The organism is Trichocoleus sp. AS-A1 (assembly GCF_039962015.1).
In the GTDB taxonomy this organism is placed as follows: Bacteria; Cyanobacteriota; Cyanobacteriia; order Cyanobacteriales; family FACHB-T130; genus FACHB-T130.
Genome location: NZ_JAMPKG010000037.1, coordinates 1 through 51,994, shown reverse-complemented (window position 1 = coordinate 51,994; position 51,994 = coordinate 1). Strand labels below are relative to the sequence as shown.

Sequence of the window (51,994 nt, the reverse complement as noted above, 5' to 3'; positions counted from 1 at the left end):
AAGGGAACTCGGCTAAAGAAAGAGGCATTGGATGTTCTTAGCCAGGTTCCTAACGTGACGCTGCTCAAAACAGTGATTCACCAAAAACAGGCAATTTCTGATTGCTTCTCTCAGGAGGCATCTATTTGGGAGGTCAGAGGGGCAGAAGAATCAGCTAAGGAATTTGAATCTTTGTTCAAGGAAATTCTGAAGTTACTCAAATGACCCCGAAGAAACCTCGGAAAACTTTGAATGCTGCTGCTGATAAATTTATCTTTGGCGAACCAAAGCCTGAAGCAGCAGATGAAAAACTGTCTTCTTCCCCACTCGTCTCAGAACCTGGAGGGCTGCTGGAAAAATTACAAAAAGAGGAATCACCCAAAGAGCGACCCATTAGAGTTAGCCTAGACCTCTCGCCAGAAATGCACCGCCGTCTTACCAATCTTGCCAATCGCACTGGCAGAAAGAAATCTGAAGTGTTGCGAATTCTGCTGGCTGAGGCTTTGGCAGAAGTTGAAGGGGGCGATTGAGTTGTGCCTCTTGGGATAGCGATCGCGCCGCAGGCGATGGCATCGCGTAATCGCACTTTACTTGATTGGGGATTTACAAATTCTGCGATCGGGCCGCAGGGTAACAGAGCGCGATGGTAAGCGATGTCGCTACCGCTAGTGCTGCTGCCGCTCGAATGTAGTTCCATACGGTCCAGTTGGCAAGGTAGCTAGCCCAAAGGTTCGCCTTGGTGAACCAGCAAGGCGTGTACTTCCTCTGCGATTTTGGACTTTGGACAAAGGAAGACATAAAACAGTTTAAAGTAACTGAAAAAATCACGGAATGTACTCAGTCTTTGCCTATCCTTGTCTCTGTTGTGGCTACAAAACCCTCGCTAAAGAGCCACCCGGTAGTTATGAGATTTGCCCTATCTGTTTTTGGGAAGACTCAGTGCCAGATGGGTCTTGGCAACACGCAACTTCTAATCGAGTCGAATTAATCCAAGCACAGCGTAACTTTCTGGCGTTTGGGGCGTGTGAAAGCCAGTGGCTAGATTCTGTTAGACGCCCAACGGACGAGGAAGAGCGTAATCCAGACTGGCAAACGATTGAAGTCACATTGCACACACAGTGGCACTCCCTGCTCGATCACTTTAATCCATCGGATTGTACGTTGTGGGTGTGGCTGCGATCGCATATTGATGATGCCATGCTAGAAGAGATAGCAGCGGCTGACTATGGCATACATGTTGAACACTATTTGCGGGTGCTCAAACGCATTCGTGACGAACCCTGGCAGTCAAATGAAGTGCTAGTTCGTCCATCTAAGGGAAAAGCTCAAGTACCTGTTTGGTATCAGGCATTAGAGGTCTTAGAGCTGATGCGCTGGTCAGAGCCAGAAAATTCTCAACAAGAAGAAGAGCAAACTGTCGGACATCTAATGCGAGCGTTTTGCTGTGTTGTTTTGCTTAGAATCGCATCTGAACAGTTCAACTGTGATACGGCGAATATTGCTAGTGAGTCAGAAACGATTATTCAATTGATTGCGAGTGTACTGAGTCTGGAGCAAGAGGCTATTGAGTTGACGTTACAACTCTTGTGTTGGCGGATGTTATCGCTACCCGTAGATAACGAAGAATGTCCTTTTTTTGCAATGGGTATTCTTTTGCTAGCGACTGCACTCTATCCCTCAGGAAAAAACGCAACTCGGCTGCGCCAGTTGAGTGAGTTGGTGGTTAAAGAAGAAGAACGCATCCGCCTAATCTTTGCCGAGGAATTCCGTCAAACCTCCCCACAATGGCTCTTTGGACTAAAATTTTTTGAAAGCAACAAAGGGCCTGGTTATATTGCAGAGCAGCGAATTGACCAATGGAAAAACATAGCGCAAAAAGTATTACTTAATCCACCTGAACCGCACCCAATAGAGGTGGCAGGATTATTACGAGAAATTGGCACACGAATTGTTGATGGTTAGCGAGAGCTTTTAGCAATGGAACCAAAAACTGAGCGTCCGTTGGATTGAAAGAAGCGATCAAGGGGTAAAGGTAGCGAAGTTGCAACGAAGTGCTACGTAATGCCTGAAGTTATTGCTAGATAAGGATTTCTGAATATTTTTCGGACATTAGCTGAAACATCCCGGAAAACGGTCATTTTCGGGCAAGTTTTGAAGTTGAAAAGGCTTCAAATGCTCCTTCTGTCGTAGATTTTTTAGGTAATCCAAGCATCATTTTCGGGCAAGTTGCTATTTTTTGAGTTTTTTTGCTGGATTCCTTATTTCACGATTGTTCTAGCGATCGTGTGGCACCTCGTTGCAGCTTCGCTACCTTTACCCCATAAAAAGACGGGTTATAAGACACGGTAACACTGGGTTTGAGGTCTGTTGTATCAACTCCAGAAATCTGTCTTATAAACGGTCGTTTATGAGATTCTACTTTAGAACTAATCACTTTGATATTACAGGAACTATCTGATGAGTTTCTTGAAGAAATTAACAAAATTTCTGCCAAGCTGCTGACTCACTAAAATCTACTAAAGGGACTTAGACATTTCTAATTCCTTTAGAGGGAATGCCCAAGATGTAATGACAGAAAATTAGAGTTTTTTTGTATTGCTGGCTGACCCCGTGGCAGCTAGAGCAATGCGATTACACTCTCATCAGAGTGACAGAAAAGCGATAAGACACTAGCTCATTTGAGATTGGTAACGACCTGAGTCTTGATGCCAATCTAGAAGACCACGTACACAGACACGTAAACTAGAAAGGTAGCGTTGAAGGTTGGCATCTATTTCAGCTCCAAAAGACGGTAGCTGCGTTGACAACTCAATAAAGATTCGCACCTCAGCATCATGCAGTTCAGCAACACGAGCGATCGCCTCTTCACGAGAGAGTTGGTGAGAGTGTTGTAAAACCAAGACTAAATTGTGAGTGTGTCCTTTATGTATATCCTTTTCAAGAGACAAAATATCGTTAGCTCTACCAATCGCATTGTTGGCTGCCAATTCTAACCGTTTCACAATAGGATGTTCGATTACTTCGGGTAAAAGAGCAATCTGATCCATTATCTGTAGAAGGTCAAAACAAAGATAAGCCCCATTTGTAAAGGGACGCATCTTTATATAAGCTCCAACGTCTGGAGTAATCCCACGCGAGTGGTTCAAAGCTTCCCAGCGCAATCCCTCAAAATACTCTTTCACACTCTTTGCGAAACGAAGCCTCAACGGTAATGGCGTATGATGAAGCTGAAACAACCTCTACCAAATATCCTGCATTGCAAGTTCTGTTGGCGTATCAGGTTTAGAGAGTTCCACGTGTGTCAAAATATCGACTAAACGCTCGTGTTGAGGTTTTAATATTTCGGGTTTTCCGCTGGTTCCAGCATCCTCCGATTGCTCGTCCAATATAAAGAACAATAGCATAGAGTCCGAAAAAATTTTTAGAGCTTCCAGCGAAACATTAGGACAGATGCGTGCAGCCAATTTATGATATTTTGCCGCTCCCAAAGTTTTATAGACTGATTCATCTGTAACAAGATTAAATAAGCGCAGCCATTTTAGAGTGTGCTGACAAGCCACTTCGCAATGCTGATTAATCGCTGAAGGAAAAGGACAATAAAAATCCTGTAGTTTAAATGTCATTTTTAGTATATTTATTCCTGCTTATTTAATTATAAAATTATAAAACACAGACACAGAATGTTAGACAACTAGCACAGCGAACGCGGTTGAGAAACAACCGCTAAATTAAGTTAAATGATAAGCTATTTTAGCTGACTAACTACTTGCAAACATTTTGACGACTAACTGGGCAAGGTGGCTATGCAAGCGCAGGCTTTGCAGAAACTATACCAACAGAGATCGCGATGAGTGTGAAGATTGTTGAAAGCTCTATCAATGCTAGATGAATACCAATAAGCCCTAACAGCACCCTAGCAATTCTTGCCGATTTTAGCGAAACCGTGTGTAAATTCATAAAGGCATATTTAGAAAACTGCGGATAAGATTCGCTCTTTCTTTTGCCTTGTTGAAGCCCGAACTGGACAATCGTATTTTTTGGCGATTGAAAGCTATGTTTAAATAAATAGTATAGACCTGTGCAGAATTATTGGAACTATAATTTTTCTCTACTATCACACTAGCAATATCTGTAATTGGATATTCAATAGTTTTTGTCATTAGTAATCTTTCAGTTTTAATTACTAATTTTTCATTTTCTTTGTCAAACCAAACCGTCCTCTTAGGAAAAAAGAAAACGAATGTAATGCCGAAACTAAGAAAAAAAATCATAAAGCCTATCCCTGGTAATGATTTTTCAATAATATTAGCTAGATTATCTAGCCTTACCCCCTTCATAGATTCAATGAATAGAAAGAGTGCCCCACAACCGATAAACAAAAAAAGACTACCAACCAATCTCGCAAACCAAACATATATCGTCGAATCTTGAAGAGTCAGGCGAGTTGAAGTATGCTCTAAAATCTTCATAGGTTTCTCCATTTAGATAATCTTTGTAGATATAGTACTTATTACCTCTAGGTTTAACATTTATGCAAAAAACTATTTTTTGTTGCATTCGGCATAATACCTTTGTCTGGCTAACCTTAAACTGGGCACTCAAAGTGAATCAACTTAGGCAAATGGGTTCACAAGCTGAATAAACCCTGGTGTCATATCAAAGCTATAAACAGTGCGAGCGGGGTGAGGAGGTGGGGTTGAGTTCGCATGAGGAGTTCATGAAATTGATGGCTGATTTAAGATAAAAGATGTTGAGTTCAGTAATTCGCAACCGCAATTATTAGTAGCCACAAGAAAAATACGACAAATTACGTAACCTTTAAGGTCGATTTGACCAAGTGATTGCATCGTTAAGAGGGAAAAAGCCAATGGGACGGAAAGCTAAACTCAATCAAATCAGGCAATTGACACAACCATCGCCTCAATCAGAAACTAACTCTGACCCGAATGAATTTGTGGAACGATTAGAGAAACAAGGCTACCAACTAGGGCGGGTTGAGCGTTGTCCCGAAGTACCCAATCACCGAGTAGAGCCACAGATGTAGCCTGATATCAATTTAGGGTTGGTGAAATTGAGTCTTACCTAAGCATTCATTGCAGGTGATGGTTTCAATCCCTGGGCCTAATAGCGATTTTGCTTGAAGGTCAGGCTAACAAGAGAAACTCAATGAGTTCTCTCATGAACAACTACTTGCAACAACTTCCAGATGCAGAGGTGCAATAGTTGAGCGACGAAAACGTCAAAATTCCCCAGAAGGTTATTTTCTTTTTCTGAATGGCGATCGCATTCTTGGCTGCGGTTCAAGAGTCCGACTTACTCAAACTAGAATTCTTGATTGAAGTTGAACGAGGAGCTTCTTCCAGTCCAGAATTCATACATTTCTCGCAGTGCAATTGCACTGGTGTCCGCTCCGGTTCTACATCATCATCACTGTGACGTGTCTACTACCCCCAGCCTGATGAAGACAATTAATTTAGCGAGTCACTATCTTAAGCTACTCATCTAAAGAGGCACCGTACAACAGGAGGAGTCAGGAGAAATCAGATATTGAGACATTTCACCATATCGTCTGCTCCATCCTCCAAAAAATCACTCTCCTGAATTGAAAGCGCCATTATCGCCAATCTCCTTGAATCGTAAACGCTGCCCAATAATAAGGTGCTTGCCATTGCCCAGAGTTCCACATTTCCAGTTGTGCCGCTCTCAGCGCAGCTACCGGGTTTTGCCCCAACTGAAGCATCTTCTGATAAAAATTCGTCATCACCTTGGAAGTCGCTGCATCATTCACACTCCACAAACTCACCACCACTCGTCTTGAACCCGCATACATAAAGCCTCGTGTTAATCCCACCAATCCTTCACCTTTAACTTCTTGACCCAATCCGGTTTCGCAAGCACTCAAGACCACCAGTTCCACAGGCAAGTTAAGGTTGAAAATATCGTGCAGGCGCAAGAATCCATCCAGAGATTTGCCATTTTGGTCATACAGAGACAGCACAATTCCCGATAATTCAGGATTGATGGGGTCGAGTAAGCCGTGAGTGGCAAGATGGATAATCTGATACTGGGCTAAATTTGGGTCAGTGGCAGTGGCACGGGAGGCGTTAAAGTCTAAAGCTTGCAGACGTTGCTGTTCTGGGACGAGGGCAAGAATTTTCTCGGCTTCAGTGCGAGTATATTGCAGACGGTCAAAGACCCTTCCACTGTCTCCTAAGCCCAAGTTACGAGCAGCGCGAGTGAGGGTACGACTAGATAGTGTATCAGGGGTTTGTTGGGGTGGAGTCCCAGCAATACGAGAGTCGTTGAGATTGAAGATGGGGTCGGCAACAACGGCAATGGATTTGGCAGCAATGGGGCGGTTTTCTAGTTGTCGGCGTTGAATGGCAACCGTAGAAGCCGAGGGGAGCGTAATGATTTCGTTTTGGACTAAAAGTGGGGTAGTGGGAGCGGAGGGGATTGGAAGTGCGGCAAAGGGAACATATTGCAATGCTCCATCTCCAATCACCAGTAAGCGTTTATTACCTAATTGATTCGCAACTGGGGCGAGAAGCATTTGACTCAGTGGCAGCCCAGTCTCGAGATGAGCAACGCTATTGGGGGTAAGAGATTTTCGGAAGGCTTGGACCGCGGTTTCTATTTCACTGCGTTTAGGAAGTACATAACTGGTGATGCTGTTTTGGGTGACTGCCCAAAGATAACTGCGTTCTTCACCGAGAGAATATTCTAAAAGGATTGTCTTGTCGTCGAGTATCTGTTGTTGAATTTGTTGTAGATTCAGGGGTTCGGGATATTTGAGGTTGGCGTAGCGAGGACTATTAGTGCGAATTTGGGCTTTAAGTTGGTCGAGTTGAGCCAGAACCAAGTCCGTTTTTTGTCGAATTTCGTCGAGTTGCTTTTGAGTGTATTGAGTCGTCAACAGTTCATACTTGCGATGCTCAAAGTCATTGAGTTGTTGTTGAAGAGTGCGTTCTTGTTCGAGAAGTTTTGGGTCAACCCCAGAGCGGATGTTGGCGTTCGCTTCGGTGAGAAGTTCGAGGAGACTGCGGGCACGGGCGCGTTCGCTGGCATGGAGAGCGAGGGCATCATATCCTTGACTTGGGTTTTGTTGATGCAGTTGCATCAACAGGTTGATGTAGAACTGGTAATAGTCTTGGTTACGGGCAAAGTAAGACTGCCGCAGTTCTTGGCTAGCGATTTGGGTGCGGAGTGATTCAATAATATTAATCGCCGTTTCGATTTCGGTTTTAGCAGCGGTAAGGTTATTCTGCTGGCGGTTTAAGGTGGCTTGGTTGTAAAGAATGTTCGCTTCTTCTGTTTTGTAACCAAGTTGCCGGGATAAAGATAAGGCTTGGTTGTAGTGTTCTATTGCAGTAGAGTTTTGGCCTAAAGCGGCGTGGATTTTCCCCAGTTGGTTGAGGATTTTGGTTTGCTTTATTTGGTCGTTGAGGAAGCGGGAGATGATAATAGATTGATTGTAGGCATTAAAGGCGGTTGTCCATTCTTTTGAAGCGATGTAAATGCCGCCAACGCCCATCAATGCTGATGCTTCTGCGGTTTTGTTACCAATCGGCCTAGAAATAGCGAGGGCTTGATTGTAAAATTTTAAGGCATCTAGCCCTTTTCCTGTAGCTGCGTGAATATCACCAATATTGTTAAGGGTGGTGGCTACTGCCCCTTGGTCATTTAGTTGATACAACAAGGGCAAGGCTTGGTTGTAAGAGTCTAGGGCTGCTTTCGGGTCGGCTAAATCGGTGTAGAGTTGACCGAGACTGTTGAGGATACTGGCTTCTTCCGTTTTAGCACCCGCTTGTCGCGATAAAGGCAATGCTTGATTGTAGGAGTCTAAGGCGGCTTGGAATTGACCTAAATTGGCGTAAACTTTACCGATTGATAAGAGAGTGAGTGCAGCTTGGGTATAATTTTGCTCTGCACGATACAGTGCCAAGGCTTCTTCTAACTTTAGAAGTGCAAGTTGTTTAGATTTGACACTACCTTGGCTAGAAAGTTGACTTCCCTTGATAAAGGCTACTTTAGAGGCAGAAACTTTGATGACGATGGAGATATTCCATAACCGAGCGGTTCCATCGCTACTGGTAGTTAAAATTTGCTGACCATCAGAGCTAAATACGGCACTATTGACCCCTTCCTCATGCCCCCGCCAGATAGCCAGGAGATTACCTTGGTTATCCCATAACCGGGCAGTTTTTTCGTTATTTTTACTAAAGTGATTGTCGTTACTAACAGTCAAGATTTGCTGACCATCAGAGCTAAATACGGCACTGCTGACATTATTCTCATGCCCCTGCAACACAGCTTGGAGATTACCCTTGCTATCCCATAACCGGGCGGTATTATCCGCACTGGCAGTCAGGATTTGCTGACCATCAGAGCTAAATACTGCACTGGTAACCCCTTCCTCATGCCCCTGCAACACAGCTTGGAGATTACCTTTGCTATCCCATAACCGGACGGTTTTGTCGTGACTGGCAGTCAGGATTTGCCGACCATCAGGGCTAAATACTGCACTGGTAACCCCTTCTTCATGCCCCTGTAACACAGCTTGGAGATTCCCTTGGCTATCCCACAATCGGGCGGTGTTATCCCAACTGGCAGTCAAAATTTGCCGACCATCGGGGCTAAATACTGCACTTGTGATCTCACTCTCATGCCCCCGCAACACAGTCAAGGGATTACCCTTGCTATTCCACAATTGAGCGGTTTTCGTGTTACCGATAGTCAAGATTTGCTGACCATCGGGGCTAAATACTGCACTTGTGACCCAAATCTCATGCCCCGGCAGGATAGCTAGGACATTACCCTTGCTATCCCATAACCGGGCGGTGTTATCCATGCTGGCAGTCAAAATTTGCTGACCATTCGGGCTAAATATTGCACTTGAGATCGAATCCTCATGCCCCTGCAACTCTGCCAAGAGATTACCTTGGCTATCCCATAACCGGGCGGTTTTATTTCCGGTAGTCAGGATTTGCCGACCATCTGGGCTAAATACTGCACTATTGATCCCATTCTCATCCCCCCCTAATACAGCCAATTGAGCATTATTCTTAGAAAAACCTTCCTTAAAAGATTGCAGAGCAGTCATTTGCTCGGATTGGGTAGCAATTGCATCTGATACGCCCCATACCCGGGCAGTTTTATCTAAACTGGCAGTCAGAATTTGCCGACCATCAGAGCTAAATACGGCACTGCTGACAATATTCTCATGCCCCCGCAACACAGCTAAGAGATTACCCTTGCTATCCCACAACCGGGCGGTTTTATCCCCACTGGCAGTCAGGATTTGCTGAGCATTCGGGCTAAATACTGCACTTGAGATTGAATCCTCATGCCCCCGCAACACAGCCAAGAGATTACCCTTGCTATCCCACAACCGGACGGTTTTATTCCAGGTAGTCAGGATTTGCCGACCATCGTGGCTAAATACTGCACCGTTATCCGACGAACCCTCATGCCCCGGCAAGATAGCTAGGACATTACCCTTGTTATCCCACAACCGGAGGGTTTTATCTAAACTGACAGTTAAGATTTGCCGACTATCGGGGTTAAATATTGCACCTGTGACCCAATTCTCATGCCCCCGCAACACAGTCAAGAGATTACCTTGGCTATCCCATAACCGGGCGGTTTCATCCGTACTGACCGTCAAGATTTGCCGACTATCGGGGCTAAATACTGCACTTGAGATTGAATCCTCATGCCCCCGCAACACAGCTAAGAGATTACCTTGGCTATCCCATAACCGGGCGGTTTCATCCGTACTGACCGTCAAGATTTGCCGACTATCGGGGCTAAATATTGCACCTGTGATCTCACTCTCATGCCCGCGTAACACAGCCAAGAGATTACCCTTGGTATCCCATAACCGGGCGGTTTTGTCGTGACTGGCAGTTAGGATATGCCGACCATCCGGGCTAAATACTGCACTGTCGATATAATCCTCATGCCCGCGTAACACAGCCAAGAGATTACCCTTGGTATTCCATAACCGGGCAGTTTTATCTTCGCTGGCAGTTAGGATTTGCCGACTATCGGGGCTAAATACTGCACTTGTGACTGAATGCTCATGCCCCCGCAACACAGCCAGTTGAGCGTTATTCTTAGAAACGCTTTCCTGCAAGGTTTGCAGAGCCGTCATTTGCTCGGATTGGGTAGCGATTGCATCTGATATGTCCCATAATCGGGCGGTTTTATCTTCGCTAGCAGTTAGGATATACCGACCATCGGGGCTAAATATTGCACTGTTGACCCAATTCTCATGCCCCCGCAACACGGCTTGGAGATTACCCTTGCTATCCCAGAATCGGATGGTTCCATCGTCACTGATAGTTAAGATTTGCCGACCATCCGGGCTAAAAGCTGCCTGGGACGCATAAATTCTATGCCCCTGCGACTTTGCCAAGAGATTACCTTTGTTATCCCATACCTGGGTGAGATTATTCTTGGTGGTTGTATCCCCACTAGAAATGAAGATTTGCTGACTATTGGGGCTAAATACGGCAGTGTTGATCCTTCCCTGATGACTCTGTAAAACAGCCACAGAATTACCCTTGCTATCCCATAATCGGGCGGTGTTATCCGTGCTGACCGTCAAGATTTGCCGACTATCGTGGCTAAATATTGCACTGATTACCCACTCCTTATGCCCTCGTAATACAGCTTGGAGATTCCCTTGGCTATCCCACAATCGGGCGGTGTTATCTCTACTGGCAGTCAAGATTTGCCGACCATCGGGGCTAAATACGGCGCTGTTGATATCCCAGCCCTGATGCGCCTGCCACACAGTTTGGAGATTCCCTTGGCTATCCCACAATCTGACGGTTTTATCCCAACTAGCAGTCAAGATTTGCCGACCATCGGGGCTAAATATTGCACTGGTAACCCCTTCCTCATGCCCTCGCAACACAGTTTGGAGATTCCCTTGGCTATCCCACAATCGGACAGTTTTATCGTGACTGGCAGTCAAAATTTGCCGACCATCGGGGCTAAATACTGCACTATTGAGCCAATTCTCGTGCCCTCGCAACACAGCCAAGAGATTACCTTGGGTATCCCATAATCGGGCGGTTTTATCGGGACTGGCAGTCAAAATTTGCCGACCATCGGGGCTAAATATTGCACTGGTAACCCTTTCCTCATGACCCAGAAATACTGCGAGTTGCCCGCCAAATGCTTTCACAGGTTGCCGTATTTCTGAAGAGTTGGAGTTTTCTGTTGTCGGTGACTGGGATACTCTGGTAGTCGGTTGGGCGCTGATGGGAGTGCTAGTAGCAGTAGCAAATAACACACCTATCAGAAGGGCAAAACAGCGATCGACTTTTCGGGAGCTAGCTGGAAACATAACTGTTTTTTGAGAGCAGTCTGTAGAGGTAATTGCCTGAATTCTTCTCTATATGAATTCCTGAAAACCAAAATCCATACTCGTCTACCCCATCAAACGCAACGGCATTCCTTCCGTCACCGCCTTCTCAATCCTTGCCTGTGCCACCATCTCATCACGAGAAACCACTTTCACCTGCCCTGTTCCCTTCATCGCAGTGAATACCGTTCCCGCCTCCACCTTCCTTAAATCAACTCCCCCTAACCACAACTGAGCAGTATCACCACTCACTCGCGTTACTACCGCCTGTGCAGCCGAATTAGGAGAATTTATCAAAAATGGTGATTGCTGCTGATACCCACTCCCTACCTTCACGTCATAACGCGGCAATTGCTTAAAGTCTTTAGGGATTTCTGGGAGAATCTTCTGAAATACCTGTTCAATATTGCTATTTTCCTGCCATAAATAATGAGTCAGTAAATAACTAAATATTCCCGCCTGAAACCCATTGACATTCACTTCCCGTGCTAGCTGGTTCGGCGCAGTCGCCGCTAACACCATACCTTTGGCAACCCCAGTTCGGTAGCCTCTCACAAAGTCTTCTGGCGACATTTTTAACCGAGATAACCATTGTTGCTGGTAAGTTTTTTCATCAGAAGACACTAAAACATTCTTGCCACCATCACGAGAACGTACCCGCGCTTCTCTAGTCGCCCCACCGGAAAAACAACTATCTAAAACAACCGTGACATTTTCAGTTTTCAGGGCAGACATCAGCAAAAATAAGGTATGCCCCATAATGTCTTGCACAGACCCTCCAACATCCGGATATCCAGTTGGTAACTTACTATCCACTGGCACAAATGTCCCATTCAGTCCTTCTTTTCCCGGCTCAACCACAATCGGATTCGGGTCAAAGATTCGCGAACCATGCCCAGAATAGTGATAAACCACTACATCTCCCGGTTTGGCTTGTTTAATTAAATGTTCTTCAAACGCTGTTAAAATTCCCTGCCGTGTCGCTTTGGCATCGGGCAAAACCAAAATATCTTTCGGATTAAATCCAAAGCGATGAATCAGCAAATTCCGTTGTAACTCTACATCGTTGAGACATCCTTGCAGGGGTTGCGAGGCGTAGTTATTGATGCCAACAAGTAACGCCAGTTTGCGGGGTGTACTTTGGGCAAGGGCTTGACCGTAGCGTTGGGCTGATTGAAGAAAAGATAGCTGGTTCAGCCCAATCGCTGCCAATGCTGAACCTGTAAATTGCAAAAAATGACGACGAGTAGAATGGGTCATAGTAAGTTAATTTGAAGATTCAGAGTTAGTCTTAGAGCTATAACAGGGAAGTTGGTTATAACGAACATATCAGGTTGGATTTGTGCTTAATTTATCAGATTTAACAAATACATAGAGCTAAGTAATGTAACTTGCACGAGATAATTCTGAAAAAGGTACTCAGATAATACCCATTTGCAGAAATGGTTAGTTTCTTTCATTCTGTTTCGTAATTCGCTATTACTTGGAAGCTTTGGCAATACAACCCGCTGCCTTAAATTGTTCAAGGACGCGAGAGCTTCCGCGCCAATCGCTCCAAGATGCACGGGTTGGAACGGAAGCAGGTGCAATCAAATGATAAACATAAACGCCTGTTTCTTTTTCTTTGTTCCATACAACTCCTATATAGTTTTCCTGCTGGATTATGGTTTCACCCCCATCCGTATAAATTTGCTGATTCAAAACCTTGCCTAAACTAAAGTCAACTTCAGAGAGTGTATAATCTGTGCCAATAATACAGACCTGACCCTCTATGGTTGAAGGATAAATGTCCATTGTTTCTTCAATTGCTGCCCATTTTCCCAGAAAAAGAGCTACGGTTGGAGCGCCTGACCAATTTTCTGCAAACGCCTTAGCTTCACTTCGACGTTCAGGTTCTTCATATTGATTCCAATATTCAACTTGACGCTGAAAGTCAGGCATCAAATTTCGGAGTTCTTCCTCGGTTAAATATGACGGAGTTTGTGCATAAGCCAACTGAGTACTCATGCCCAAGGCGAGTGCGAGTATAGTGCAACTTAGTTGTTTCTTCATTTATCTTTTACGCGCTCAATACATCCGTAATTCTCAGGGAATTTTCCAACGAAAAGAGTTGGTAATTTGTTGCACTAAACTTTGGTTGTTCCGCGAAAATTGAACCTTATTTTCTGCGTAATCTTGATGGCTTGATGTCGGATCATGAAGAATTGCCCAATATTGACCATCTGGGCGATTGATAGCGACGATATTGTTTCCTACTAAAGCCTTGCTTCCGTTAATCAACGTTTCACGGTAAGGCCCTTGACCTAAGTTATTCAAAAAAGCTTTTATATCGCCACTAAAGAGTTCGATGAAAATATAGTTAGCTCCCAGCAGTGCTTCTGATGACTCAACAGGCTCTGGACTCTGTAAGTAACAGTAGGCAGCCGGTTCCATAATATAAATTTCTTTCCAGACTCCACCTTCTGTTCTACTTTTCGCCACGGCTCGATAATTACTAGCTACCTCAAACGCTAAACCCGATTGGTCATCATGAATTGCTTTTAAGCTTTGAGCCGGAGTACTGTCTTGAGCCTCACAAGAATAGGCTATTGATGATTCAGCTAGGAGAATGGAAAGAGCTGTTAAAGTAACTATTGTTACAATAGTTTTTCCTGTCATTATCGGTAGCTTTCCTTACTAACTGGATATAATATTTATCACCTCTAGTTTTAGTATTTATGCAAAAAAGAGCTTGGACGCTCTTAATTTGTCTAATTGCGATTGTGCGTGCTACTCTGACCTGAATTAAAAGCGCCATCATCGCCAATCTCCTTGAATCGTAAACGCTGCCCAATAATAAGGCGCTTGCCATTGCCCAGAGTTCCACATTTCCAGTTGTGCCGCTCTCAGCGCAGCTACCGGGTTTTGCCCCAACTGAAGCATCTTCTGATAAAAATTCGTCATCACCTTGGAAGTCGCTGCATCATTCACACTCCACAAACTCACCACCACTCGTCTTGAACCCGCATACATAAAGCCTCGTGTTAATCCCACCAATCCTTCACCTTTAACTTCTTGACCCAATCCGGTTTCGCAAGCACTCAAGACCACCAGTTCCACAGGCAAGTTAAGGTTGAAAATATCGTGCAGGCGCAAGAATCCATCCAGAGATTTGCCATTTTGGTCATACAGAGACAGCACAATTCCCGATAATTCAGGATTGATGGGGTCGAGTAAGCCGTGAGTGGCAAGATGGATAATCTGATACTGGGCTAAATTTGGGTCAGTGGCAGTGGCACGGGAGGCGTTAAAGTCTAAAGCTTGCAGACGTTGCTGTTCTGGGACGAGGGCAAGAATTTTCTCGGCTTCAGTGCGAGTATATTGCAGACGGTCAAAGACCCTTCCACTGTCTCCTAAGCCCAAGTTACGAGCAGCGCGAGTGAGGGTACGACTAGATAGTGTATCAGGGGTTTGTTGGGGTGGAGTCCCAGCAATACGAGAGTCGTTGAGATTGAAGATGGGGTCGGCAACAACGGCAATGGATTTGGCAGCAATGGGGCGGTTTTCTAGTTGTCGGCGTTGAATGGCAACCGTAGAAGCCGAGGGGAGCGTAATGATTTCGTTTTGGACTAAAAGTGGGGTAGTGGGAGCGGAGGGGATTGGAAGTGCGGCAAAGGGAACATATTGCAATGCTCCATCTCCAATCACCAGTAAGCGTTTATTACCTAATTGATTCGCAACTGGGGCGAGAAGCATTTGACTCAGTGGCAGCCCAGTCTCGAGATGAGCAACGCTATTGGGGGTAAGAGATTTTCGGAAGGCTTGGACCGCGGTTTCTATTTCACTGCGTTTAGGAAGTACATAACTGGTGATGCTGTTTTGGGTGACTGCCCAAAGATAACTGCGTTCTTCACCGAGAGAATATTCTAAAAGGATTGTCTTGTCGTCGAGTACCTGTTGTTGAATTTGTTGTAGATTCAGGGGTTCAGGATATTTCAGGTCAGCATAGCGAGGGCTGGCAACACGAATTTGGGCTTCGAGTTGCTTGAGTTGAGCCAGAACCGTGTCGATTTTTTGTTGAAATTCGTCGAGTTCGTTTTGAGTATGCTGACCACTCTGGAGTTGATACTTGCGATGCTCAAAGTTGTTGAGTTGTTGTTGGAGGGTACGTTCTTGTTCTAGAAGCTTGGGGTCAACCCCAGAGCGGATGTTGGCGCTGGCTTCGCTGAGGAGTTCTATAAGACTGCGGGCACGGGCGCGTTCGCTAATGTGCAAGGCTTCAGCAGCATAGCCTTGATTGGGGTTTTGCTGATGCAGTTGCATCAGCAGGTCGATATAGAACTGGTAATAGTCTTGGTTGCGCGCGAAGTAAGATTGCCGCAGTTCTTGGCTAGCGATTTGGGTGCGGAGTGATTCAATAATATTAATCGCCGTTTCGATTTCGGTTTTAGCAGCGGTAAGGTTATTCTGCTGGCGGTTTAAGATGGCTTGGTTGTAGAGAATGTTCGCTTCTTCTGTTTTATAACCAAGTTGTTGGGATAAGGTTAAGGCTTGGTTGTAATAGTCTATTGCGGTAGATTTCTGACCTAAAGCCGCGTGTATTTTCCCTAGTTGGTTAAGGATTGTGGTTTCTTTAACTTTGTCGTTTAAGTGCCGGGAGATGAGCAGGGCTTGATTGTAAGCATTCAGCGCGGTTGACCATTCTTGCGAAGCGATGTAGGTGCTACCAATGCCAGCTAAGGCAGTAGCTTCTGCGCCTAGGCTCCCTCCAGATCGGGAAACGATCAAGGCCTTGTTGTAGGAGTGTAAGACATCTTGCCATTCTCCTAAAGCAGTATGAATATCACCAATGTTGTTGAAGGTGGTAGCTACCGCTCCTTTATCGATTAATTGATAGAACAGAGGTAACGCTTGATTATAGTAATTGAGGGCAGTTTTCGGGTCAGCTAAATCGTTGTAGAGTTGACCGAGACTGTTGAGGATGTAGGCTTCTGCTTCTTTGGCACCGGCTTGACGCGATAATGGCAAGGCTTGGTTGTAGGAGTCGATGGCGGTTTGAAATTGCCCAAAATCGGCGTAGATGTTGCCGATTAACAATAGGGTTTGTGCCGCTTTGGCATGGTTTTTATCTGCACGATAAAGTTTGAGAGCCTCTTCCAACTTTTGAATCGCGAGTTGTCTCGATTCAAGGGTTCCTTGCTGATTGAGTTGGATTCCTTCTTCTAATGCTGTTGCTGCTTGTTGAGCGTTCTTCTCAGACACGCCTGCCTGAAAGGCTTGGAGAGCAGTCATTTGCTCGGCTTGGGCAGCGATCGCGGCTGATACGTCCCACAGCCGGGCGGTGCTATCCCCACTGCCAGTCAGGATTTGGCGACCATCCGGACTAAATGAAGCACTAGTGACAAAATCCTCATGCCCCCGCAACACAGCTAGGAGATTACCTTGGCTATCCCATAACCGGGGGGTTTTATTTGCACTGGCAGTCAGGATTTGCCGACCATCCGGGCTAAATACTGCACTGTTTATCTTACCTAGGCTATCCCATAATTGGGGAGATTCGTCACTGGCAGTCAATATCTGCTGACCATCAGGGCTGAATGAAGCACTGTTTACCCCTCGCTCTCTATCATGCCCCCGCAGCACAGATAGGAGATTACCTTGGCTATCCCATAACCGGGCCGTTTTATCTGAACCGGCCGTCAGGATTTGGCGACCATCCGGGCTAAATGAAGCACTAATGACCGAATACTCATGCCCCTGCAACACAGATAGGAGATTACCTTGGCTATCCCATAATCGGGCGGTTTTATCCCCACTGACAGTCAGGATTTGCCGACCATCTGGGCTAAATACTGCATTGTTGATAGACTTCTCATGCCCCTGCAACACAGCTAGGAGAGTTCCTTTGGTATTCCACAACCGAGCGGTTTTATCTGAACTGGCAGTCAGGATGTACTGACCATTGGGGCTAAATACTGCACTGTGGACAAAACCTTCATGCCCCCGCAAGACAGCCAAGAGATTACCTTGGCTATCCCATAACTGGGAAAATTCGATACTGGTAGTCAAGATTTGCCGACCATCCGGGCTAAATAAAGCATTAGTAACCGAATACTCATGTCCCCGCAACACAGAGAGGAGATTACCCTTGCTATCCCATAACCGGGCGGTGTTATCCTTACTGGCAGTCAGGATTTGCCGACCATCCGGGCTAAATACTGCATTGTAGACATCATCTTCATGCCCACGGAACACAGAGAGGAGATTACTTTGGTTATCCCATAACTGAGCGGTGCCATCCCCACTGGCAGTCAGGATTTGCCGACCATCCGGGCTAAATACTGCACTGTTGATCCCATACTCATGCCCCTGCAACACCGCTAGTTGAGCATTCTTCTTAGACACGCCTGACTGAAAGGCTTGCAGAGTAGTCATTTGCTCAGATTGGGCAGCGATCGCATCTGATACGTCCCATAACCGGGCCGTTTTATCTGAACCGGCAGTTAGGATTTGGTGACCATCGGGGCTAAATACTGCACCGTAGACCTCATTCCCTTGCCCCCCCAAAACAGCTAGAAGATTACCTTGGCTATCCCATAACTGGGCAGTGCTATCAATAATACTAGCAGTCAGGATTTGGCGACCGTCCGGGCTAAATGAAGCACTAGTAACTAAATACTCATGCCCCCGCAAGACAGCCAAGAGATTACCTTGGCTATCCCATAACCGGGCGGTTTTATCGTCACTGGCAGTCAGGATGTACCGACCATTAGGGCTAAATACTACACTCTTGAGCGAATCCTCATGCCCCCGCAAGACAGCCAAGAGATTACCTTGGCTATCCCATAACCGAGCGTTTTTATCCTCGTCACTGGCAGTCAGGATTTGCCGACCATTAGAGCTAAATACTGCACTGTAGACCCAACCTTCATGCCCCCGCAACACAGAGAGGAGATTACCTTGGCTATCCCATAACCGGGCGGTGTTATCCTTACTGGCAGTCAGGATTTGCCGACCATTGGGGCTAAATGAAGCACTAGTGACCGAATCCTCATGCCCCCGCAACACAGAGAGGAGATTACCTTGGCTATCCCATAACCGGGCGGTTTCATTCTCCTGACTAACAGTCAAGATTTGTTGACCATCGGGGCTAAATACTGCACTGTGGACAAAACCTTCATGCCCCCGCAACACAGAGAGGAGATTACCTTGGCTATCCCATAACCGGGCGGTGTTATCCTTACTGGCAGTCAGGATTTGCCGACCATTGGGGCTAAATGAAGCACTAGTGACCGAATCCTCATGCCCCCGCAACACAGAGAGGAGATTACCTTGGCTATCCCATAACCGGGCGGTTTCATTCTCCTGACTAACAGTCAAGATTTGTTGACCATCGGGGCTAAATACTGCACTGTGGACAAAACCTTCATGCCCCTGTAACACAGCCAGGAGATTCCCCTTGGTACCCCACAACCGGGCGGTTTTATCGCCACTGACAGTCAGGATTTGCCTACCATCGGGACTAAATACTGCACTATGGACATAACTCTCATGCCCCACAAATACCGCGAGTTGTCCACCAAATGCTTGCACGGGTTGTCGTGTTCCTAATGATTTGGAGTTTTCTATCGTCGGTGACTGAGATGGGATGGGAGTCCTGGGTTGGGCGTTGATGGGGATGCTGTAAGCAGTAGCAAATACCACTCCCATCAGGATGGTTAGAGAGCGATGCGCTTTTCGTGACTTATCAGACAGCATGATTGTTTTTAAGCGAGTTGAGAGTTGGGAGAAAGAGGTTGCCTGAATTCGTCTTTGCATGAATTCCTAAAAACAAAAAGCCACACTATTTACCCCATCAAACGCAACGGCATTCTTTCCGTTACGTTTATGCAAAACGTCTATTTTTTAGGCAGGGGTGGGTAGTCAGGTGTTACTTCGAGAGCGAATGTAATTAGGGAGAATAGAGGAGTAAGCATTCGCTCTCGAAGCCATGCCCAACCTAACCGTCCTAGACGCGCTCGCGCAACAGCTAGATGCCCTCACGACCGCCAAACTTGTAAAAGTTCAGGCGATGATTGCAGCTCTACTGGAAGCCAAAGTCCCCCAACAGGAGAATGACTCGCCGCAAATCAAAGGAGGAATCGCAGCGCTTTCCAGGGGAATTGGTGGACATATCGGGGTGAAGATGATTCCCGATAAATAGCGGGACAAAGCTTATGGACTTTATCGCTATTTGAGGTGCCGGCAGGACGAAAAACTGCTCACTCGGTATCTAGGTAAGGCAGAAGAGTCCGCCCTCCCAAAGACTAACCAGCAATATATAAAGCCCTCGCCCTCTATCTAGATAGCAGGAGTGTTTGATGGATGTTGAGCTGATTGATTTTATTCCCACCGTTCCCATGCTGAGGAACTGTTATTGAAATGTGAGTAGCGATCGCCTCTAAAAATAAGTGCCAATTGGAACTGGCTGCCGCAATTATTGCACACTGCCAACTAGCGATGGCCTCAAAGTACCAGTTGGTACTTTTCTCCCCTCTCCCAGCCTGGTTTTTACTGCCTAACAGCATCAAAGAAATTCGGCACTACCAAGCTGTCGGCGATTCTTAGAGTAAAATACAGTAAATTAATTCAGTTATAAAATGCAGTAATAATGACCACCATCTGTTTCAGCAATTTAAAGGGTAGAGTCGGAAAATCAACGACTCTTACCCATTTCGCCTATTGGTTATCTGCTATCAAAAAGTGCAAGGTTGCGGTCATTGACGCGGACGGACAGAGCAGTACCTCCACCTGGCTGCATTCAATGGATACAGAGGTGCCTATCTATCGCATGACCGATCCAGATGAATTGGCTGAAGAAATTCCTAAGCTGGAAAAGACTGTGGATTATTTGGTAGTGGACAATGCTGGGAATTTGGGAGAGGCAACCCGGTGTACACTTCTGACTGCAAAACTTGCAGTAATTCCGATAACTCCATCCGCGCTGGATTTAGTTTCAGCAGCATCGGCTGTCAGGATGGTACGCCAAATCCAGAATGCACGAGGTGGATTGCCGCTATCCGGCATCTTCATTAATCGAGGAGTGAAGAATACCAAACTGTTGAAAGAAGCCCAGGAGCTATTAAAGCAGCTAGAGGGAGTTAAGGCATTCAAGCAAGTTATCTACCAGCGGCAAGCGATCGCAGATGCCTTCTTGCAGAACACAACCGTGTGGGGACTAAAAGGGTCAGAAGATGCAGCCTCAGACTACCAGCGGCTATTTACAGAGATTCTGAGGTTAGCGAAGTGAGCAAGAACAAACCTCGACATTCTTTAACTGATTTGGTTTCTCAATTTGCATTGGGTAACTTAGAACCACAGGCGGAACCTGCCAGCAAACAAAAGACAAAACGGAAGAAGACGGCTCCGACCCAGGAAGAAGAAAACCTGCTGGAGAAGCTGAAGAAGCAAGTCCCCTCCAAAACCCGAATCACGCTTGACCTTGACCCAGAAACCTACGAGCAGCTATCCCAGTTAGCTGAGTACACCGGGCAGACCAAAGCTAAACTGCTTCGCGCACTGATTCGGGAAGTCGCAAAATTACTGCAAAATTAACAGTAAAAATAATCATTTAAAATTTTACTTAAGTAAATCGGCTCTACGACGATAATAAGTTGAGCGACTAATCCCCAACTGTTTGCAAGATGATCAAGAAACTTTTAGCATTTCTCGCAATTGTGATAGGGACGCCTGTTGTGCTATTTTTTCTGCTCTTGCTCACAACTGGTGGAATTCCGGTTCCCACCGAGCCGGATTGGCTATACGATTGGGAATTTAGTTCAGAGGTCAAAGCCGATCGCTTAATTGGCGGCGGATACACCTATATTTTTGACGGTCGAGATATATGGATTAGATTTCATGTAAAAGAAGAATTGCCTCCACCTAAATATCAGGGTTTTTACAAGGGTATAAGAGACGGTACAGCTTGCAACCGTCAAGAATTAGAAACAATTAGACAGTGGTTTTCTCAAGTTATCACCCAACAAAACAAACTGTTTGGGCTTATTCCTTTATCCAATCGTTCTGCTGAGGATATACAAAATTTAAATGAGGTAGAAAATTTAGAATGTTATTTTACCCAACAACCGAAGCATAAGTTTGGTCAAATTCCACCTACAAGTACAGATGGTTATTGGGTGCTATTTAACAAAAGAACACAGTTTATTTATGTTAGATATTGGAGCTACACTTAGCTGCTAGGGCAGAATCCGGAAACATCGAGAGCGTCCCCTCTCTACAGTGTTTCTGGGATTGAGATCGCTTTCAGACCGGAACGGGCGATCGCCTCCGCGCTAGCTCCCACAAAAATGATCTACGACCGTTTGCCCGTAATACCGTTTCACTAAATGCTTGATGGGGAGATTGTGGGTGGCTTTTCGACTAAACCTAGATCAGAGGGTAGAGCAACATAAATGAAATGGTCTACCCATTGCTCGTTCTCATAGAGAAAGCCGCGACGAATGCACTCCTTCTGCATACCCACACTTTGAGCAAATGCAATTGATGCTTGATTATCCAGATTAATGGCGGCTTCGATGCGATGATAACCTAGCGTCTCAAACCCAGCAATTAGTGTGGCGCGAACTGCTTCCCTGCCGAAACCTTGCCTCCAGTGTTGGTTGTGAATTTCGTATCCTAAAATTGCCCACTGATGTTCTGCGCGACGAATCGTTGACAGATCGATGTTTTCAAGATGCTGAGCGGTTTGACGAGAAAAAATACCGAATACGAAAACCCGATCGGTTAACGTCTGCTGTTGATGACGCTGACACAAATCTGCAAACCATCTGCGATCGCAGTGATTCAAACTAACCAGCCCATCATCGTATTGATGTTGTTGTGGCAATCGCCCAGAAAAGCCAGCGTACCAAGTCTCATAATCACTTGGTTGCTGGGGACGAAGGATCAGCCGTTCAGTATTAATGGTTAATGCCCAGGAAATTCCACTCATTTTCTTTGCAGAGGCAACTTATTTCTATACCACTACTGCAATGTCTTTCATAGTGTTGTAAGTGAGGTCTTTACCTGGGTTTACTGACAAACCGATGAGGTGAATTCGTTAATCCAAGCTGTTCGCACCTCAGCAGATTGATTAGCCTGCCAAACTCTGCTGCTAATTATATCCCAGCAGGTCAGCCAGCCTTTGCCGTAAACCCAGGTATCGATGCAGACAGCATAACCAATATGGCAAGGGATACCACTGGTTTGAACAGTATGTCCGCACACTAGCGTTTTACCAGAACAGTGCCGCTGGACGTACTCGAACGGTTCCCACAACAGGATGTGTTCTGGTTGCTCGGCAAGAGGCATCTCTGGATGAGCGTTAGCGTGTACAAATAAATGTGTGTCTGTCTCGTACCAGTTGACACACACTTTCTTCAGGAATTCCCAATGGTTATCAGGTACATCCGCTAGCTTACCCGCCTTACCCGTGACTGAGTAAGAAGCGAGCGTTTTATCACCACCACAATTAAGCCACGGCAATTCCCAGGCACTATTTTTATAAGCTTGTAACATCATGCGCTCATGATTGCCACGAAGAGCTACTAGCTGTCCTGTGTTATGGAGTGCAATGAGCCGATTAAGAATGCCTTTGGAGTCAGGGCCGTGGTCTACGTAGTCGCCAAGAGTCACTACTCGGTCTTCCGGCTGTAAATCTACAGCAGCTATGAGTTCTTCAAACGCTGTCGAACAGCCGTGAATGTCTCCAATCGCTAGAATACGCATAGTTTGGTTAACAGCTCATCTTTGCATTGAGTTATTCATACTCCAAAGGGTGTGTTATTGCAGGGATGGAGGTAGGCTCTTTCGCGATTTTCCAGAGCGATTAATAATAGCATTCACTTTTCTTTCTCCCGGTGGAGAAGAATGTTGAGTAAGCGTGTAATTATAGAACTTGCAGCGCTTTTGAAGGGTAGAAATGGGATTGAGCAAATAGCTTCCTTCACTGTTTTGTAGATGCTTATATAAATCAGGCATTGCTTTAGGGCTAGCTATTTCACCCAGTACATCTGCTGCACTAGAACGAACACCAGAGTATTTGTCTTCAAGAGCTTTAATTAATGGCTTAACTGCTGCTTTTGCTCGAATTTCACCCAGTGCTTCCACTGCTTTAAGGCGAACCGAATCGCCTTCATCTTCTAAAGCTTTAATTAATGGTTTAACCGCAGCTTTTGCTTGGATTTTACCCAGCGCTTCTGCTGCTTTAAGACGAACCGAATCGCCTTCATCTTCAAGAGCTTTAATTAATGGTTTAACTGCTGCTTTGGCTCCGATTTCACCCAATGCTTCTGCTGCACTAAAACGGATATAAGAATTTTCATGTTTTAAGGCTTTAACTAAAGGTTTAATTACTGCTTTTGAGCGGTTTTTAACCAGCTCATCTGTTGCCCTCCAACGAACAGAACGATCTTCATTCTCTAGGGCTTTGATTAACACTTTTATCACTGCTTCCGACTGGATTTTGCTCAAAGTTAGTACTGCACTAGGACGAATATCAGAGTATTCATCTTTTAAAGTTTTAGCTAACGGTTGAACCGCTGCTTTCGACGGAATTTTATTCAACGCCTCTACTGCTAGCCAACGCACCTCAGAGTCTTTATTTTCTAAAGCTTTAATTAACAGTTTAACCCCTGCTTTTGATGAAATTTGTCTCAGTGCATATATTGCATTACAACGAACATAAGAATTGTCATCTTCTAGGGCTTTACTTAACGCTTGAATCATTGCTTTTGATGGAATTCTACCCAGCAATTTTTCCGCTCTCACACGAACAGAAAAATCGTCATCTTCTAGACCTTTGTTTAATGCTTGAACTGCTACTTTTGATGGAATTTTTCCGAGTGCTTCTACTGCCCGTAAACGAACAGAGTCGTCTTCATCTTCTAAAAGTTTAATTAACGGTTGAATTACTGCTTCTGAGGGGATGTTACCCAGTGCAGATGCCGCCATATAGCGAACAGAATTGTCTTCATCTTCTAGGAGTTTAATTAATGGTTGAATGGCTACTTCTGACCGAATTTGACCCAACGCATATATCGCGTTACGACGAACAGAAGAAGCTTCAACTTCTAGGAATTTAATTAACGGTTGAACGGCTATTTCTGAGCGAATTTTACCTAGCGCTTCTGCTGCCTTAGAACGAACTTCAATATACTCATCTTCTAAGGCTTTAATTAACGGTTCAACTACTATTTCTGACTGAGATTCACCTAGGGTTTCTGCCGCCTTAATACGAACATAATGATGTTCATTTCCCAGAGCTTTTAATAACGCTTGAATTGCTGTCAACAGCGAGATTTTATCCAGCGCTTCTATCACCTTCTGACAATGAAACCAGCCTTCATTTTCTAAAACTTTACTTAAAACATGAACCGCTGCTTCTGACGAAATTTGACCCAGCACCTCTATCGCCCTTAAACGAACAGAGTCATCTTCATCTTCTAGAAGTTCACTTAATGCTTGAACCGCTGCTTCCGATGGTATTTTACCCAGCGCCTCTACCCCCCTAGAATGAAGATAGGAGCCTTTATTGTTGTCCAAAGTGTGTCTTAACAGTGGAATGGCATAGTCAGAACGGGTTATACTCAAAAGCGCAATCTTCAGCTCTTGAGAAATTTCTCTAGCGTCTATTAAAGCAATCGTTTGCTCCTGAAACTCTGGTTTTACGGCTCCTGCCAGCCTTGCTCCCAGTTGCAAATCCACCTCTAAGGCTAACTCGACCACTCGCAGTGCCTGCGCCTCATCTTCCACCAACTCCAGCATCAGTGCGAGGGTTGGAGTCCATTTAAGATAATTCAGATAGTCTCGTTTCAGCCTGTCCCCATCCTGAATCAGGTGCGGTAGCTGTTTGAGCAAGCATTCTGCGGTGTAATATTCCTGAATCAGTTGGTGTTGAAATTCAATCTGGTCATTTGCTCCCAGTTGAATCAGGTGATGCTTGAGTAAATCCTCAATCCACGAGAAGGCGCAATCCTCCGGACAATTCACCTTACCTTGCAGAAATTCTATTAGCACGGCTTCGGCTTGATGTCTGGAAAGCACGACTTGCAACTGTGTCAGCTCATTGCCGTTCGTCATCATCCAGGCTAGGTGTTCCAACAGTTGGGGGCACCAACGGCGATACTCATTGGCAACTGGGACATCTTGAAAAAGCTTGCGGTCATAACGATTAGCGAACTGGCGAAACATTAAACCCAGGTTGGGGGGTATTTTGTTGCTGTTATCAACAAATACAGAACACAACATTTTTAACAGCAGTGGTGTTTGCCCGAACTCCCGCAAGCGGCTCCCCAACTGCCTCAACATCTCCTCCTCCTGCCCCGACAGATAGGCTAAGGAAAACTGCCGTATTTGCTCCTCCGTTAGGGGTTGCATCTCCAGCTTCCTGTCAATGTCGAGGTCGCCCTCTCTGCCCAAATCCTGCGTCGTGAAAACCATCGGTGTGTGTGGATTGTCCAGCCGAAACGCTTTCAAATCTTGCCGCGCTTCTTCAGATGGCAACTCGTTGAGACCATCCAGTAATATCAAGAATCGCCCCTGAAATAGCAGTTCGTCTATCTCGGCATCTTGCAACCACAAGCCATGCCGCCTTAAGAAATCTTGGATTAAACTCAGCACCGAACTTTGGTAATACCGAAGTTTTACTAGCACGGGAATTTTGGGAAGATCCTCCCCTGCCACCTTTAACAAGGAGGGGGTAAGAGGTTGCTGTTCTTCCCCATCTCCCTGTCTCCCTCTTTCCTTCTGGGCTTCCTCCAACAACAACCGCGCCAACGCCGTTGATTTCCCCGAACCCGGACGCCCTACCAACAAGACGTGTTCCGAAGCATACTTTCGCAGCCCTTCCAGAATACTCAATCGCTCCACTCTCTGTTGACTATTGCCTCCCCTCTGGCTGTCAGGCTGAATCTTTTGCACCATGAGAGTAAAATCCAACAATAGTGATGATGGTTTCGAGCCTTCCCGCTTTTGCCCCTCCCAATTCATAATCGTGTAAACGTTCCACCATTGGGCGTAAGCGTTGCAGAGTGAATCTAAATAGGAATTCCAGTTAACCATGCCAATATGCTTGAATCGAGATGCTTTATATCGCTACAAGGGCTATTCCATTATTTCCAAGTCTTATTGAAAACCCATAAGGTGTTGTACGTTGTTAAGCAGACTTAAGGCAACTCACAAAATTTTAATTACCACAAGAAAACTTCAGTCAACTTCTGGGGCTTTTTTTCTGAATGGCATTAGTGGATTTTAGTCATTCAGCCAGTCGCTCACCAAAAACTTTCGTAATTTCTTCTAAAGATTCGTCAGATAGTTTCTGCAATATTTCAGCAAAGGCTTCCGGACGAACTTCCCACCGGCGATTAGACAGGCACTCGATTATCAATTCTCGTCGTGTTGAGCGTTAAGAGGGGTCTATTTAATGATGTGTAACTTGAGGTACTCACTATGACAACATTTCTGGAGCGATACAAAAGCGGAGAATACGAGCAGGTGTGGGATGAATTGTTAGCAAGAGGCTCATCGATTAGGAACGAACCACTGCTAGAAGATGCCCTTGCTGTTGCACGGGAAACGATGGCTAGAACTCGAACAAACATCGAAATGCTAATAGAGCGTCTCCAGGCAATAAACTATGAATTTGAAGACCCTGGAATTGTTTTCATACCGCCACAACTAGATATTCGCGAGCAGATAGCCTCCCTGGAAAGCCTTGCTGGAGTAATACCGCTATCACTTCGAGCTTGGTACGAGATTGTGGGAACAGTTTCTTTAAGGGGTTTTCATCCTGACTGGGGCAATTTCTTTGCTTTTGCGCTCGTTGTTGACCCGCTTGATTATGTACTTGTGGAGTGTGATACTTGGAAATACGATTGCAATGAAGAACCATTTCAGTTTCCGGTCGCTACACGTCCTGACGGTGGAATCCCTTATGTTATTGAGGTGCCTAATGCCTCAATTGATGCGCCTTTGTTGGAAGAGCTGCATAGCACTACCTTCGTCAATTACCTGCGGATTTGCTTTCGCTGGGGAGGATTTCCTGAATTTGAGAAGTACCGAAGGGATAACGAAATATACCTAAAACATTTCCAGAAGCTCAAGAATAAGGAAGCCATCCCTAACAAAAAATCCTTGGAGAAAAACATAAAAGATACCGAATCTCGTATCCAAGCAATTGACAGTATAATCACCTATTTAACTGAAGATTTGCTCCCACTATAAACTTTTTTTGTGAGCAACTCTCAATCGCTAAGGAAAAATTAGGAAGACAAAGACCTTATAGGAAGTCAATAATTCTACTAATTGATTAATGAACAACCTCTCAAGAATTAATAAAATAGCTTCCTATAACAGGAGGCTTAGCTGCGCTAATTATCTCCTGGTTTTTGATAAGGAAGCATAATTTGTTTCAGATGAACGATTACGCGCAATAAATTCCTGCATTGTTCATCTGAGTTAAAGCAGTGCGTCGGAAAGAATTGTTTCTAAGGCAAGATTTTTCATACCTTCCTCTGCAATTAGAGTGGAAGAAGGATAAAAAATACCCCAGCTAGAAGAGCCAGGGTACAAATAGCATCGAAAACTAATTGCAGTCGTATCACTGCATTCACTCCACATTTTAGGGGTTGCAGCTAGTTACGCTCAGTCCTATCAAAAATTTAAGTACAGGATACAGTAGCGTTCCTCTGTAGAACTGTTACGGGCAATACTTCGTAGTGACTTTCCAATCAACGCTTGCAAAGCGAACCTTAACGAGGCGGACGTAGTTAGAACCAATATATTAACTAACTAACCTCACAATATGTTGTTCTATCACCTTTTGATTTCCAGGGAGGCTCCTGAATTATTGGCGATATTTGGCTAACAAATCGTTAAATTAGATTGACAAAATACCCCTGTTAACATTCCTGTAATCGGCAATATGGGCAGCAGTTTTTTAACCGAAATGAGTGGCTGGTCATCAAAGAAGCCAGCGACATATCCTGGTTCTGCCGCTGCTGCGCCTTGCCTTCAGTTCATTAGTAGCGACTATACCGAGGCAGATGGATGGTCAGTGTTGCACAGCAGACAGATGATAGTTAGTTTTTATTTGATTCCGTTCCGAAAACTTAAAGCTTTGCAGTGTATCAGATACAAACAAACCAACTCACGCTCAAAAAACCTGACAAGGTTTTCAACTCAAAGCTCTCATCGCTTAGAAGGATAAGTATTAGAATTGAAGCTATTCAAAAGATTGAGAAAATCAATATTAGCTTGGTTGCTCTTAGGTGTAGCCGCGACTCTATTGATCAGTGTCTTACCATTAATTGTCTCTCTAAATGGTAAGTTTCCTTTCTCAAACTCTCCCCCATCTGTTGATTTGAACTCGGCTGTAGGTGCCGATTACACGCATCTGGACAAACTATTGCAGCAAGGGTTATGGAAAGAAGCTGACCAGCACACTTTCCAAAAGATGCTGGAAGTTTCTCGACGAGAGCGTGAGAAATGGTTAAGTGTCCAAGACATTAAGAATTTTCCTTGTGAAGACTTGGGAACGCTTGATCAACTCTGGGAAGTCCGCAGCCAGGGACGTTTTGGGTTTAGCATCCAGCGACAACTCTGGATAGATTTAGGTGGTGGGGCGTATAGCGCTGCTGCTGCTACAAAGTTTGGTGAACACGTCGGTTGGCGGAAACACGGAAGATGGCTCCCTTACGCTCAACTAATGTTTCAATCCGATGCTCCTATTGGTCATTTACCAGCCTCAACTGGAGGGGGTGTTAGTGGTGGCGTGTGGGGTGGAATAGCATCCTTAGCAGCTCGAGTGTCATCCTGTTCCTTAGACACGGCTCCAGGCAAGCGGCTAGAAGACGGTGAGAGTGAGAAAGATACAACTTGGGCAAACCTAGAAGCACATTTAGCCAAGCGGGAATGGGTTGCCGCCAACTGGATGACACTACATCTAATGGAAAATATTTCTAACCAGGGCAAAAAGTATGATGGAAGTAGACAAACTGTTGATTTGAGTACTTTTCCCTGCCCAGAGTTAAGAAAGATTGATCAACTATGGCTGAAGTATTCAGAAGGACGACTTGGATTTAGCGTACAGCAAAAATTTTACTTACAAACAGGTAATAAGCAAGGTGAGTTTCACCCAGAAAAGTACGATACTTTTCAAGAAGCCATTGGATGGGCTACTGGTGGTCGCCCTGAACAAGAGGATTACGATTTAAGATTTCCCTCAGTTATTCCTCAAGGCTATTTTCCCAATAGTCTGGGCTATGACCGCACAACTTTTGGCTCTGGTTTTTTCCACCAATGGCGGGCTTCTCTGAATGCTGAGTGTAACCTTTGATCTACTTGCGCCGATGGAATATATTTTGTAGCGATAACTTATTGAATAGATTTAACATAGTGAATCGCTTCAGCAATATTGCAGATAATCATCATCGGGAATCTTGCAGCATTTCCCTAATTAAATACAATCCCCGCTTGCATAGAGACTGAACGCGATCGCAGACTATTTTGACACAATAAGACAGTCAAGAAGCTTTCACCAACTTTCGTAGGTGAGCTGCTCGTTTGCCCAGTTAGTTTCCTCAAGAAATTCACTGAATGTTGTCAAGAGTCCAGAAAATTCTTCTTCCCTCAAGTGCTTAACATTGGCTTGATAACTGTCAGATAACAAATTTTTTGTCGTTATTAACACATTAGTGTCGTTAATCCATAAACCTTTCAAATCTTTTACAGTAGGGGTTATGGGCTAAGTAACACTTTAGTAAGGATTCTTCTTTAAAGCCATAATTGTCTTAACTCCAGCTTTTTTTCATCCAAATATATCTAGGCTTTGGTAGCGATAGAAACACTCAACGACAACAATTTGTTAAGACGACAAATAATCTGTTATTCGACAGCTTGTTTGGAACAAAGAAGGCAGGAATAGTACTCCTATAGACTAATGGTGCAGTGGCATCTGATTGTATGAGGTAAAGTTTAGATGCATATTCAGCCCAATCAAACTTTTCAGTGCCTCTATACTTTCACTGGGCATTCCGCTCAAGTTAATAGTGTCGCTTTTAGCCCGGATAGCCAAACCCTTGCTACGGGTAGTGATGATTGCACAATCAAGATTTGGCGCTTGAGTAGTGGAGAAGTGTTAGATACCCTTACTGGTTATTCCAGTCCCGTTGGTTGTGTCGCCATCAGTCTGGATGGTCAAACTCTTGCAAGTTGCAGTGCTACTCCGAACCTGTATCTTCATGGATATCACCCCGATTGGGATAACACAATTAGATTGTGGAATTTTAAGACAGGGCAACAAATCGGGAACCTTACTGGACATTCAGACACAGTCACTGCTATCGCCATTAGTCCGGATAGCCAAATTCTGGTTAGTGCCAGTTGGGACAATACAATCAAAGTATGGGATCTGCATACAAGAAACCAGCTCCAAACCTTATTGACTGATTATTCAAGCAGTCTCAACCTTCATCCCATTGCCATCAGCCCAGACGGTCAAATCCTTGCTGGTGAAACTCAGGGGAGTATCGGCATTTGGAATTTGTCATCTGGTGAATTGCTCTACGTTATGCGTGGAGAAACACTTGGGAACACCTCATTAACTTTCAGCCCTGATTATCAAACTCTTGTGAGTGGCAGTAGGAACGGTATAGTCAAACGGTGGAATTGGCGCACCCGCGAATTGCTACATACCTTCGCTGCACATTCAAGCACAGTTAATTCTGTTGCCATTAATCCTGATGGTACAGTCCTTGCCAGTGGCAGTGATGACAGCACAATCAAGTTTTGGCGTCTAGATAGTGGAGAATTACTCAGCACTCTTACCTTTTCGACAGGAGTTAATGTGATCGCCTTTAGCCCTGACGCTCAAACCTTGATTAGTGCCAGTGACAGCACAATCAAATTGTGGATAGTGGATTAGTCACCCTAGCTTGCTGCTCTTGGAGAATCTCAATTGCAGAATGCTCTAGTGATAGCCCCCTATTCCCCGATTCTCAGTCTTGAGCATTGTACGGACAAAGCTCTTATAGCGTATAACCCTCTTCTGTCACTCTCTGGGAAGGCAATCTTCAAAAGCTTTATTAGTTAATCAATACAAGCTATCGTCTAGGTTAGCCTCAACTAGCTCGACTCCTGCATCGAGCATCTTAGAGAGGGAAGGCCGATTGGGGTTAATTTTTCGAGTTATAGCACGCAGGTCGGTAACTCCCTGTTCAAGAAATCCCGCGAGCGTATTTCCGCCAGTGCCTCCAGTTACACCAATAAGCAGAACTTTCCCGATTTTCAGCTCTGTGCGTTCGGGATAATCGGGGACTTTCGCTTCCATTTTTATATTCCTTACTTTAGATTTAATTTAAATTTATCGATTGCGTCAAAGCCATCATCAGTCAGAACAATTATTGCGTCAGAATCTAATGCTATTCAAAACGTTGAGAAAAAGGGTATTGGCTCGGTTCATCGTCGGGGCAGTTGCAATGGTATTTGCAATCGCCCTACAACCCCTACTGCATCCAAGCCTAGCAACTCCCCCTCAATTACCACCCAATGTCCCCGCACCCTCTTCATCAATACCGCCGTGCCTACAATCTTGCCCAAAGCCACGCCTCTTCATCCCGCCTGCTAACCGTTTTTCTGAAGGGCTAGCCTCTGTAATGATTGTGAATCAAAATGCTTATCAATATGGTTACATAGACCCTAGTGGTAGGGTCGTCATTGGGCCACAGTTTGACTATGCTGATGACTTTTCCGAAGGATTGGCCGCAGTAACCATTGGCGCTAAATCCGGTTATATCGACAAAACGGGTCGCGTAGTTATCCAGCCTTTATTTACGATGCCCTCTTCCTTTTCAGAAGGGCTAGCACAAGTAAAAATTGGTAATAAGTATGGTTTTATTGACAAAACGGGCTTAATCATTATCCAGCCGCAATTCGATTTTGATCAGACTGATAACTTTTCCGAAGGTTTAGCACGAGTCAATATTAATGAGCAGTGGGGCTTTATTGACAAGACAGGCAAAATCGCGATCGCGCCGCAGTTTCAGTTTGCTTCTCCCTTTTCCGAAGGGCTAGCAGCAGTAAGAATAGGCGGTAAATGGGGCTATATCGACAAAACGGGCAATATCATCATTGAGCCTCAGTTTTATATTGCTTCTGACTTTTCGGAAGGACTGGCAGGAGTAAGCATCGGTGATCAATGGGGGTATATCGACAAAACGGGCAATATCGTTATCAAGCCCCAGTTTGATGGTGCTTCTGGTTTTAAAGAAGGACTGGCACTGGCAACCATTGACAATAAATTGAACTATATTGACAAGACGGGCAACATCGTTATCAAGCCGCAGTTCAAGTATGTTTCAGACTTTTCCGAAGGATTGGCAGTAGTAACAATTGGTGAGAAATCAGGCTTTATTAATAAGACAGGAAAGTTTGTTATCGAGCCAAAGTTTCAGGATGCTTCTAACTTTTCGGAAGGGCTGGCTGCGGTAGAGATAGGTAATCAATGGGGCTATATCGACAAAACTGGGAAAATAGCTATTAAGCCACAGTTTGGTTTTGAGCGCGAAGGTCTTAGCCTCCCACCACCTCGACTGTAAGGGAGGTGTAGTGAAAACGAATCAAGATCAAGACTAACTCAAACCATCGTTATTTTCAGGCGATCGCCTTTCCCGCCGTCTCCGCTTCAAATCTTCAGCCAGCCCTTATATCCACCAGTTCTCCCTCCTCCCACGCTTCACCATGCGGTTTAACTAACCGTTGTGCAAGTTTTTGGAGTTTGACATTTGAGGGAGATCGCCTATTCCAAGTCCAACTCCACAAGTTTAAGCGTTCGCGCATTAGCTGAGGCTAAGACAAGGATTTGAATTACTCCTTCTGACTAATTAGCGCTACAGCTAGGGCTAAATCTTCCGGGGAAGGTTCGCAGTAACGCTTTGTGGTTTCCAGACTTTCATGCCCAGCGAGCGCTGCAACCATTTCCAATCCAACACCAGCGTCGATTAAATTTTTACAAAAGGTATGCCGGAGGGAATGGGGCGAGAAATCTTCCAAATTGCCTTTGTATTTTTCAATCAGACTTTGGATACCGCGAGGGGTGAGTTGCCCCCGCTGCCCAACTGTACAGTGACTTTTTAATTGTCGTGGAGACATATTAGTGTCGTTAAAGCAGCAAAGCTAGACTTAGCTGCTTTTGGGCTTGGAGCCAGGGCACGCAATCGTTTGGAGCTGATGATAGGTCGCTCGTGCAAACTTTCTCTGCAATCTTGCAGTAGAGCGACTTTGCGCGAGCGACACAAATTTGTCTCGATGTCATTTTATTTGGCACTGTACACCCCTGGTACATTGGGATTGTCCGGAGTGCGGGTGGATGGATGATAGTGTGTGAGGTGCGATCGCACTTGGCAATTCAATGAACAATTCAGAACTTATCGACCAACTAAAATCAGCATCCGATGGCTAGTATAAGATTGTGATCGCTCCCCTTTCTTTAGTTCGCTTCGGGTAACGAAGGTGATTAAATAGCTTTCTAGAATGTTACTTCTGATAAGTAAATGAGTCGCCTAGCTGCGAAAACTCTGGTGCTGACAATACCGCTGCCACTGACTCAACACCCGGCGGCGGTATATTTGGACGGACTGGCGGATGGTTCCAGACCGACGATGCAGCACGCACTCGATGCGATCGCATCTCTCTTGACGAACAATCAGTGCGATGCGATGACACTGAATTGGGCAGCGCTGCGCTATCAGAATACTGCGGCTATCCGCACGGCGCTGATGAAACGATACGCCCCGGCGACAGTGAATAAGATGCTGTGTGCGTTGAGAAGAGTGCTCAAAGAGGCGCTGAGATTGGATTTGATGGATGCGACTGATTATGCTCATGCGGTGGATTTTCCGAGCGTAGCGGTCAAAAAAGGACTCAGAGGACGGGCACTGAGTCAGGATGAAATTGCTGCGCTCTTTCAGGTGTGCGTTGATGACGCAACACCCACGGGTGCTAGAGATGCGGCACTCATCGCTATTTTGAGGGGCGCTGGATTGCGTCGGGCTGAAGCGGTAAATCTGGATTTGAAGGACTTTAACGCCAGCCGCGGTCAGCTGGAAGTGCGCGATGGGAAGGGGGGGAAAGATAGAACTGTGTATCTGTCGAGTGTAGCGAGCGCTCTCGTGGAAGATTGGCTTGTTGTCAGAGGCTTGTCACCGGGTCCGCTATTATGTCCCATCAGGAAAGGCGGACGGGTGGAACGGCGACGGATGACTCCCCAAGCGGTGTTATTGATTGTGCAAAAACGCGCGAATGAAGCTCTTGTAGCAGCATTTTCTCCCCACGATTTTAGAAGGACGTTCTGCTCAGACCTCCTTGATGCTGGGACTGATATTGTCACGGTGCAGAAACTCGCAGGACACGCTTCACCCGTGACCACTGCCAAGTATGACCGACGCGGGGAAGAAACGAAGCGTAAAGCTGTGGAGCGGTTGGAGATTCCTTACACTCGGCGAGGGTGAAGGTGCGATCGCTTCATCCTTTAGTTATGTCGTTTGAAGGGGTAATGACCCAAAAGTCAGGACGAAGCTACAGTAACCGGACGCTAAAAATTCTTTGGGGGCGTGCTGCGGGGCGTTATGCAGTTCCATCCTATCGAATTGAACTGTATGCAGATGCTACCGACTACGACACTATCGTCATCATTGGTGAAATAGCGCATATAGAAGCCTCAAGTGATTCAGGTCCACGTGCAAACAAAACCCTGGCTAAAAAGAGCGGGATGAATACGACAATCTCATTTTGCTTTGTCAAAACTGTCATACCCGTCTTGATGGGCAAAAAAATACAAACTCAGTTAAGTATATAAAGCAACTTCGTAGCGACCACGAAGCCTGGGTACGAAACAGCTTACCTGAGCGCGGCAGAATCACTACAGGATGGGCAACGATACTTCTACAAGGTTCACACCCATTTGGCTTAGAACCTGCAATAGCCTAATAGCCGCCCTCATTCCAGATTTTCCTTCAGGCGATCCCCTCGTTGTTAGAGTAGAACCTGATAAGAGTCATGGCAAAGTATACAGACGCGACTAGCAGAACACGTTAATACATTGCTTAACACTAGCGGGCCTTTTGATTTTAGGCTTGCTATTTTTCCTTTAGCTCCTGTTTCTGCTTGTCTTGCACTTGGCTATTACCTTACTAATTGTCCACGTGTACGCTGATTTCAGTATCATCGCGATGGCTACTCATGGTCATGGTCTAATAAAGCCTCATTTGCTAACGACATAAAAGTTACTGAGCTGACGGACATTAAGATAGCTTCTACCGACGAAATAGCAAATTGCTTTCACCTAAGACGCGACTAAGAGGTTTGAGAGATGGGACAAAAGACTAAAGCGTAATTCCCCAGAACCAGACTAAAAATGAAAGCCCCGATTAAGGAGCTTTTTAAATGCCTATTCAACAACCTTGGAAACGCGCCAAGCAGTGTGACTGCCAATCTTTTTAAATCTAGGCTTGCCCCCCTCATCATTGAGGGGAATTTTAGAAAAGGCAAAGGAGCCACGAATAAAAGTGTGTTTACCATATTTAGTAATTGGCTTAACCCCTACGAGTTTCGTCACTTGGTCAGTAGAGAGAAGCCAGCCAGCAGCCGCAGCCCTTTCCAATTCTTTGAGATATAGCAGCGGCTCCATTGGTGGTGCCACTGGCTTCAGTGCTGCGGCAATCTCTCGCACCAGTTCAATAAAATTGTCTGACGACTTGTCCAGTTGTCCACTGGACAATGCAGGCTTGTCCAGTTGCCCGGTGGACAATTCCCGCTCATCGGCTGAAATCCTTTGGAGTTGCTGGATTTCAGCCTCTACTGGCTGGGCAAAATTCTCAATCTTGCCCCCAGTTTTTAAATACTTGTCCAGTTTGTCCAGTTTGTCCAGTTGCTCTTGAGAAATCTTCCCTCGTGCTGGCTTCTGGATGTTTAAGCCCTTAATCCTATCGTCTACAGCCTGCCTGCTGCTTAGGTTGTAGCGTTCTTGTAAGCTGCTAACACTAATCAAATTTTCCATTATTATCTCAACTTGTCCAGTTGTCCACTGGACATATTTTATTTTGTCCAGTGGACAACTGGACAAAATAGCCACTCTAAAATGTCCTCAAACTGATGGAAACAGTAGTGTCCATACAAAACCCTTTGCAATTGGTTACAGGGTATCTTCGTGGGAGTGACTTACAAACCTTGCTACATCATGCTTCCAACTCAATAAACCTTTAATACAGAGGCGATTCATTGAATGAAAGGAGACTTCCTTCAGCAGGAATCGTCTTTTCATCTGCTTTACAGCCAGAAATTGTGAGTTATTACAAGGAATTGCCCTGCCAGCTCTGGAGCAATTATTGATATTGATGCTGAGCTTGTAGCCCATTATTTACCCCAAAACCAACTAACAATTATCGCGGCGGGATGACCCGCTGCGATCGCTTCCCGAACTTCTTCAAGTTTCCCAATCGGGATGACCTTAGAGTAAACCTTTCCTCTGCCTCCCAGTTGATAACGGTAGAGGTTGTATTCATAAGTTTTTAATTCCCCAGAACTGAGTTTTTTATGCTTAGTTTGAAGCTCGATTCTGCCTGATGGATTAGCTTGCCCTTTAGTAAACCTTTCCTCTGCCTCCCAGTTGATAACGGTAGAGGTTGTATTCATAAGTTTTTAATTCCCCAGAACTGAGTTTTTTATGCTTAGTTTGAAGCTCGATTCTGCCTGATGGATTAGCTTGCCCTTTGTCACATCGCCCTGGCTGACGAGTTCCTTTAGGCGATCGCTTTCTAGTCGGTTCTGGGGAATTAGTTTTAGGTTGCGCTCGGTCCGTATTCCAAACCCGCCAAAGTTGCTCTGCTGGAATGAGGACATCGCTATCAAAACCATCCCAGCGAACAACTATCAGGGGTAACTTACCTCCTAGTAGCTCCTGCTGCTGCAATCCCTGAACTGTGCCAAATTGCTGTAAGCCCTTCCGCCAACGGACACGATCGCCTATTCTCCAGACATCATCGGGATCTAGCGGTTCATCGCCCCAGCCGTCCCTTTCGTTCCACCGCACGGTGGTAAACCAGCCGCAAGCCTCACAACCATCAACAGAGTGATGACAAGTACAAGACTCGACGGAGGGCGACGGCGGCGACTCTAGGATCGAGAAGATTTCCAGCTGCTGCTCTCTGGCTTCTAATAGTTCCGCTGCCGCTCGGAACTCCAAGGGGTCTAGCCAATTCTTCGGGATGTTGTACCAATCGCTTAGGGTAGCCGGGTCTAATACCTCGCCCTTGTTGAGAAGCCCGTTCTCTCTCAAAAAACTCTCTAACCTGGTCTGTCCAGGTGGTCGCCCTTCCCCAGTCGAACTTAAGCCCCCTGGAGATTCCAACCAAAAGTACCCGCTCTCTAAGGAAGGGCGATCCAAAGTGTCCGCTGCTGATAAGAAGTTTTTCCCACCTGTAGCCGATTTGTTCAATAGCTCCAGCGAGGATTTCAAAGTATGAGCCACTTGCCCATCCGGGTTTAAAAGGGCAGCTAAGTAATCCGGGCACGTTCTCAATGCAGAAAAATCTGGGCTGCACTGCTGCGATCGCTCTGATGACGGCGGGGAAACAATCTCGCTCGTCATCGGCTCCTTTACGCTTTCCCTGGACTGAGAAAGGCTGGCATGGTGGCGAGGCTGTGATGATGTCAGCATCAGTGATGCAGCTGTATTTGATATTTGTCCAGTCCAGATGCTTGATATCTCCAAGGATTGTGCGTCTAGGGTATCGCTTGCTGAGGATGTCGCGGCAGTAGAGATTGTTCTCGCAGAGTCCAACGAGGTCGAAACCGAGTTGCAATCCGGCGAGAGCGAAGCCTGCCCCGACGCCGGAACAGAAGTCAAGTTGGGTGAATTGCTGGGTTCTCTCCACTGTGTTAGCCCTGTCCATTTTTCGAGATGTTTATCAGTGCCCTGAAATGATTTTGCAGATACGCGATCCACCGAAACCTTTACCCAACAACGGGACTTCGGACACCAGCCCTCAACGCGATCGCCTACCTTAAGCCCCGCTATGTGGTTAGTCATAGAACCTCTCAGAGGGCAATTCTTCATTAAATGAATCGCAGGACTTACAAGAATTGCTCTGGCTTTCATCACCATCGGGGAGTTTGATAAACTTCGCTTCGCGCCCACAGTATGAGCAAGTACCATCGGCTAAAATCTCGTAACGGATAGCCTCCGAGCGATCGTCAAAAAAGCGAATATTAGTGCAATTAAAATCCGGTGTTTCGTGTGTCATTCTGCGTTTCTCCCTGCAAGCCATTGACGTTCATCATCGTTTTGTACTTCACTGCCCCAGCCGTCTCTAGCTGCGGAGTGGCGCTGGCGAGCTTCCATCTCTTCCGTTGAAGTGCGATCACTCTTTCTCAAACTCATCTTTTGAGCCACGGCTTGAACATTCAGCCGTCGCTGATTTACATCTCGCAGCGTCTCGCGCCAGCCATCGCGGTCGATTAAGTCAAGTTGCTGGCATATTGCAGCGTCTAGCCGATAATCCAGATAAGGCTCAAGTCCCTGGCTAATGTTTGAAGCAGCAACGCAGCTGGGATTCTGGCAAACCGGAATTCGGTCAGTGTCCCAGCGGTAATCTTCAATCACCATTTGCACCAGGTAGGTTTGAATTGTGCCCGTGTCATGGCAACAGAAACAACGCCAGTTTGGTTGCCACAGTTCTTTATCCCGCCCCGGCTCATCTTCCGGGCGAATAATGTCACGAGGAAGTTTTGGGAGATTCATGACTCAGCCCCCCAAATTAATCCGCTAGCATCAGCCCACTCTGCAAAAGCTTTCCGCTCATCTCTGGTAAGTGCTGGCTCACCTTGAGCAATCCAGCGCGGTTTACCTTGGCGAATTTGGGCGATCCATTCGTCGCGGCGAGGGTCACTTGCCCACTTTTGTTTGTTCACCGCTGGCATCTGCGACGGTGACAGCTGCTTAAGCCATAGCTGATTTAATTCTTCCCAATTGGCAGCGATCCATCTGTCGGGCAATTCCGGAGGTTTCGGCAACTGACCTGCCCTCTTTCTTCCAAACTCTAAAAAACTTTCTCTCTCTACCTCTGAGAGAGAGTTAATAAAAAGTTGATAAGAATTTGGAGGATCGCCAAATGCCTCACCAGAAGGACTTTTCGAGAAATTCTTTTCCGCAATCGTGGACTCAGTTTCCGCAATCGTGGACTCAGTTTCCGCAATCGTGGACTCAGTTTCCGCAATCGTGGACTCTTTTCCGCATTCGCGGAAAACTGCGCTTGTTGACAATGAAACAACGATCCCTTTAGGTGCTTCCCAATCAATAGAACCCTCTTCTCTGAGACGGCTTATCGCCCCGTAGAAAGCTGATTTTTGAATGCCTAATTCGCTGCAAACTCTGCTCTGCTCAAGCCTGAGCTTCCAGCCAGGTTTGCACTTGATGAGAATATAAAAGTGAAGCAATCCCTTAGCGGTAATGTCGCCGCTGCTGTATTTAGCGATCGCATCCTCCAGGGTCAGACGATAGTATTGTTCACTCATCCTTGCCCCCCTGAATTGGATTTTCGTGGCATAATTGTTGTTAACAAAAGAAGTAAAAAAATTAAGTAGCTCCTGAATTATCATATAGGGTAATGCAGTAATTACTGAATTACTATGATGAATTTTTCTAATGCTCTCGACAAAACTCTTGATCGATATGGCATCAGCGCTAAGTGGTTGTCTGAGCAATCTGGCGTAAGTCAGCAAATGATTAGCGGCTTTAGAAACGGGAAACAGCGGATTTATAGTGATAGCTTAGAAAAGCTCCTTGCTGCTCTCCCTAACGAAGTCAAAGATTACTTTTTTGGATTAATGGGTAGCGCAAATTTAGAGGCTGCAATCGCATCAATGGACGATGCAGAAGTTTCAGATTTGTTAATACTCGTAGCAAAGCGATTCAATAAACCCCCCAACCAAACTAGAGACACTAATCTGGTAAATGCATGAATAGCAATGATGGGCGACTCCGGGATCGCAGTGGAGAAGTTAGTGATTCGAGTAAAGGCCGTATTCATTAGGATCAAGACCAAACTCTTCGAGGAACTCATTAATAATCATTTCCGACGCCAACTTTGTTTTGTCCAAAGCTTTTGTCTTGTTGTATGCAGGACTATCCTGCATTTGAGGGCTGTGGCTTTTGATAGTTGCTAAAAACTTAGTCTGAGCATCAGTCATCTCTTTCTTCTCGTAGTGAGTTGTTGCAGCACTTTTAACACTATGAGGATGAGACCTTATACCGAGATGTTTCCAGACAATGCATTCGTAGAGGCTTCCTAAATTGCTTGAGTGAGGCGCAACTGGATGGCTCCGAACCTCTAACAAATCGTGATTGTTTCAGCTACCCAGCCCACCTGCTTGAAATAATTTACTAGGAGTCCTCCTAGTAAATTATTTTCTGCCTGCCTTCACTGGAGGTGTAGCAAGCATTGAGCAAAATAGTATCAGGTCAATTATGAACCCTCTGCGTCTGAAAGATTTTTGACAGATAGAGGTGGCGGTGGAGGCAAAGAACCTGTAGGTAAAGATTGCAACGCCATTAGTGCAGGAGCCACTTTTTGTTGGGGAGTACGACGGTCGTAGACCTTCCTCTGCATTTCTGGCGAGTGAGCCATCAGATCAGCTAAAGCCGTCAGCACCTGATCTGACGTACCAGAGAGTTTCAGATGAGTGACAATTGCATCCCTGACCATATGGGGTGTAAAAGCCTGACCCGTCAACCGATAAACTCGTTTCCGGACATAGCTGTACAGGGAAGTATCAGACATCGGTTTCCCATTGGGTTGGGTGAAAACATAGGGATGAGTTGGTTTGAAAACCTGCCGCCATTGAGACAACCACTCCTCAAGCAACGGATAAACATTCGCTGGAAGCTCAACAATTCGTTTCTGACCATTCTTGCAGTAGCTATTTCCAGTTTTAAAGTCAGCAGCACTGTGTTCAATGAACCACTTATCATCCCGATTAATTAAAGTTCGTCCTAACTCTAATTCCCGAATCGTGCGCCCTCGATCAGGGAAAAAACTTAGCACCAGAAAAATTAAAGCGATTTGATGACTTTGAGCTACAGTTCGCTCCGAACGTTTCTGACCAGATTTATTTCGAGGTGCACATTCTTCTAGCAAACGTTCCACACAAGCTCGGAAAGTGCCCCAGTCAATCCATTTTTTCGATTCATCAGATTTGCGAGGCGTATTGTGAACCCGTACCATAATGTTGGATTGTAATTGCCGCAATTCCTCAATAATCGGAATATCTTTGTATCCAACCCGTTTGTTTGAAACCGCCTCGCGAGATTGATAGTTAGATTCCTTGTGATAGAGAAACTTAGCGATTGCCACAGCAGCTTCCACAACTTTCACCTCAGTACTTGGTGCTGCCTCGCGGATCTCGCGTAACCATTGCAGGTGTTGGTAAATCAATTCCATCGTTTTATCGATAGCCTTTTCATTTCGCTTACCGTTAGGCGTTAAGCCACTAGCAGAAATGAGCTGTTTCAGGTTTAACTTTTCCAGGGGTACGCCCTTGTAATAATGAAGCCAGCCTAACAATCTTTTTGCTACATTAACGTGACTTTGAGCGCTAGGCAAACGCAAAGGTCCATTTTGGCGTTTGTGGCTACCCATCAAGTCAGTCTGAAACTTCAAAAAATCGTCGAGAGAGGCTTGTAATTTTGGGGAAATTTCCGATGGCTTTAACCCATAAAAAAAATGTGGGGAATTTATTGTTAGCTTTCTATCAGTGACCCGAACATTATCGTTGACTCGGCCTCTTTTGTTCCGAATAGGGGGACAATATTTGCTAGCATTCGTTCGGGTAGAGCCTTTCCACCAAGGCTGCTGACGACACCAAGTTAGCAGTCTTTTGAGATGCAAGCGATAAGTGCGAGAGCTAGCAGGATTTCCCAAACTGGCAAAAACTTCTTGTTGATATTCAAGAGCGTGTTCCAATTCATGAATAGGAATCTTTTTCATAAATTCCAAGCCTGCGTTAACATCTTCTTGAGTGAGCTTTTTTCGCTCCGGTAAAGGGAATCCCCATTTGGGTAAAGTAAAGCGAATTAAAGAAGTACGAATCAGTGCTGTCATATCATTTTTTGCATCCGGATGTGACGATTTAAGATGACCGCAATAAAGTTGATAAACATCTGCGGCAGTTTTCGGATGGTTAACGGGCAAGGTCATTTGATTTTCCCAAATGCAAGTATTTATTACATAATACATTAAAAGCCAACAGGTTCCTTTCACCACAAACGAAGCTAATTTTTTAGGAATAAAAAACCTCGAAACGCTTTAAGTAAGCAAGTTTTGAGCTTTTGAGCAGATACCCAATGTGATAAATATTTTCATGAATATTTATCACAGCTATTTTGGCTAAAATACTAACGATTTCAAAGAAACTCGTTGAGCTTAAAAAGCAAAAAGGGCGGCTTAATGCAGAGTCGCCCTTTTTGGGATTGGATATTTAATTGGTGCTGTTGTAGAGTTTAACCTTTAGCTAATTTAAGTGGCAAGGACTTGGTTTACTAGATGTTTTATCTATTATTAGGATAGAAGGCCTTAATCACTCTTTTGCCTGTTTTTAACTCCATATTTGCTGCTACCTACTTAACTTAATTTTTAGAGAGTAGTTATACAGCTCATGAATATGTAGTGACTTGCAACTTTCCTCTCGCAGTTTTTGGATTTCACCCGAAACTTTCATCAAGCCGGAGCGGTTAAAAGTGGCTGGCTTTAACAGATGCGCGAGCGATTTTTTTAAAATTGAATTCAAAACTTTAAGATACTGCCACTTGTCCTAAGTAACTTTGATGGAAAAGACAATGACGACTTTTGGTATGAGCGCTAAACACTTTTAACCTTAGTAGATAACCCCGTTAAGCCACCCGCTGGAGTTTGCCCATGATAATTTACATCAGCGCAATCGCTCACAGAGTATTATCTACCCAACCACAGTGGGCGCAGTCCCAATGCGCTGAGGGTGGGTTCTTCATATCAAAGGGCATTTCGTACTGAGGACACCTGCCAGTAAACAGCGGGTGATAATCCAGCAGCTATAGCTTTTCTTCTGGTGTGAATCGTTGCTCCAGCGTGGGCACTGGTCTGCCGTCATAAGTTGGTTGCTCCAGTACCAGATCCTCATCAACAAACCTCATTCCTTTTTGTACCGACATTTCAGGAGGTTCAACAGAGGATTTATTGTCCAGATAACGAGTGAAGCTAGAATTCGGAGCTCCGAATTCTAGCTTCACTAGGCAGGAGGGTCGGAAGTCGAAACAGCGATTGTTATCTGGTTCCGTGGGATGCACAGTACACACTATCAAAAAATTGCAAAGATTAAGCTTGAGCGAGATCGCGCTAGAGCGAACCTCCCAGAATTGGGCAGATTACTGCTGCTCCATCTCCTTGGCGGTGTCAAACTGCTTAATCAAACTTGTAATGAGACGCAGGTGATTAGTCCTCAAACCCGCCTCTGTACTTTGGGTATCTGAAGGTGAAAAGTTGAACTTCCCAGCAGTCCATAAGCGATCACCCGAAGGTGACAAACGTGATCACGCTTCATTAGGCTTCATCAGTTGAGCGATCGCGCCTCACTCCACCCCAAGTGCCCCTTTTGGCTCCTTTGGCTTTTTCTCAAAAACTTGGATGTTTGGCTCTACTAGCACAAAGCCGTTTTCACTCGTTTGACCCATCTTTCCAGCGATCGCCGCCACCCACATGGGGTACTCGGCTTGTGCCTGTTCTAGCTTCTTAAAGACTTTCGGTTTAACAGTAACGCTGACAAGCCGCCCGTCACAATCAATTTCAAATGACTTCCAGCCATTTTCAACCGTTTTTACATCGGTTGGAAATTCGCTGATTTTAATGGTGATTTCAAGCTTTCCTGAAGTTGTCATTTATCCTCCACTGATCCTGTAAGGTGTTAAACCTTGTAAGAAATCCAGCAAGCTGGTGACATCCACCCAGAGATGCCGTAAGGGGTTAAACACGAGATTTTGGCGCACCGAAATCGTTGCTAACTTAGTAACTATACCCAGAGATGCCGTAAGCTGTTGAACACACATCGGTTGTTCGTTCCGGGGGTTGAGTAGTAATGGAACAGAAACTTACGCTAAGGCTGAAACACTGACCGAGTAGTCATTTCAAGAAGCGCTTTCCAGTCTCAATGAGACGTACCAATTAGACTGTAGGCTATTTGGTACAAAAATCTTGAACGGAATATCAAGGGTTTCAGGCTTCTAATTCTCAGTAGGTTCAACTGGTACACCTCTTAACGTGACTTTCTGTTCCGTTACTACTCAGACCCCGTCATTGTTAGTTGACTACTACCCCACACCTCGAACCTGGTTCTTATTCCCCGGTCGCCACGGTCAAGGACACCTCAACCCAGACTCCGCCGCCAGAATTTTAAGAGACGCTTGCCTGCACCTAGGGATAGAGAGAGTCAGCACTCACAGCTTTCGACGCACCGCCTTGACCCAGATGAGCGATGCAGGCATCCCGTTGCGAGTCATTCAAGAAGTGTCCGAGCACCGCAACTTAGAAGAATTGCAAAAATACTTGGAAGTGCGCCCAGAACAAGTCAGAGGTGCTGTATCAGCCTTATCAATGCTCTCCTATGCTGAAAAAAAAACTTATGACGATGTAGAACCGGATCGGACAGCAGCGTGATCGCTAGTAGAGAAGTGTACCTATTCCGGATTGGAAGAAAATCCTCTGTTAACTTCAATCGAAAATTCTAGTTTGAGCGAGCAAGACTTCTGAACCGCTGCCAAAAATGCGATCGCCAGTCGGGAAAGTCTTAAGTGACATCCTCCGATTGCAACCTCTACTCCAAGAACAGGGGCTTCATATCAACATTTCTTGGTGCAAGATGTGAGAGAACCAACGTCCAAATGATCAACTCGACGATCCGAGCGACGATAACTACTAGCCAAGAGCAAGGGCAAACCCGCGAGGGAATGTCTGGAGGAAGCTGGCGGCAAAAGCTGCCATCTGACGGATAGAAACGTCATAGAAGGCCGAGACCCCCAGGATGAGTTGGCACAACACAGCAAAATCCTTCGGTTCACAGGACATGGTAAATGGCGCAGTTGTGCAGTAAAGGTTCCTGTTCTTATCTGGGGATATCTGCCCAAGTGGCGGTCTGGCGACTACGGGAGTCTGATTGAGGGCCATCTTGAAAGGGATGGACAACCTACAGAACCCTACGGCAGCTTAGGCAGCGTGTGTGATGGAAACGTCAGGCATGATTGAGCAGAAGTCAGCAGAGGCCATAGTAGTCAAAGGCTCACCGTAATGGGTGAGACAGGGCTAAGGGCCGAACTTCAAAGAGCAGGGAAGAGCCGCAAAGCTTGACGGGGCGATAAACCCAACCGGGGTAGCTTAAATTGTCGGCGCTTAATTGCAAAAGCCAGCCCTGGACATCAGTTCTTCGCAATTGAACCGTCTAAACCTCTTTGAGGAAACGCCACATGCGAACCCGCATGTGGGGTGTTGTGGGAGTTGGAGGGGAAAACCCTCCGGCGACCCGATTAGATCGCGCACTCGACAGGACTACGCAGGGTTCACCGCTTCGTCAAAACTACCATAGCCCAGATGGGAGTAGCTCAAAGCTTCCATCGCTTTTGTTTTAACTTCTGAGTTTTGATCAACTGCAAGTTGCTCTAGAGTCTTGACTATTTGATCGCCTTTAAAGAGCCGCAAAGCGAAAGCTGCATGAGCGCGTACAGTAGGATCTTTGTGATTCGTTGCCTGTAGGATATCTTCTAGAAATAGTTTACTTCCAGTATTACCTAGTAGATCTAAGAATGCCGACAGGGATTGAGAGTTCTTGGATAGAGTTGATTTCTTATCTTCTAGCCAGGTATTAATTTTTTCAGCTAAGGCTTGATTAGCTTGATAAGCGTGCCGTGATAACCCGGCAAGGGCTAATTCAGCATTCTCACGAAGGATGGGATTGTGGCTTTTACGAATAAAAGTTTGAAGTTCATCAAACAAGAAATCTTGCGGCTCTTCAAGCAACATGACCTGCGGCAATAAGAGCATCACTTTCTCTGTGTTGTTATGGAATACCTGTAGAGTAGCGCATAACGCCTGTTGTGCTTGAAGCGTTCCTTGAGAGGATAAAGCACCTACGGTTACTGCAAGTAGATTAATATTACTCTTGCGGTTTAAGAGTACCGTCTGCTCAACTTCCTGAGCAGCATTTTCATATTGTTGCAGAATTCTTGTGAGATCTCGAAAAGCGCTATGGCGGTTTTGTGCTTGGCTAAGGTCTGAATAGTTGAGCAACCAAGAATGAACTTGTTGCTCAACTTCTGTAGGGGATGAAATTGACAAAACTACTGGATTAGCTATAGAAGGAGGTCTAAAAATTTGACAAAAGCTAAAAAATGCAGCTAACAACAAAGATAGCGCTAAAACCCAGACTATTGTGGCTTTATTCTCTAGTGTTAACTTACTCTCAAGCTTTCCAGATGCTGATAGCATTAGTTACTCCGATTAGATAAGATTGACCTTAAAGGGAACGATGTAGGGGAAAATTGAACTTTTTGAGTATGCTTGTCTCATGCAGGATAACCAAAAACTACTTCAAGTTGCGTAGTATCAACTTGCTAGTCTATGACTATCCTGCTCAGTTTCTTGAGAAGAGATTGCCTAATTACATTTTTGTCCCAGGAGCTAGCTTTTCAAACGCTTCTGGCGTTGATTCAATATACCAAGGCTTATCTCTTCCAAAGTCTTTAGGGATCTTTTTGGCTTTTGGAGATGAGCAATCCGAGCCGCTAACTTTACCGCCTACACAAACAATCTGTTTTATTGTGAACTTTATACCAAGAGGATTAAAGCCACCAATTACTCCTTCTTTAGCATCGGGTCCATTTTGATAAGCCGAAAATTCCGTACTAAGGAAAGGTTTTTCTGCATTATTGAATTTAAGCTCTGACGTATTTGCAATCTCAGGTCTAGTTGTTAGAAAAGTTGCTGTCGTACTCAATGCAGCTCTTGCAGAAGCTGAAACACCTATCGATAAGCGTTCAGGAATCAGGTTCCCCATTTGCAAAATTTCATTGCCCAAGTCAACCCATTCATTCACCTTGCCACCTGTCTCCTCAAACTCCCATGCTCTTTCGAGCATTGCTTTTGCAATTGATTTACTATTTATATCTCCCAGTTTTCGGAAGATGTGATTGCTCGCGATATCTCTAATCAAATTTCGGAACTTATCTTTGGCATTTTTCTCAAAGATGTATGTTTGCTGAATGTTATAGTCTTTCCATTTTCGTTCTAGGTCTGCCAATTTTTCAGGAGTATTGAACGGTGAAAGTTCTCTCGCCAATCTTTCAATATTTGTATTGAGATCCCTTCTACGCTGACATGAATCTTTTAAAGCCCTTGGTTTAGGAGTTTTCGGATTACAAAGTACATCTACGCTATTTACAAATCTAGTTAGTTTGCCTAACAATTTCTCCTCCAATTCTCCTAGTTGTCTTCTTTTACCCCTTAGTTCTTCCTCCCTGGCTGTTACAAAATTTAATGTTGTAGTTGGCTTAGGAATTTTTGTTAGTTTTCCAACGCGACAAACATCCCATAGTGTCTTTATGTCACCTTTCGCCTGTCTATTAAAGTCTTTTATCTGTCCCCCAAGCAAAGAACAAGTATCTACATTGATAGAGTCAACTAAGCCATCTATAGCTGGGTTGACAATTGATGGTAGCATTTCAACCTCTATTTTCTTAGCAAGGCTCTCTACCACCTTTTGGTCTTTTTTCGCATCTTCAATAGTTTTATAGACGAATTCTGTAATTGCCTGTTTTTCAGATTCTTCCAGCGCTACCTTGTACAGCTTTATTTGAAAATCTCCATACTTATTTCTCGCATTTGCACTGTCTTGGAAATTGACACCAATTTCTGCTTGGGCATTTGCCTGTGCCCCAATGTAGCTACTTGAGGTGATGCTGACATCTGAATAAATAGAAGACTGCAACTTAAAGGGAGGTACAAGGGTAGCTTTACAAGTTGGTTTGCTAATATCAATCACTACATCCCCACTAACTCCAACACCAGCCTTGGCTGAACTACCTTGCCCACTCACTGATACCTTTCGCTCAACAATTGGGAACTCAACTTTCCGCACAAACTCAGGTCCACAAGTAAATTCCGTAGTGAGGGGGATACTTGCTAGTGTTTGATACTTGCTAGCGATATTTTTTTGTAGGCTGTCCTGCTCAGCTTGAAGTCTATCTTGAACTCCTTTCAAATTATTTTGCAGAATAGGTATAAGCGCCTCATTATAAGTAACACGCGCTTGCCTTATTTGCTCTTCAAGAGCAGCAATTTCCTTCTTTAAGTTGGATGTAGCTTCTGATACGTTATTGCCACCAACTACAGCATCCACTACTGATGAAAGTGGATTTACTTGAAGTTTTTTAAGTTGAGCTTGGTATTCCCCAAGCCGTTTTTCTAGTTCCCCTATATTATCGGGATTTGTTCCTTGGCGCGCTTGCTCTATTCGTGCATTAAGATTAGCAATTGTTGACCGTAACTCCAATATTTGTTTTTTGTTTGCATCTAGCCTTGTTTCAACGTTCTTAAGTTCGTTTGATGCCGTGTATAAGTCAATCGCACTGAGGCCAGATGCACTTAATGTTCTTTTTAATGTAGCCTTATCTGTGATTTTATTTGGATCGCTATCAGCTTCTAGTTTAATCCCATATTTCTCAAACTCTCTTTGAGCAACATTGCTATTTCTAAGATAATTAGGAACTCCTTTAAGCAGTAATCCTTCAAACGTAAGCTCAACTTTTCCTATCTCATTTGATTTGTTTGAAAATATGTTTTGATCGGAAGCTTCACCATGAAAATGAACACTAAAATGAGGTGGCATACTGGGCACAATGTCGTGTCGAATCTTAAGCGTTGCATCAGCAGAAGCTTTATTGCCTGTGAGCTTGAGCTTATTACCATCTAGTCGAAATCTACCCTCTGCATCCAGGAAAATTTTTCCAAATCTATTCCAGTTGGAAAAGGGTTTTAATGGCAGTAGCTGCTTAGAAGTAGAAAAACCTTTTTCATATTGGTCTTGATTATCTAGAGTTGCAGCAAAATCTTTTTGATCAGCATTTTTTACTAAAAATTTAGCTACTTGTTTAGAATAGCTATCAATTTCTGAAAACAATTCAGTTTTGGGCAGGGAGTTGTTAAAACGCAGCGAATCTTTGAGACTCTCTTGCCCATTGACTACTGAGGGTTGCCACAAGTGCAGTAGGAGGAATATGAATAAACTTAGAAGGGCAGTGGTGGTGAAGTGAAACAATCGAGAATGTCTCATATTCAATTCCTATTTAAGTCTGTTGCATTTAGCCAAGTCTCTTCTCATTCATCCGAAGAGTTTTCATGTAGTTTCACGGAAATTCTTCAGATTTATACAGCAAGCTAGCTACCAACGAAGTAGCTATAAGTTGCCAATGCAAAAGGTTTCATAGTCGATCTAACATTCATATAAGATCCCAATTTGGGGTGGATAGGCAGAATGATGCAGCATAAACACCCCAAATTCAGTACTTAGGTAGAAACTTTCCAGATACTACGCTGCTGAAGGTGGGTTATCCGGAATCTTTCCAGATATTTTCAAATTCACTGCAAGGGAGCAGTCAGCGTAGTTTGCCCCCAAGCGACCGTTTACGAGACAGATTTTCCACCTCCATAAAAACGGCTCAAACCCTTATTCCATCGTGTCTCATAACCCGTCTTTTTATCTATGTCTCGTGAGACAATTAATAGATGAGTTATGAGACATTTTGAATGAAAATTGGATACTGTCGGGTGAGTTCCAATGACCAAACTTTGAATTTGCAGAAGGACGCTTTAAAAAAAGCTGGGTGCGAAAAGATTTTTAGTGATACTGTTTCCGGCGCTAAGGAATCTAGACCAGGACTCGACAAGTGCCTTGACCAGCTTCGTGAAGGTGACACGCTAATCGTCTGGAGGCTCGATCGGCTTGGACGATCTCTCAAACATTTGCTGACACTGGTTGAAAACTTTAGCACTAGAGGGATTGGGTTTGTCAGTTTGACAGAAGCAATTGACACGACCAGCTCTGGCGGCAGGTTGGTCTTCAGCATCTTCGGAGCGATCGCGGAATTTGAAAGGCAAATTATTCGAGAGCGCACGAATGCCGGGTTAACCGCTGCTCGATCTAGAGGGAAGAAGGGCGGTAGGAGAGAGCAGCACTCTGACAAGAAAATTCTCACCGCGATCAAGTTGGCTGACGACAGCCCCGACACAATTGAAGAAATTTGTCGCTCCCTCGGCATCTCGAAAGCCACATATTATAGGCGTCGAATGAATCTCAAGTGAAGGTAGGTAAATTTAGATTAGACAAACGAAATTGCTACAGCTCTAGCTAAGTTTCTACAGCAAACGCTTCTGCGTCAACGTCCCAATTAACCCAACGTATTGCCTCTCTAGCAGAAGTGAGAGCGGGTGGAACGCGCAGAACGTGAAGGTGGTTCGTACTGGGACAGGTCATTTTCACCAGATGGATGGGTTCGACATCAATATCTGCATCAATTTTGAGCAGGGTGTATTCGCGCCAGGTATCTATCGCTTGCGCCGCCAACTCCTGACAAATGCGTTCGTAGCCAATCTGTTGAATTAACACTCGTCGGACTTCCGCATTGGATTCTGTCAACAGCCATTCAGCTTGCCACTGGTTCAGGTGCGTCCAATAGCGGCGAGGAAGGTCAACATCAAAACAATAAACCCTCAGTTCTGGATTGGGATGGTTAGCTAACAGCGATAAATCTGGAAGGGAATTTCTACTCAGATAGAGAACAGTCAAGGAATGCAGTTGCTCGATCTCTGCTGGCAGGGATACGAGTGGGTTGCCAACCAGATTGAGAATTCTCAAGGAATGCAGTTGCCCAATTTCTGCTGGCAGAGATGCCAGTTGGTTGACGTTCAGATAGAGATTTTCCAAGGAATGCAGTTGTCCGATCTCTGCTGGCAGGGATGTGAGCTTGTTGCTAATCAGATTGAGTTCTGTCAAAGAATGGAGTTGCCCAATTTCTGGCGGTAGGGATGCGAACTGGTTGAAGCTCAGATAGAGATTTTCCAAGGAATGCAGTTGTCCGATCTCTGCTGGCAGGGATGTGAGCTTGTTGCTAATCAGATTGAGTTCTGTCAAAGAATGGAGTTGCCCAATTTCTGGCGGTAGGGATGCGAACTGGTTGAAGCTCAGATCGAGATTTGTCAAGGAATGCAGTTGCCCAATTTCTACTGGCAGGGATGCCAGTAGGTTGCTACTCAGATAGAGATATGTCAAAGAACGCAGTTGCCCAATTTCTACTGGCAGGGATGGGAGCTTTTTACCTGTTAGAGGATGTTTTAAAAGTCTTCTTGCCCGACTTTGACTACCTCAACTACTGAGGATATACTACCAGGGCAAGCGCATCTCAAATGCTATTGACAAGCGGGTTGAGAGTTCTGATCAATTTGGGTTAAACAAGCAGCCAAAATCTTGAGCATGTAATTATTATCCATAGCAGCTCGG

The 51,994-nt window shown here is 45.1% G+C and carries 44 protein-coding genes and 3 pseudogenes; 17 read left to right on the top strand and 30 right to left on the bottom strand.

The annotated features are described in order from the left end of the window. From NC994_RS22605 to NC994_RS22595, 3 genes and pseudogenes are all read left to right on the top strand, one after another. Nucleotides 1-204: pseudogene (locus tag NC994_RS22605) on the top strand (ParA family protein); the annotation flags it as partial. Then, a complete protein-coding gene (locus NC994_RS22600; protein ID WP_190431539.1) occupies nucleotides 201-509 on the top strand; it encodes a ribbon-helix-helix domain-containing protein in 309 nt (102 codons plus the stop codon). The pseudogene NC994_RS22605 and the gene NC994_RS22600, both read left to right, overlap by 4 nt. 301 nt (nucleotides 510-810) lie before the next feature. Further along, nucleotides 811-1,077 (top strand): annotated as a pseudogene (locus NC994_RS22595) (CPCC family cysteine-rich protein); the annotation flags it as partial. A 1,571-nt stretch (nucleotides 1,078-2,648) separates the two neighbouring features. Here the strand turns inward: NC994_RS22595 and NC994_RS22590 are convergent. The 3 genes from NC994_RS22590 to NC994_RS22580 form a co-directional block, all read right to left on the bottom strand. After that, the gene (locus NC994_RS22590; RefSeq protein WP_277881114.1) at nucleotides 2,649-3,185 is read right to left on the bottom strand and encodes a terpene synthase family protein; all 537 of its coding nucleotides are present in this window, start codon (nucleotides 3,183-3,185) and stop codon (nucleotides 2,649-2,651) included. Between the two features lie 33 nt (nucleotides 3,186-3,218). Next, nucleotides 3,219-3,602 (bottom strand): hypothetical protein, encoded by a 384-nt coding sequence (locus tag NC994_RS22585; RefSeq protein ID WP_190431534.1) that lies wholly within the window; start codon nucleotides 3,600-3,602, stop codon nucleotides 3,219-3,221. 330 nt (nucleotides 3,603-3,932) lie between these two features. Beyond that, the gene (locus tag NC994_RS22580) at nucleotides 3,933-4,448 is read right to left on the bottom strand and encodes a hypothetical protein (protein WP_190431532.1); all 516 of its coding nucleotides are present in this window, start codon (nucleotides 4,446-4,448) and stop codon (nucleotides 3,933-3,935) included. Nucleotides 4,449-4,846: 398 nt separating this feature from the next. On the opposite strand from NC994_RS22580, the gene NC994_RS22575 reads away from it, so the two are divergent. Beyond that, nucleotides 4,847-5,023 carry a hypothetical protein gene (locus tag NC994_RS22575; RefSeq protein WP_190431531.1) on the top strand — a complete coding sequence of 59 codons (177 nt, stop codon included), beginning with the start codon at nucleotides 4,847-4,849 and terminating at the stop codon, nucleotides 5,021-5,023. Nucleotides 5,024-5,593: 570 nt separating this feature from the next. Here NC994_RS22575 and NC994_RS22570 read toward each other — a convergent pair. The 5 genes from NC994_RS22570 to NC994_RS22550 all read right to left on the bottom strand — a co-directional run bounded on the left by NC994_RS22570 (nucleotide 5,594) and on the right by NC994_RS22550 (nucleotide 19,153). Beyond that, entirely contained in the window at nucleotides 5,594-11,338 is a 5,745-nt protein-coding gene (locus NC994_RS22570; RefSeq protein WP_190431529.1) for a CHAT domain-containing protein, read from the bottom strand. Nucleotides 11,339-11,422: 84 nt separating this feature from the next. Beyond that, entirely contained in the window at nucleotides 11,423-12,616 is a 1,194-nt protein-coding gene (locus NC994_RS22565) for a caspase family protein (RefSeq protein WP_190431527.1), read from the bottom strand. Between the two features lie 219 nt (nucleotides 12,617-12,835). Beyond that, entirely contained in the window at nucleotides 12,836-13,351 is a 516-nt protein-coding gene (locus NC994_RS22560) for a hypothetical protein (RefSeq protein WP_190431525.1), read from the bottom strand. Between the two features lie 90 nt (nucleotides 13,352-13,441). After that, entirely contained in the window at nucleotides 13,442-14,014 is a 573-nt protein-coding gene (locus NC994_RS22555) for a hypothetical protein (protein ID WP_190431523.1), read from the bottom strand. Between the two features lie 138 nt (nucleotides 14,015-14,152). Next, a complete protein-coding gene (locus NC994_RS22550) occupies nucleotides 14,153-19,153 on the bottom strand; it encodes a CHAT domain-containing protein (RefSeq protein ID WP_242032480.1) in 5,001 nt (1,666 codons plus the stop codon). Between the two features lie 172 nt (nucleotides 19,154-19,325). Between NC994_RS22550 and NC994_RS22545 the strand changes: the two genes are divergently transcribed. From NC994_RS22545 to NC994_RS22530, 4 genes are all read left to right on the top strand, one after another. Beyond that, nucleotides 19,326-19,538 (top strand): hypothetical protein, encoded by a 213-nt coding sequence (locus NC994_RS22545; protein WP_190431521.1) that lies wholly within the window; start codon nucleotides 19,326-19,328, stop codon nucleotides 19,536-19,538. Between the two features lie 447 nt (nucleotides 19,539-19,985). Next, nucleotides 19,986-20,624, top strand: coding sequence for a ParA family protein (locus NC994_RS22540; protein ID WP_190431519.1), 639 nt, complete (start codon nucleotides 19,986-19,988; stop codon nucleotides 20,622-20,624). After that, complete coding sequence (locus NC994_RS22535; RefSeq protein ID WP_190431517.1) at nucleotides 20,621-20,929, top strand: ribbon-helix-helix domain-containing protein; 309 nt, start codon at nucleotides 20,621-20,623, stop codon at nucleotides 20,927-20,929. Before NC994_RS22540 ends, NC994_RS22535 begins: the two co-directional genes overlap by 4 nt. An 89-nt stretch (nucleotides 20,930-21,018) precedes the next feature. Continuing rightward, a complete protein-coding gene (locus NC994_RS22530) occupies nucleotides 21,019-21,567 on the top strand; it encodes a hypothetical protein (protein WP_190431515.1) in 549 nt (182 codons plus the stop codon). A gap of 149 nt (nucleotides 21,568-21,716) precedes the next feature. Here NC994_RS22530 and NC994_RS22525 read toward each other — a convergent pair whose 3' ends face one another. The 4 genes from NC994_RS22525 to NC994_RS22510 all read right to left on the bottom strand — a co-directional run bounded on the left by NC994_RS22525 (nucleotide 21,717) and on the right by NC994_RS22510 (nucleotide 26,759). Then, nucleotides 21,717-22,325 (bottom strand): GNAT family protein, encoded by a 609-nt coding sequence (locus NC994_RS22525; protein WP_190431514.1) that lies wholly within the window; start codon nucleotides 22,323-22,325, stop codon nucleotides 21,717-21,719. 80 nt (nucleotides 22,326-22,405) lie between these two features. After that, a complete protein-coding gene (locus NC994_RS22520) occupies nucleotides 22,406-23,101 on the bottom strand; it encodes a metallophosphoesterase family protein (protein ID WP_190431512.1) in 696 nt (231 codons plus the stop codon). Nucleotides 23,102-23,155: 54 nt separating this feature from the next. Next, nucleotides 23,156-26,434 (bottom strand): HEAT repeat domain-containing protein, encoded by a 3,279-nt coding sequence (locus tag NC994_RS22515; protein WP_190431510.1) that lies wholly within the window; start codon nucleotides 26,432-26,434, stop codon nucleotides 23,156-23,158. Between the two features lie 193 nt (nucleotides 26,435-26,627). After that, entirely contained in the window at nucleotides 26,628-26,759 is a 132-nt protein-coding gene (locus tag NC994_RS22510; RefSeq protein WP_277881112.1) for a hypothetical protein, read from the bottom strand. A gap of 62 nt (nucleotides 26,760-26,821) precedes the next feature. Here NC994_RS22510 and NC994_RS22505 point away from each other — a divergent pair, with 62 nt between their 5' ends. The 3 genes from NC994_RS22505 to NC994_RS22495 all read left to right on the top strand — a co-directional run bounded on the left by NC994_RS22505 (nucleotide 26,822) and on the right by NC994_RS22495 (nucleotide 31,295). Then, on the top strand, nucleotides 26,822-27,595 hold the full coding sequence (locus NC994_RS22505) for a hypothetical protein (protein ID WP_190431508.1): 774 nt from the start codon (nucleotides 26,822-26,824) through the stop codon (nucleotides 27,593-27,595). 1,012 nt (nucleotides 27,596-28,607) lie between these two features. Then, nucleotides 28,608-29,708: a GUN4 domain-containing protein gene (locus NC994_RS22500; RefSeq protein ID WP_190431506.1), complete on the top strand. Its 1,101-nt coding sequence runs from the start codon at nucleotides 28,608-28,610 to the stop codon at nucleotides 29,706-29,708. Nucleotides 29,709-30,350: 642 nt separating this feature from the next. Further along, nucleotides 30,351-31,295 carry a WD40 repeat domain-containing protein gene (locus NC994_RS22495; protein ID WP_190431504.1) on the top strand — a complete coding sequence of 315 codons (945 nt, stop codon included), beginning with the start codon at nucleotides 30,351-30,353 and terminating at the stop codon, nucleotides 31,293-31,295. A 168-nt stretch (nucleotides 31,296-31,463) separates the two neighbouring features. Here NC994_RS22495 and NC994_RS22490 read toward each other — a convergent pair whose 3' ends face one another. After that, a complete protein-coding gene (locus NC994_RS22490; RefSeq protein WP_199299397.1) occupies nucleotides 31,464-31,700 on the bottom strand; it encodes a hypothetical protein in 237 nt (78 codons plus the stop codon). A gap of 118 nt (nucleotides 31,701-31,818) precedes the next feature. On the opposite strand from NC994_RS22490, the gene NC994_RS22485 reads away from it, so the two are divergent. Further along, a complete protein-coding gene (locus tag NC994_RS22485; protein ID WP_348225619.1) occupies nucleotides 31,819-32,967 on the top strand; it encodes a WG repeat-containing protein in 1,149 nt (382 codons plus the stop codon). A gap of 268 nt (nucleotides 32,968-33,235) precedes the next feature. Here NC994_RS22485 and NC994_RS22480 read toward each other — a convergent pair whose 3' ends face one another. Next, nucleotides 33,236-33,520 (bottom strand): site-specific integrase, encoded by a 285-nt coding sequence (locus NC994_RS22480; RefSeq protein ID WP_190431500.1) that lies wholly within the window; start codon nucleotides 33,518-33,520, stop codon nucleotides 33,236-33,238. A 401-nt stretch (nucleotides 33,521-33,921) separates the two neighbouring features. Between NC994_RS22480 and NC994_RS22475 the strand changes: the two genes are divergently transcribed. Together NC994_RS22475 and NC994_RS22470 are read left to right on the top strand one after the other, a co-directional pair. Further along, complete coding sequence (locus tag NC994_RS22475; RefSeq protein WP_190431498.1) at nucleotides 33,922-34,878, top strand: tyrosine-type recombinase/integrase; 957 nt, start codon at nucleotides 33,922-33,924, stop codon at nucleotides 34,876-34,878. 44 nt (nucleotides 34,879-34,922) lie between these two features. Beyond that, nucleotides 34,923-35,225: a hypothetical protein gene (locus tag NC994_RS22470; RefSeq protein ID WP_348225618.1), complete on the top strand. Its 303-nt coding sequence runs from the start codon at nucleotides 34,923-34,925 to the stop codon at nucleotides 35,223-35,225. Nucleotides 35,226-35,816: 591 nt separating this feature from the next. Here the strand turns inward: NC994_RS22470 and NC994_RS22465 are convergent. The 7 genes from NC994_RS22465 to NC994_RS22435 form a co-directional block, all read right to left on the bottom strand. Beyond that, a complete protein-coding gene (locus tag NC994_RS22465; RefSeq protein WP_190416014.1) occupies nucleotides 35,817-36,425 on the bottom strand; it encodes a hypothetical protein in 609 nt (202 codons plus the stop codon). A 356-nt stretch (nucleotides 36,426-36,781) separates the two neighbouring features. Further along, entirely contained in the window at nucleotides 36,782-37,060 is a 279-nt protein-coding gene (locus tag NC994_RS22460; protein WP_190431497.1) for a hypothetical protein, read from the bottom strand. Continuing rightward, nucleotides 37,008-37,457, bottom strand: a complete 450-nt coding sequence (locus tag NC994_RS22455; protein WP_190431494.1) for a hypothetical protein — start codon at nucleotides 37,455-37,457, stop codon at nucleotides 37,008-37,010. Before NC994_RS22455 ends, NC994_RS22460 begins: the two co-directional genes overlap by 53 nt. A gap of 31 nt (nucleotides 37,458-37,488) precedes the next feature. Then, nucleotides 37,489-38,319, bottom strand: coding sequence for a DNA cytosine methyltransferase (locus NC994_RS22450; protein WP_190416016.1), 831 nt, complete (start codon nucleotides 38,317-38,319; stop codon nucleotides 37,489-37,491). Nucleotides 38,320-38,448: 129 nt separating this feature from the next. Beyond that, nucleotides 38,449-38,670: a hypothetical protein gene (locus NC994_RS22445; RefSeq protein ID WP_190416017.1), complete on the bottom strand. Its 222-nt coding sequence runs from the start codon at nucleotides 38,668-38,670 to the stop codon at nucleotides 38,449-38,451. Beyond that, nucleotides 38,667-39,167, bottom strand: a complete 501-nt coding sequence (locus NC994_RS22440; protein WP_190416018.1) for a hypothetical protein — start codon at nucleotides 39,165-39,167, stop codon at nucleotides 38,667-38,669. Before NC994_RS22440 ends, NC994_RS22445 begins: the two co-directional genes overlap by 4 nt. Then, complete coding sequence (locus NC994_RS22435) at nucleotides 39,164-39,940, bottom strand: hypothetical protein (protein WP_190431492.1); 777 nt, start codon at nucleotides 39,938-39,940, stop codon at nucleotides 39,164-39,166. Before NC994_RS22435 ends, NC994_RS22440 begins: the two co-directional genes overlap by 4 nt. Nucleotides 39,941-40,054: 114 nt before the next feature. Here NC994_RS22435 and NC994_RS22430 point away from each other — a divergent pair, with 114 nt between their 5' ends. Next, a complete protein-coding gene (locus tag NC994_RS22430; RefSeq protein ID WP_190416020.1) occupies nucleotides 40,055-40,387 on the top strand; it encodes a helix-turn-helix transcriptional regulator in 333 nt (110 codons plus the stop codon). 39 nt (nucleotides 40,388-40,426) lie between these two features. Here NC994_RS22430 and NC994_RS22425 read toward each other — a convergent pair whose 3' ends face one another. The 5 genes from NC994_RS22425 to NC994_RS22405 form a co-directional block, all read right to left on the bottom strand. Further along, nucleotides 40,427-40,615, bottom strand: a complete 189-nt coding sequence (locus tag NC994_RS22425) for a hypothetical protein (RefSeq protein ID WP_190416021.1) — start codon at nucleotides 40,613-40,615, stop codon at nucleotides 40,427-40,429. 275 nt (nucleotides 40,616-40,890) lie between these two features. Then, the gene (locus NC994_RS22420) at nucleotides 40,891-42,621 is read right to left on the bottom strand and encodes a site-specific integrase (protein ID WP_190431490.1); all 1,731 of its coding nucleotides are present in this window, start codon (nucleotides 42,619-42,621) and stop codon (nucleotides 40,891-40,893) included. Between the two features lie 1,202 nt (nucleotides 42,622-43,823). Next, a complete protein-coding gene (locus NC994_RS22415) occupies nucleotides 43,824-43,982 on the bottom strand; it encodes a hypothetical protein (RefSeq protein WP_190431488.1) in 159 nt (52 codons plus the stop codon). A gap of 45 nt (nucleotides 43,983-44,027) precedes the next feature. Continuing rightward, the gene (locus tag NC994_RS22410; protein ID WP_190431486.1) at nucleotides 44,028-44,333 is read right to left on the bottom strand and encodes a fertility inhibition FinO-like protein; all 306 of its coding nucleotides are present in this window, start codon (nucleotides 44,331-44,333) and stop codon (nucleotides 44,028-44,030) included. Further along, nucleotides 44,334-44,501 (bottom strand): hypothetical protein, encoded by a 168-nt coding sequence (locus NC994_RS22405; RefSeq protein ID WP_190431484.1) that lies wholly within the window; start codon nucleotides 44,499-44,501, stop codon nucleotides 44,334-44,336. A 247-nt stretch (nucleotides 44,502-44,748) separates the two neighbouring features. Between NC994_RS22405 and NC994_RS22400 the strand changes: the two are divergent. Beyond that, a pseudogene (locus NC994_RS22400) lies at nucleotides 44,749-45,108 on the top strand (tyrosine-type recombinase/integrase); the annotation flags it as partial. Nucleotides 45,109-45,366: 258 nt separating this feature from the next. Here NC994_RS22400 and NC994_RS22395 read toward each other — a convergent pair. From NC994_RS22395 to NC994_RS22385, 3 genes are all read right to left on the bottom strand, one after another. After that, nucleotides 45,367-45,516 (bottom strand): hypothetical protein, encoded by a 150-nt coding sequence (locus NC994_RS22395; protein ID WP_190431480.1) that lies wholly within the window; start codon nucleotides 45,514-45,516, stop codon nucleotides 45,367-45,369. Between the two features lie 477 nt (nucleotides 45,517-45,993). Then, nucleotides 45,994-46,779: a HEAT repeat domain-containing protein gene (locus NC994_RS22390; protein WP_190431478.1), complete on the bottom strand. Its 786-nt coding sequence runs from the start codon at nucleotides 46,777-46,779 to the stop codon at nucleotides 45,994-45,996. 322 nt (nucleotides 46,780-47,101) lie between these two features. Next, nucleotides 47,102-49,618, bottom strand: coding sequence for a hypothetical protein (locus tag NC994_RS22385; protein ID WP_206753505.1), 2,517 nt, complete (start codon nucleotides 49,616-49,618; stop codon nucleotides 47,102-47,104). Between the two features lie 626 nt (nucleotides 49,619-50,244). Between NC994_RS22385 and NC994_RS22380 the strand changes: the two genes are divergently transcribed. Next, complete coding sequence (locus tag NC994_RS22380; RefSeq protein WP_190431475.1) at nucleotides 50,245-50,799, top strand: recombinase family protein; 555 nt, start codon at nucleotides 50,245-50,247, stop codon at nucleotides 50,797-50,799. A gap of 46 nt (nucleotides 50,800-50,845) precedes the next feature. Here NC994_RS22380 and NC994_RS22375 read toward each other — a convergent pair whose 3' ends face one another. Next, on the bottom strand, nucleotides 50,846-51,766 hold the full coding sequence (locus NC994_RS22375) for a leucine-rich repeat domain-containing protein (RefSeq protein ID WP_199299396.1): 921 nt from the start codon (nucleotides 51,764-51,766) through the stop codon (nucleotides 50,846-50,848). Nucleotides 51,767-51,994: the final 228 nt, after the last annotated feature.

What these genes read in the sequence shown, in the direction of transcription:
- NC994_RS22600 (WP_190431539.1), top strand. Translation starts at nt 201, where the DNA reads ATGACCCCGAAGAAACCTCGGAAAACTTTGAATGCTGCTGCTGATAAA.
- NC994_RS22585 (WP_190431534.1), bottom strand. Translation starts at nt 3,602, where the DNA reads ATGACATTTAAACTACAGGATTTTTATTGTCCTTTTCCTTCAGCGATT.
- NC994_RS22580 (WP_190431532.1), bottom strand. Translation starts at nt 4,448, where the DNA reads ATGAAGATTTTAGAGCATACTTCAACTCGCCTGACTCTTCAAGATTCG.
- NC994_RS22575 (WP_190431531.1), top strand. Translation starts at nt 4,847, where the DNA reads ATGGGACGGAAAGCTAAACTCAATCAAATCAGGCAATTGACACAACCA.
- NC994_RS22570 (WP_190431529.1), bottom strand. Translation starts at nt 11,338, where the DNA reads ATGTTTCCAGCTAGCTCCCGAAAAGTCGATCGCTGTTTTGCCCTTCTG.
- NC994_RS22565 (WP_190431527.1), bottom strand. Translation starts at nt 12,616, where the DNA reads ATGACCCATTCTACTCGTCGTCATTTTTTGCAATTTACAGGTTCAGCA.
- NC994_RS22555 (WP_190431523.1), bottom strand. Translation starts at nt 14,014, where the DNA reads ATGACAGGAAAAACTATTGTAACAATAGTTACTTTAACAGCTCTTTCC.
- NC994_RS22550 (WP_242032480.1), bottom strand. Translation starts at nt 19,153, where the DNA reads ATGCAAAGACGAATTCAGGCAACCTCTTTCTCCCAACTCTCAACTCGC.
- NC994_RS22545 (WP_190431521.1), top strand. Translation starts at nt 19,326, where the DNA reads ATGCCCAACCTAACCGTCCTAGACGCGCTCGCGCAACAGCTAGATGCC.
- NC994_RS22540 (WP_190431519.1), top strand. Translation starts at nt 19,986, where the DNA reads ATGACCACCATCTGTTTCAGCAATTTAAAGGGTAGAGTCGGAAAATCA.
- NC994_RS22530 (WP_190431515.1), top strand. Translation starts at nt 21,019, where the DNA reads ATGATCAAGAAACTTTTAGCATTTCTCGCAATTGTGATAGGGACGCCT.
- NC994_RS22525 (WP_190431514.1), bottom strand. Translation starts at nt 22,325, where the DNA reads ATGAGTGGAATTTCCTGGGCATTAACCATTAATACTGAACGGCTGATC.
- NC994_RS22520 (WP_190431512.1), bottom strand. Translation starts at nt 23,101, where the DNA reads ATGCGTATTCTAGCGATTGGAGACATTCACGGCTGTTCGACAGCGTTT.
- NC994_RS22515 (WP_190431510.1), bottom strand. Translation starts at nt 26,434, where the DNA reads ATGGTTAACTGGAATTCCTATTTAGATTCACTCTGCAACGCTTACGCC.
- NC994_RS22505 (WP_190431508.1), top strand. Translation starts at nt 26,822, where the DNA reads ATGACAACATTTCTGGAGCGATACAAAAGCGGAGAATACGAGCAGGTG.
- NC994_RS22495 (WP_190431504.1), top strand. Translation starts at nt 30,351, where the DNA reads ATGCATATTCAGCCCAATCAAACTTTTCAGTGCCTCTATACTTTCACT.
- NC994_RS22490 (WP_199299397.1), bottom strand. Translation starts at nt 31,700, where the DNA reads ATGGAAGCGAAAGTCCCCGATTATCCCGAACGCACAGAGCTGAAAATC.
- NC994_RS22480 (WP_190431500.1), bottom strand. Translation starts at nt 33,520, where the DNA reads ATGTCTCCACGACAATTAAAAAGTCACTGTACAGTTGGGCAGCGGGGG.
- NC994_RS22475 (WP_190431498.1), top strand. Translation starts at nt 33,922, where the DNA reads ATGAGTCGCCTAGCTGCGAAAACTCTGGTGCTGACAATACCGCTGCCA.
- NC994_RS22470 (WP_348225618.1), top strand. Translation starts at nt 34,923, where the DNA reads ATGACCCAAAAGTCAGGACGAAGCTACAGTAACCGGACGCTAAAAATT.
- NC994_RS22465 (WP_190416014.1), bottom strand. Translation starts at nt 36,425, where the DNA reads ATGGAAAATTTGATTAGTGTTAGCAGCTTACAAGAACGCTACAACCTA.
- NC994_RS22460 (WP_190431497.1), bottom strand. Translation starts at nt 37,060, where the DNA reads ATGAATACAACCTCTACCGTTATCAACTGGGAGGCAGAGGAAAGGTTT.
- NC994_RS22450 (WP_190416016.1), bottom strand. Translation starts at nt 38,319, where the DNA reads ATGGACAGGGCTAACACAGTGGAGAGAACCCAGCAATTCACCCAACTT.
- NC994_RS22445 (WP_190416017.1), bottom strand. Translation starts at nt 38,670, where the DNA reads ATGACACACGAAACACCGGATTTTAATTGCACTAATATTCGCTTTTTT.
- NC994_RS22440 (WP_190416018.1), bottom strand. Translation starts at nt 39,167, where the DNA reads ATGAATCTCCCAAAACTTCCTCGTGACATTATTCGCCCGGAAGATGAG.
- NC994_RS22435 (WP_190431492.1), bottom strand. Translation starts at nt 39,940, where the DNA reads ATGAGTGAACAATACTATCGTCTGACCCTGGAGGATGCGATCGCTAAA.
- NC994_RS22430 (WP_190416020.1), top strand. Translation starts at nt 40,055, where the DNA reads ATGATGAATTTTTCTAATGCTCTCGACAAAACTCTTGATCGATATGGC.
- NC994_RS22425 (WP_190416021.1), bottom strand. Translation starts at nt 40,615, where the DNA reads ATGACTGATGCTCAGACTAAGTTTTTAGCAACTATCAAAAGCCACAGC.
- NC994_RS22420 (WP_190431490.1), bottom strand. Translation starts at nt 42,621, where the DNA reads ATGACCTTGCCCGTTAACCATCCGAAAACTGCCGCAGATGTTTATCAA.
- NC994_RS22410 (WP_190431486.1), bottom strand. Translation starts at nt 44,333, where the DNA reads ATGACAACTTCAGGAAAGCTTGAAATCACCATTAAAATCAGCGAATTT.
- NC994_RS22405 (WP_190431484.1), bottom strand. Translation starts at nt 44,501, where the DNA reads ATGTGTGTTCAACAGCTTACGGCATCTCTGGGTATAGTTACTAAGTTA.
- NC994_RS22395 (WP_190431480.1), bottom strand. Translation starts at nt 45,516, where the DNA reads ATGTCCTGTGAACCGAAGGATTTTGCTGTGTTGTGCCAACTCATCCTG.
- NC994_RS22380 (WP_190431475.1), top strand. Translation starts at nt 50,245, where the DNA reads ATGAAAATTGGATACTGTCGGGTGAGTTCCAATGACCAAACTTTGAAT.